The 55,947-nt window shown below is 71.5% G+C and carries 53 protein-coding genes and 3 pseudogenes (1 of these 56 only partly in view); 26 read left to right on the top strand and 30 right to left on the bottom strand.

What is annotated here, in order from left to right; all coding sequences use genetic code 11:
* Nucleotides 1-14 carry the final stretch of a LacI family DNA-binding transcriptional regulator gene (locus ABZ624_RS16990; RefSeq protein ID WP_360088546.1) on the top strand. It extends 1,117 nt beyond the left edge of the window, so 14 of the gene's 1,131 nt are visible here — the last part of the coding sequence; the start codon falls outside the window, past its left edge; the stop codon is at nt 12-14.
* On the top strand, nt 11-922 hold the full coding sequence (locus ABZ624_RS16985) for a carbohydrate kinase (protein ID WP_360088543.1): 912 nt from the start codon (nt 11-13) through the stop codon (nt 920-922). The genes ABZ624_RS16990 and ABZ624_RS16985 overlap by 4 nt, the downstream gene beginning before the upstream one ends.
* A gap of 168 nt (nt 923-1,090) precedes the next feature.
* On the opposite strand, the gene uvrA is transcribed toward ABZ624_RS16985, so the two are convergent.
* The gene (uvrA, locus tag ABZ624_RS16980) at nt 1,091-4,117 is read right to left on the bottom strand and encodes an excinuclease ABC subunit UvrA (protein WP_360088540.1); all 3,027 of its coding nucleotides are present in this window, start codon (nt 4,115-4,117) and stop codon (nt 1,091-1,093) included.
* A gap of 224 nt (nt 4,118-4,341) precedes the next feature.
* Between uvrA and ABZ624_RS16975 the strand changes: the two genes are divergently transcribed.
* The 5 genes from ABZ624_RS16975 (at nt 4,342) to ABZ624_RS16955 (ending at nt 8,438) form a co-directional block, all read left to right on the top strand.
* Entirely contained in the window at nt 4,342-5,028 is a 687-nt protein-coding gene (locus ABZ624_RS16975; RefSeq protein ID WP_360088537.1) for a maleylpyruvate isomerase family mycothiol-dependent enzyme, read from the top strand.
* 46 nt (nt 5,029-5,074) lie between these two features.
* On the top strand, nt 5,075-5,728 hold the full coding sequence (locus ABZ624_RS16970) for an MBL fold metallo-hydrolase (RefSeq protein ID WP_360088534.1): 654 nt from the start codon (nt 5,075-5,077) through the stop codon (nt 5,726-5,728).
* Between the two features lie 138 nt (nt 5,729-5,866).
* Nucleotides 5,867-6,751, top strand: a complete 885-nt coding sequence (locus ABZ624_RS16965) for an ABC transporter substrate-binding protein (protein WP_360088531.1) — start codon at nt 5,867-5,869, stop codon at nt 6,749-6,751.
* The gene (locus ABZ624_RS16960) at nt 6,748-7,683 is read left to right on the top strand and encodes an amino acid ABC transporter permease (RefSeq protein WP_360088528.1); all 936 of its coding nucleotides are present in this window, start codon (nt 6,748-6,750) and stop codon (nt 7,681-7,683) included. The genes ABZ624_RS16965 and ABZ624_RS16960 overlap by 4 nt, the downstream gene beginning before the upstream one ends.
* Nucleotides 7,680-8,438 (top strand): amino acid ABC transporter ATP-binding protein, encoded by a 759-nt coding sequence (locus ABZ624_RS16955; protein WP_360088525.1) that lies wholly within the window; start codon nt 7,680-7,682, stop codon nt 8,436-8,438. The genes ABZ624_RS16960 and ABZ624_RS16955 overlap by 4 nt, the downstream gene beginning before the upstream one ends.
* A gap of 28 nt (nt 8,439-8,466) precedes the next feature.
* On the opposite strand, the gene aroQ is transcribed toward ABZ624_RS16955, so the two are convergent.
* Nucleotides 8,467-8,940 carry a type II 3-dehydroquinate dehydratase gene (aroQ, locus tag ABZ624_RS16950; RefSeq protein ID WP_360088614.1) on the bottom strand — a complete coding sequence of 158 codons (474 nt, stop codon included), beginning with the start codon at nt 8,938-8,940 and terminating at the stop codon, nt 8,467-8,469.
* A 208-nt stretch (nt 8,941-9,148) separates the two neighbouring features.
* Between aroQ and ABZ624_RS16945 the strand changes: the two genes are divergently transcribed.
* Entirely contained in the window at nt 9,149-10,420 is a 1,272-nt protein-coding gene (locus ABZ624_RS16945; RefSeq protein ID WP_360088522.1) for an MFS transporter, read from the top strand.
* Nucleotides 10,421-10,440: 20 nt separating this feature from the next.
* Here the strand turns inward: ABZ624_RS16945 and ABZ624_RS16940 are convergent, their stop codons facing one another.
* The 6 genes from ABZ624_RS16940 to ABZ624_RS16915 all read right to left on the bottom strand — a co-directional run bounded on the left by ABZ624_RS16940 (nt 10,441) and on the right by ABZ624_RS16915 (nt 18,766).
* Nucleotides 10,441-11,541 carry an ionic transporter y4hA gene (locus tag ABZ624_RS16940; RefSeq protein WP_360088519.1) on the bottom strand — a complete coding sequence of 367 codons (1,101 nt, stop codon included), beginning with the start codon at nt 11,539-11,541 and terminating at the stop codon, nt 10,441-10,443.
* 149 nt (nt 11,542-11,690) lie between these two features.
* A complete protein-coding gene (locus ABZ624_RS16935) occupies nt 11,691-12,689 on the bottom strand; it encodes a TerC family protein (protein WP_360088516.1) in 999 nt (332 codons plus the stop codon).
* A gap of 234 nt (nt 12,690-12,923) precedes the next feature.
* Nucleotides 12,924-14,918 carry a TerD family protein gene (locus ABZ624_RS16930; RefSeq protein ID WP_360088513.1) on the bottom strand — a complete coding sequence of 665 codons (1,995 nt, stop codon included), beginning with the start codon at nt 14,916-14,918 and terminating at the stop codon, nt 12,924-12,926.
* Nucleotides 14,919-14,973: 55 nt separating this feature from the next.
* The gene (locus tag ABZ624_RS16925; protein ID WP_351247245.1) at nt 14,974-15,552 is read right to left on the bottom strand and encodes a TerD family protein; all 579 of its coding nucleotides are present in this window, start codon (nt 15,550-15,552) and stop codon (nt 14,974-14,976) included.
* Nucleotides 15,553-15,711: 159 nt separating this feature from the next.
* On the bottom strand, nt 15,712-17,859 hold the full coding sequence (uvrB, locus tag ABZ624_RS16920) for an excinuclease ABC subunit UvrB (RefSeq protein WP_360088510.1): 2,148 nt from the start codon (nt 17,857-17,859) through the stop codon (nt 15,712-15,714).
* 40 nt (nt 17,860-17,899) lie between these two features.
* Nucleotides 17,900-18,766: an MHYT domain-containing protein gene (locus tag ABZ624_RS16915; protein ID WP_360088507.1), complete on the bottom strand. Its 867-nt coding sequence runs from the start codon at nt 18,764-18,766 to the stop codon at nt 17,900-17,902.
* 280 nt (nt 18,767-19,046) lie between these two features.
* On the opposite strand from ABZ624_RS16915, the gene ABZ624_RS16910 reads away from it, so the two are divergent.
* Together ABZ624_RS16910 and ABZ624_RS16905 are read left to right on the top strand one after the other, a co-directional pair.
* Nucleotides 19,047-19,916 carry a glycerophosphodiester phosphodiesterase family protein gene (locus tag ABZ624_RS16910; RefSeq protein WP_360088504.1) on the top strand — a complete coding sequence of 290 codons (870 nt, stop codon included), beginning with the start codon at nt 19,047-19,049 and terminating at the stop codon, nt 19,914-19,916.
* A gap of 41 nt (nt 19,917-19,957) precedes the next feature.
* On the top strand, nt 19,958-20,512 hold the full coding sequence (locus ABZ624_RS16905) for a methylated-DNA--[protein]-cysteine S-methyltransferase (RefSeq protein WP_360088501.1): 555 nt from the start codon (nt 19,958-19,960) through the stop codon (nt 20,510-20,512).
* A 9-nt stretch (nt 20,513-20,521) separates the two neighbouring features.
* Here ABZ624_RS16905 and ABZ624_RS16900 read toward each other — a convergent pair whose 3' ends face one another.
* The gene (locus tag ABZ624_RS16900) at nt 20,522-20,953 is read right to left on the bottom strand and encodes a VOC family protein (protein ID WP_360088498.1); all 432 of its coding nucleotides are present in this window, start codon (nt 20,951-20,953) and stop codon (nt 20,522-20,524) included.
* A gap of 102 nt (nt 20,954-21,055) precedes the next feature.
* On the opposite strand from ABZ624_RS16900, the gene ABZ624_RS16895 reads away from it, so the two are divergent.
* Together ABZ624_RS16895 and ABZ624_RS16890 are read left to right on the top strand one after the other, a co-directional pair.
* Entirely contained in the window at nt 21,056-21,964 is a 909-nt protein-coding gene (locus tag ABZ624_RS16895; protein ID WP_360088611.1) for a pseudouridine-5'-phosphate glycosidase, read from the top strand.
* Nucleotides 21,961-22,884, top strand: coding sequence for a PfkB family carbohydrate kinase (locus ABZ624_RS16890; protein ID WP_360088495.1), 924 nt, complete (start codon nt 21,961-21,963; stop codon nt 22,882-22,884). Before ABZ624_RS16895 ends, ABZ624_RS16890 begins: the two co-directional genes overlap by 4 nt.
* Before the next feature lie 411 nt (nt 22,885-23,295).
* Here the strand turns inward: ABZ624_RS16890 and ABZ624_RS16885 are convergent, their stop codons facing one another.
* Nucleotides 23,296-24,090 (bottom strand): methyltransferase, encoded by a 795-nt coding sequence (locus ABZ624_RS16885; RefSeq protein WP_360088492.1) that lies wholly within the window; start codon nt 24,088-24,090, stop codon nt 23,296-23,298.
* 177 nt (nt 24,091-24,267) lie between these two features.
* Between ABZ624_RS16885 and corA the strand changes: the two genes are divergently transcribed.
* Complete coding sequence (gene corA, locus ABZ624_RS16880) at nt 24,268-25,395, top strand: magnesium/cobalt transporter CorA (protein ID WP_360088489.1); 1,128 nt, start codon at nt 24,268-24,270, stop codon at nt 25,393-25,395.
* Between the two features lie 29 nt (nt 25,396-25,424).
* Here corA and ABZ624_RS16875 read toward each other — a convergent pair whose 3' ends face one another.
* Nucleotides 25,425-26,057, bottom strand: coding sequence for a uridine kinase (locus ABZ624_RS16875; protein WP_360088486.1), 633 nt, complete (start codon nt 26,055-26,057; stop codon nt 25,425-25,427).
* A 64-nt stretch (nt 26,058-26,121) separates the two neighbouring features.
* On the opposite strand from ABZ624_RS16875, the gene ABZ624_RS16870 reads away from it, so the two are divergent.
* The 3 genes from ABZ624_RS16870 to ABZ624_RS16860 all read left to right on the top strand — a co-directional run bounded on the left by ABZ624_RS16870 (nt 26,122) and on the right by ABZ624_RS16860 (nt 29,159).
* Nucleotides 26,122-26,682, top strand: coding sequence for an NAD(P)H-binding protein (locus ABZ624_RS16870; protein ID WP_360088483.1), 561 nt, complete (start codon nt 26,122-26,124; stop codon nt 26,680-26,682).
* Between the two features lie 44 nt (nt 26,683-26,726).
* The gene (locus tag ABZ624_RS16865) at nt 26,727-27,422 is read left to right on the top strand and encodes a DUF2293 domain-containing protein (protein ID WP_360088480.1); all 696 of its coding nucleotides are present in this window, start codon (nt 26,727-26,729) and stop codon (nt 27,420-27,422) included.
* A 249-nt stretch (nt 27,423-27,671) separates the two neighbouring features.
* Nucleotides 27,672-29,159 (top strand): glutamate synthase subunit beta, encoded by a 1,488-nt coding sequence (locus tag ABZ624_RS16860; RefSeq protein ID WP_360088477.1) that lies wholly within the window; start codon nt 27,672-27,674, stop codon nt 29,157-29,159.
* Nucleotides 29,160-29,314: 155 nt separating this feature from the next.
* On the opposite strand, the gene ABZ624_RS16855 is transcribed toward ABZ624_RS16860, so the two are convergent.
* Entirely contained in the window at nt 29,315-29,827 is a 513-nt protein-coding gene (locus ABZ624_RS16855; RefSeq protein ID WP_360088474.1) for a carboxymuconolactone decarboxylase family protein, read from the bottom strand.
* A gap of 46 nt (nt 29,828-29,873) precedes the next feature.
* Between ABZ624_RS16855 and ABZ624_RS16850 the strand changes: the two genes are divergently transcribed.
* A complete protein-coding gene (locus ABZ624_RS16850; RefSeq protein ID WP_360088471.1) occupies nt 29,874-31,433 on the top strand; it encodes a PLP-dependent aminotransferase family protein in 1,560 nt (519 codons plus the stop codon).
* Between the two features lie 56 nt (nt 31,434-31,489).
* Here ABZ624_RS16850 and ABZ624_RS16845 read toward each other — a convergent pair whose 3' ends face one another.
* Nucleotides 31,490-31,744 carry a DUF397 domain-containing protein gene (locus ABZ624_RS16845; protein WP_360088468.1) on the bottom strand — a complete coding sequence of 85 codons (255 nt, stop codon included), beginning with the start codon at nt 31,742-31,744 and terminating at the stop codon, nt 31,490-31,492.
* Nucleotides 31,745-32,605, bottom strand: a complete 861-nt coding sequence (locus ABZ624_RS16840; RefSeq protein ID WP_360088465.1) for a helix-turn-helix transcriptional regulator — start codon at nt 32,603-32,605, stop codon at nt 31,745-31,747.
* A 247-nt stretch (nt 32,606-32,852) separates the two neighbouring features.
* On the opposite strand from ABZ624_RS16840, the gene ABZ624_RS16835 reads away from it, so the two are divergent.
* Complete coding sequence (locus tag ABZ624_RS16835; protein ID WP_360088462.1) at nt 32,853-33,647, top strand: ATP-binding protein; 795 nt, start codon at nt 32,853-32,855, stop codon at nt 33,645-33,647.
* A gap of 224 nt (nt 33,648-33,871) precedes the next feature.
* Nucleotides 33,872-34,255, top strand: a complete 384-nt coding sequence (locus tag ABZ624_RS16830; RefSeq protein ID WP_360088608.1) for a hypothetical protein — start codon at nt 33,872-33,874, stop codon at nt 34,253-34,255.
* Between the two features lie 330 nt (nt 34,256-34,585).
* Here the strand turns inward: ABZ624_RS16830 and ABZ624_RS16825 are convergent, their stop codons facing one another.
* The 5 genes and pseudogenes from ABZ624_RS16825 to ABZ624_RS16805 form a co-directional block, all read right to left on the bottom strand.
* Nucleotides 34,586-34,762, bottom strand: coding sequence for a hypothetical protein (locus ABZ624_RS16825; RefSeq protein ID WP_360088459.1), 177 nt, complete (start codon nt 34,760-34,762; stop codon nt 34,586-34,588).
* A 180-nt stretch (nt 34,763-34,942) separates the two neighbouring features.
* A pseudogene (locus ABZ624_RS16820) lies at nt 34,943-35,143 on the bottom strand (cytochrome P450); the annotation flags it as partial.
* A gap of 164 nt (nt 35,144-35,307) precedes the next feature.
* The gene (locus tag ABZ624_RS16815) at nt 35,308-36,294 is read right to left on the bottom strand and encodes a hypothetical protein (RefSeq protein WP_360088456.1); all 987 of its coding nucleotides are present in this window, start codon (nt 36,292-36,294) and stop codon (nt 35,308-35,310) included.
* 87 nt (nt 36,295-36,381) lie between these two features.
* Entirely contained in the window at nt 36,382-38,250 is a 1,869-nt protein-coding gene (locus tag ABZ624_RS16810; protein WP_360088453.1) for an FUSC family protein, read from the bottom strand.
* 146 nt (nt 38,251-38,396) lie between these two features.
* Complete coding sequence (locus tag ABZ624_RS16805; protein ID WP_360088450.1) at nt 38,397-39,224, bottom strand: nucleotidyltransferase domain-containing protein; 828 nt, start codon at nt 39,222-39,224, stop codon at nt 38,397-38,399.
* A 246-nt stretch (nt 39,225-39,470) separates the two neighbouring features.
* Here ABZ624_RS16805 and ABZ624_RS16800 point away from each other — a divergent pair.
* Nucleotides 39,471-39,803 (top strand): annotated as a pseudogene (locus tag ABZ624_RS16800) (RidA family protein); the annotation flags it as partial.
* A gap of 81 nt (nt 39,804-39,884) precedes the next feature.
* Nucleotides 39,885-40,340: a GNAT family N-acetyltransferase gene (locus tag ABZ624_RS16795; RefSeq protein ID WP_360088605.1), complete on the top strand. Its 456-nt coding sequence runs from the start codon at nt 39,885-39,887 to the stop codon at nt 40,338-40,340.
* Nucleotides 40,341-40,403: 63 nt separating this feature from the next.
* Here ABZ624_RS16795 and ABZ624_RS16790 read toward each other — a convergent pair.
* Nucleotides 40,404-40,502, bottom strand: a pseudogene (locus tag ABZ624_RS16790) (GntR family transcriptional regulator); the annotation flags it as partial.
* 162 nt (nt 40,503-40,664) lie between these two features.
* On the bottom strand, nt 40,665-41,360 hold the full coding sequence (locus ABZ624_RS16785; RefSeq protein WP_360088447.1) for a uracil-DNA glycosylase: 696 nt from the start codon (nt 41,358-41,360) through the stop codon (nt 40,665-40,667).
* A gap of 215 nt (nt 41,361-41,575) precedes the next feature.
* Between ABZ624_RS16785 and ABZ624_RS16780 the strand changes: the two genes are divergently transcribed.
* Nucleotides 41,576-42,229 carry an RNA-binding S4 domain-containing protein gene (locus ABZ624_RS16780; RefSeq protein ID WP_360088444.1) on the top strand — a complete coding sequence of 218 codons (654 nt, stop codon included), beginning with the start codon at nt 41,576-41,578 and terminating at the stop codon, nt 42,227-42,229.
* 70 nt (nt 42,230-42,299) lie between these two features.
* On the opposite strand, the gene ABZ624_RS16775 is transcribed toward ABZ624_RS16780, so the two are convergent.
* Nucleotides 42,300-42,749, bottom strand: coding sequence for a DoxX family protein (locus ABZ624_RS16775; protein ID WP_360088441.1), 450 nt, complete (start codon nt 42,747-42,749; stop codon nt 42,300-42,302).
* A 316-nt stretch (nt 42,750-43,065) separates the two neighbouring features.
* Between ABZ624_RS16775 and ABZ624_RS16770 the strand changes: the two genes are divergently transcribed.
* Entirely contained in the window at nt 43,066-43,392 is a 327-nt protein-coding gene (locus ABZ624_RS16770; RefSeq protein ID WP_360088438.1) for a DUF6343 family protein, read from the top strand.
* A gap of 23 nt (nt 43,393-43,415) precedes the next feature.
* Here the strand turns inward: ABZ624_RS16770 and ABZ624_RS16765 are convergent, their stop codons facing one another.
* The 4 genes from ABZ624_RS16765 to rpsA all read right to left on the bottom strand — a co-directional run bounded on the left by ABZ624_RS16765 (nt 43,416) and on the right by rpsA (nt 47,201).
* A complete protein-coding gene (locus ABZ624_RS16765) occupies nt 43,416-43,796 on the bottom strand; it encodes a tetratricopeptide repeat protein (protein WP_360088435.1) in 381 nt (126 codons plus the stop codon).
* Between the two features lie 50 nt (nt 43,797-43,846).
* Nucleotides 43,847-44,473: a dephospho-CoA kinase gene (gene coaE, locus ABZ624_RS16760; RefSeq protein WP_360088432.1), complete on the bottom strand. Its 627-nt coding sequence runs from the start codon at nt 44,471-44,473 to the stop codon at nt 43,847-43,849.
* A gap of 67 nt (nt 44,474-44,540) precedes the next feature.
* A complete protein-coding gene (locus ABZ624_RS16755) occupies nt 44,541-45,479 on the bottom strand; it encodes a PAC2 family protein (protein ID WP_360088429.1) in 939 nt (312 codons plus the stop codon).
* A gap of 225 nt (nt 45,480-45,704) precedes the next feature.
* Nucleotides 45,705-47,201: a 30S ribosomal protein S1 gene (rpsA, locus tag ABZ624_RS16750; RefSeq protein ID WP_099928071.1), complete on the bottom strand. Its 1,497-nt coding sequence runs from the start codon at nt 47,199-47,201 to the stop codon at nt 45,705-45,707.
* Between the two features lie 374 nt (nt 47,202-47,575).
* Between rpsA and ABZ624_RS16745 the strand changes: the two genes are divergently transcribed.
* Nucleotides 47,576-48,412 carry a class I SAM-dependent methyltransferase gene (locus ABZ624_RS16745; protein WP_360088602.1) on the top strand — a complete coding sequence of 279 codons (837 nt, stop codon included), beginning with the start codon at nt 47,576-47,578 and terminating at the stop codon, nt 48,410-48,412.
* Between the two features lie 70 nt (nt 48,413-48,482).
* A complete protein-coding gene (hrpB, locus tag ABZ624_RS16740; protein ID WP_360088426.1) occupies nt 48,483-51,008 on the top strand; it encodes an ATP-dependent helicase HrpB in 2,526 nt (841 codons plus the stop codon).
* Here hrpB and ABZ624_RS16735 read toward each other — a convergent pair.
* The 3 genes from ABZ624_RS16735 to ABZ624_RS16725 form a co-directional block, all read right to left on the bottom strand.
* On the bottom strand, nt 50,998-51,990 hold the full coding sequence (locus ABZ624_RS16735) for a DUF3068 domain-containing protein (protein ID WP_360088423.1): 993 nt from the start codon (nt 51,988-51,990) through the stop codon (nt 50,998-51,000). The two genes, hrpB and ABZ624_RS16735, sit on opposite strands and share 11 nt — an antisense overlap.
* Before the next feature lie 28 nt (nt 51,991-52,018).
* Nucleotides 52,019-52,153, bottom strand: coding sequence for an SPW_0924 family protein (locus ABZ624_RS16730; protein ID WP_360088420.1), 135 nt, complete (start codon nt 52,151-52,153; stop codon nt 52,019-52,021).
* Nucleotides 52,154-52,329: 176 nt separating this feature from the next.
* Nucleotides 52,330-54,081 carry a lytic transglycosylase domain-containing protein gene (locus ABZ624_RS16725; RefSeq protein ID WP_360088417.1) on the bottom strand — a complete coding sequence of 584 codons (1,752 nt, stop codon included), beginning with the start codon at nt 54,079-54,081 and terminating at the stop codon, nt 52,330-52,332.
* Nucleotides 54,082-54,399: 318 nt separating this feature from the next.
* Between ABZ624_RS16725 and ABZ624_RS16720 the strand changes: the two genes are divergently transcribed.
* Nucleotides 54,400-55,248: a DUF4184 family protein gene (locus ABZ624_RS16720; RefSeq protein ID WP_360088414.1), complete on the top strand. Its 849-nt coding sequence runs from the start codon at nt 54,400-54,402 to the stop codon at nt 55,246-55,248.
* On the opposite strand, the gene ABZ624_RS16715 is transcribed toward ABZ624_RS16720, so the two are convergent.
* Nucleotides 55,166-55,576 (bottom strand): hypothetical protein, encoded by a 411-nt coding sequence (locus tag ABZ624_RS16715; RefSeq protein WP_360088411.1) that lies wholly within the window; start codon nt 55,574-55,576, stop codon nt 55,166-55,168. The two genes, ABZ624_RS16720 and ABZ624_RS16715, sit on opposite strands and share 83 nt — an antisense overlap.
* Nucleotides 55,577-55,947: the final 371 nt, after the last annotated feature.

Genomic DNA, 55,947 nt, shown 5'->3' with positions numbered 1-55,947 from the left:
GAACCGCCTCGTGATCGTCGTCGCCGGTGAGGCATTGATCGACCTGGTGCCGCAGGGCTCCGGTGCCCTCGCGGACCTGAAGCCGGCGCTCGGCGGCGGCCCGTACAACACCGCCTTGGCCCTTGGCCGGCTCGGTTCCCGCACCGCGTTCTGCTCCCGGACGTCGTACGACGCCTTCGGCGAGGCTCTGCTCGACGGGATGCGGCGAGCGGGGGTGGATGTGTCGGAAGTGCAGCGCGGGCCGGAGCCGACCACTCTGGCGGTGGCCACGATCGACGCCAGCGGCTCGGCCGCGTACTCCTTCTATGTCGACGGCACCGCCGACCGCCTGTTCACCGCTCCCACCGCGCTGCCCGCCGGCACGCGCGCGGTGTCCTTCGGTACCTGCTCGCTCGTCCTGGAACCGGGCGCGAGCGCCTATGAGGAGCTGATGCGCGCGGCGGCCGGACAGGGGGTGTTCACCGCGCTCGACCCCAACATCCGGGCGGGGCTGATCCCGGACGCGGACGGCTACCGGGCACGTTTCAAGAGCTGGCTGCCCTCGGTGACGCTGCTGAAGCTCTCCGCGGAGGACGCCGAGTGGCTGGGCGGCACTCCGCGCGAGTGGCTGGCCGCGGGACCGGCCGCTGTGGTGGTGACCCGGGGCGGAGAGGGACTGACGGTGTTCACCCGAGACGGCGCGGAGTACTCCGTACCGGGTGAGAAGGTCGCCGTGGTGGACACCATCGGCGCCGGTGACACGGTGAACGCGGCGCTGTTGCACGGTCTGTCCGCACAGGACGCGCTGTCGGAGGAAGCGCTCGCCGCCCTGGGAGTTCAGGGCTGGACGCGGCTGCTGCGCTTCGCGGCACGCGCGGCGGCGATCACCTGCTCGCGGGCGGGGGCCGAGCCGCCGTACGCGGCCGAGCTGGGTGGCCTGTGAGCGGCCCCATTTCTCTCTGCTGTTGTCAAGGTGCGGCCGGACCCGTGGTGCGGGGACCTGTCGGACCTCGGAGCCGGGGCTGCTGATGGTGGAACGAGCGGCGCCCCGCGGGGAGTTCCCGCGGGGCGCCGCTTTTTGGTGGTGTGTCAGACCTTGGTCGCTGCTGCGTCAGGCCTTGCGTGTCCGCGTCGTCTTCTTTGCGGGCGTCGTCTTCTTCGTGGCCGCGGCGGCCTTCTTGGTCGCGGTGTTGTTGGCCTTGGCCGTCACCGTCTTCTTCGCCGCCGTCGTCGCCGCGGCCGTCTTCCGGACGGTGGCCGCACGCGGTGCCGTCACCGGGTCCGCGTCGCTGATGCGGTCGGCGCCGAGGATCTCGCGCAGGAACTTGCCGGTGTGGCTGGCCGGAACCCCGGCGACCTCCTCCGGCGTGCCCTCGGCGACCACCAGGCCACCACCGGCGCCACCCTCGGGACCCATGTCCACGACCCAGTCGGCGGTCTTGATCACGTCGAGGTTGTGCTCGATGACGATGACCGTGTTGCCCTTGTCGACCAGGCCGCCGAGGACCGTCAGCAGCTTGCTGATGTCCTCGAAGTGCAGACCGGTGGTCGGCTCGTCCAGGACGTAGACCGTGCGCCCGGTGGAGCGCTTCTGCAGTTCGCTGGCCAGCTTCACCCGCTGGGCCTCACCACCGGAGAGAGTGGTGGCGGACTGACCGAGGCGGACGTAGCCGAGACCGACGTCCTTCAGCGTCCTCAGGTGCCGGGAGATGGCCGGGACGGCCTCGAAGAAGTCGGTGGCCTCCTCGATCGGCATGTTCAGCACGTCGGCGATGGACTTGCCCTTGTAGTGGACCTCCAGGGTCTCCCGGTTGTACCGGGCGCCGTGGCAGACCTCGCACGGGACGTAGACGTCCGGGAGGAAATTCATCTCGATCTTGATCGTGCCGTCGCCCGCGCAGTTCTCGCAGCGGCCGCCCTTGACGTTGAAAGAGAACCGGCCGGGCAGGTAGCCGCGGACCTTCGCCTCGGTGGTCTCGGCGAACAGCTTGCGGATGTGGTCGAAGACACCGGTGTACGTCGCCGGGTTGGACCGCGGTGTGCGGCCGATCGGCGACTGGTCGACGTGCACCACCTTGTCGACCAGGTCGTCGCCGTCCACGCGCGTGTGCCGTCCGGGGACGTTCCGCGCGCCGTTCAGCTCGCGGGCCAGGTGGGTGTAGAGGATGTCGTTGACCAGTGTCGACTTGCCGGATCCGGAGACGCCCGTGACGGCCGTGAAGACGCCCAGCGGGAAGGACACGTCGATGTCCTGCAGGTTGTTCTCGCGGGCGCCGTGCACGGTGAGCTGCCGGGACGGGTCGCGGGGGCGGCGGATGTCGGGCAGCGGGATCGCCTTGCGGCCCGAGAGGTACGCGCCGGTCTGCGACTCGGTGTTGGCGAGCAGCTCCTTCAGCGAGCCGCTGTGCACGACCTTGCCGCCGTGTTCGCCGGCGCCGGGACCGATGTCCACGACCCAGTCGGCGACCTTGATGGTGTCCTCGTCGTGCTCGACGACGATGAGCGTGTTGCCCATGTCGCGCAGCCGGACCAGGGTCTCGATCAGCCGGTGGTTGTCCCGCTGGTGCAGGCCGATGGACGGCTCGTCCAGGACGTACAGGACGCCGACGAGACCGGAGCCGATCTGGGTGGCCAGGCGGATGCGCTGGGCCTCGCCGCCGGAGAGTGTGCCGGCCGCGCGGTTCAGTGAGAGGTAGTCCAGGCCGACGTCGACCAGGAAGCGCAGCCGTTCGTTGACCTCCTTCAGCACCCGCTCGGCGATCTTCTTGTCCCGGGCGTTCAGCTTCAGCCGGCCCAGGAAGTCCGCGCAGTCGCTGATCGACATCCCGGAGACCTCGGCGATCGACTTCTCCATGATCGTGACCGCGAGGACGATCGGCTTCAGGCGCGTGCCCTCACAGCTCGGGCAGGGCACCTCGCGCATGTAGCCCTCGAAGCGCTCACGGCTGGCGTCGCTCTCGGCCTCGCTGTGGCGGCGCTTCACGAACGGCACCGCGCCCTCGAAGGGCGTGGTGTACACCCGCTCGCGGCCGTACCGGTTGCGGTAGCGCACCTCGATCTGGGTCTTGTGGCCGTACAGCAGGGCCTTCTTCGCGCGCTGGGGCAGCCCGGCGAACGGGATGTCCGTACGGAAGCCGAGGGCGTCCGCGAGGGCGCCGATCAGTCGGCCGAAGTAGTCCTTGGTGTGCCCGTGCGACCAGGGATGGATGGCGCCCTCGTCCAGGGACTTGTCCGGATCCGGGACGATCAGCTCCGGGTCGACCTCCATGCGCGTGCCGATGCCGGTGCAGTCGGGGCAGGCACCGAAGGGCGAGTTGAAGGAGAAGGAGCGGGGCTCCAGCTCCTCGAAGGACAGGTCGTCGTACGGGCAGTACAGGTGCTCGGAGTACATGCGCTCGCGCTCTGGGTCGCCCTCGGGGAGGTCGACGAAGTCGAGCACGATCATGCCGCCGGACAGTCCGAGGGCGGTCTCCACGGAGTCGGTGAGCCGACGCTTGGCGGACTCCTTCACCGTGAGACGGTCGACGACCACCTCGATGGTGTGCTTCTCCTGCTTCTTCAGCGCCGGCGGGTCGGAGAGCTGGACGGTCTGGCCGTCAACGCGCGCGCGGGAGTAGCCCTTGGTCTGCAGGTCGGCGAAGAGGTCGACGAACTCGCCCTTACGCTCGCGCACGAGCGGCGACAGCACCTGGAAGCGGCTCCCCTCCGGCAGCTCCAGGACCCTGTCCACGATGGCCTGCGGCGACTGGCGCGAGATCGGGCGGCCGCACTCGGGGCAGTGCGGCTTGCCGATGCGCGCGAAGAGCAGACGCAGGTAGTCGTAGACCTCGGTGATGGTGCCGACCGTCGAGCGCGGGTTGCGCGAGGTCGACTTCTGGTCGATGGAGACCGCCGGGGACAGGCCCTCGATGAAGTCCACGTCCGGCTTGTCCATCTGGCCGAGGAACTGCCGGGCGTACGAGGAGAGCGACTCCACGTAGCGGCGCTGGCCCTCCGCGAAGATCGTGTCGAAGGCCAGGGAGGACTTGCCCGACCCGGACAGGCCCGTGAAGACGATGAGCGAGTCACGAGGCAGGTCGAGCGAGACATTCTTCAGGTTGTGCTCGCGCGCGCCACGGACGATGAGACGGTCGGCCACGCCGGTCCGCACCTTTCTTGAGAGAAGTGACAGGGGCGAGGCCCCCGTCCTTCTTCAGACTAGGGGGAGCCACTGACAACGCCGGTCGGATTGCCCGATTGCATAACAACCCCCGGCCATCCAGCATGCCCGACGTCACTTCCGACGATATAGCACGTGCTTTCGATTCACGGACGGGCTTCACGACCTTCACCCGAAGGTGTGGCGGGACTAATGTCAGGCCCATGATTGATCACGCTCATGACCTGGCATGTGTACGTGACGCGACCGAACGGCTCCTGACCGCGGTCGCCGAACTGGACAACGCATCGCTCGCCGAGCCGTCACGGCTTCCGGGCTGGACTCGCGGCCACGTGCTCGCCCACCTCGCCCGCAACGCGGACGCGCTCGTGAACGTTCTCGAGGGCCGGCCCATGTACGCGAGCGCCGAGGCGCGGGACGCCGACATCCAACGTGACGCCCCGCGCCCCCTCGACGCCCAGCTCGCCGACCTGCGCGAGACGGCGGCCCGCTTCCAGGCGGTGGGCAACGCGCCGGCGGACTGGACGCGCACGGTCGAGCTGCGCAACGGGGTCACCGACTCCGCGTCCCGCGTGCCGTTCCGCAGGTGGGTCGAGGTCGGACTGCACCATGTGGATCTCGGCATCGGGTACGAGCTGGAGCATCTCCCGGCGGAGTTCACGGAGCGGGAGATCGACTTCCTCACGGCACGCTTCTCCGGGCATCCCGATGTTCCCGCAACCCGCGTCACGGACGGCACGCGCGCGTGGAGCACGGGACGCGAGGCGGCCGGGCCCGCGGTGACGGTCAGCGGCGCTCCGGCGGACCTGCTGGGCTGGCTCGCCGGACGTCGTGAGGGGGCCGCGCTGAAGGCGACCGGCGGCGCACTGCCGACGCTGCCGCCGCTGTAGCGCGACAACGGTCCGCCGGGCACTCCCCCGCTATAGGCTGATCACCATGACGTACAGCGGTGAGGTCAAGGTCGGCGGACCGGCCGACGTGCACGAGCTGAAAGACCTGATGATCACGAAGATCGCGGTCGGCCCGATGGACAACAACGCCTATCTGCTGCGCTGCCGGGCCACCGACGAGCAGCTCCTGATCGACGCCGCCAACGAGGCGCAGACGCTCCTCGGCATGATCGGTGACGACGGCATCGCCTCCGTGGTCACCACGCATCGGCACGGCGACCACTGGCAGGCACTCGCGGAGGTCGTCGCCGCCACGGGCGCGCGTACGTACGCCGGCCGCGAGGACGCTCCCGGCATCCCGGTGCCCACCGATGTTCTCGTGGACGACGGCGATCTCATCAGGGTGGGACGTGTCGAGCTCACCGCGCGGCATCTCGTGGGGCACACCCCGGGCTCCATCGCGCTGGTCTACGACGACCCGCACGGCCACCCGCACGTCTTCACCGGCGACTGCCTCTTCCCGGGAGGTCCTGGAAAGACGACGAATCCGGTGGACTTCACGAGTCTGATGGACGGTCTTGAGGGGAAGGTCTTCGGTCCACTGCCCGACGAAACGTGGATCTACCCGGGCCACGGAAACGACACCACGCTCGGCGACGAGCGACCGCACCTGGCGGAGTGGAGATCCCGGGGCTGGTGAGTCGTCGGCACGGTTCCCCGTGTCGCTCTCGCGGGCGCGTACGCACGACGTTCACAGGATCGCAACACCCGTTCCCACGATGCGGACACTTACGGTCATGACCTGGACAAACGTGGGGTTCGCTGCCAATCTCCCGCCATGTACCTCGCCCCTCGCACCCTGCGCCGTGCGCTGGCCGCCGCCACCGTAGCCCTGCTCGCCACCGCTGTCGGCTGTGCTCCGCAGCCCGAGGACAACGCGTCGGCAAGCCCGTCCGGACCGGCCGCGAAGAGCTGCACCAAGGGCAAGTTGGCCACCAGGACCTCCGGGAAGCTGACGATCGCGACGGACGAACCGGCGTACGAGCCCTGGTTCAAGGACGACAGGCCGGCGAACGGCAAGGGCTTCGAGTCGGCGGTCGCCTACGCCGTGGCCCGGCAGCTGGGTTACGGCAAGAGCGCGGTCGTATGGCAGAGCGTGCCGTTCAACAGGGCGTTCGCGCCCGGTGTGAAGACCTTCGACTTCGACATCAACCAGGTGTCGGTCAGCACCGAGCGCAAGAAGGCCGTCGACTTCTCCTCCGGCTACTACGACGTGCGCCAGGCCGTCATCGCCCTGAAGGGCAGCAAGGCCGCCAAAGCGACGAGCATCGCGGACCTGAAGGACCTCAGGCTGGGCGCCCAGGTGGGCACCACGAGCCTCGACTACATCACCGACGTGGTGAAGCCGAAGCAGGAGGCCGCGGTGTACGCCAAGAACGACCAGGCGAAGTCCGCCCTGAAGAACGGCCAGGTCGACGCCATCGTCGTCGACCTGCCGACCGCGTTCTACATCACCGCCGCCGAGGTGACGAATGCGAAGATCGTCGGCCAGTTCGAGAACCAGGGTGCCGCACCCGAGCAGTTCGGACTGGTACTGGACAAGGGCAGCGCGCTGACCTCGTGCGTGAGCGGCGCCGTCGACGCCCTGCGCAAGGACGGCACCTTGGCGAAGCTCGAGAAGCAGTGGCTCTCCGACGCCGTCGACGCCCCGGTGCTCAAGTGACGGTCACCAAGGGCGAGTCGGCACGGGAGGGGGCCGACGACAAGGGCGACATGACCGGCGCCGCCGCCCAGGGCGGCTCCGGTGACGGCTACGTACCCTCCGAACGGCGACTGGAGCGCGAGCGCCACCAACGCGCACGTGCCCGCCGCGCCACGGCCGTCGCAGCACTCTCGACGCTGGTCACGGCCGTCGTGCTGTACCTGGTCGTGGTCGACGCGCCGGGCTGGCCGCGCACCAAGGAGACGTTCTTCAACGCGCACTACGCGCGCGAGGCGCTGCCGAAGGTCCTCGAAGGGCTGTGGCTGAACGTCCGCCTGCTCGCGGTCTGCGGCGTCGCCGTCCTCGTCCTGGGCATGCTGATCGCGATCGCGCGCACTCTGCGCGGCCCGGTCTTCGTTCCGTTGCGGGTGCTGGCGGCGGCGTACACCGACTTCTTCCGCGGCCTTCCGCTGATCATCAACCTGATGATCGTCGTCCTGGGCGTGCCGGCGCTGCGGCTGCAGGGCGTGACGGTCGATCCGGTGCTGCTGGGCGGTACGGCACTGACGCTGACGTACTCGGCGTATGTGGCCGAGGTGTTCCGGGCCGGCATCGAGTCGATCCACCCTTCGCAGCACGCCGCGGCGCGCTCACTGGGCCTCACCAACCGGCAGGCCCTGCGCTACGTCGTCCTCCCCCAGGCGGTACGGCGTCAGGTGCCGCCGCTGCTCAACGACCTGGTGTCGCTGCAGAAGGACACGGGCCTGGTGTCGATCGGGGGCGCGGTGGACGCCGTACGGGCGGCCGACATCATCGTGGGCCGCAGCATGAACTACACGCCGTACATCGTCGCGGGGCTGGTGTTCGTGGCGCTGACCATTCCGATGACCCGCTTCACGGACTGGGTGACGGCGCGGATGGACCGGCAGCGGGACCAGGGAGGAGCGCTATGAGTGAGGCAGACGCACCTGTCCTGCGTATGGAGTCCGTCCGCAAGACCTTCGGTGGTTCCGTCGTGCTGCGGGACGTCGGGCTGGAGGTCGCGCCGCACACGGTGACCGCGCTGATCGGCGCGTCCGGCTCGGGCAAGTCCACGCTGCTGCGCTGCGCCAACCTCCTGGAGGAGATCGACGACGGTGCGATCTGGCTGGACGGTGAGGAGATCACCGACCCCCGTGCCGACCAGGACGCGGTGCGGCGTCGCATCGGCGCGGTCTTCCAGGCGTACAACCTGTTCCCGCACATGACCGTGCTGGACAACATCACGCTGGCGCCGCGCCGGGTGCACGGCGTCGCCCGTGCCGAGGCCGAGGAACGGGCCAGGAAGCTGCTGGAGCGCCTCGGACTGGCCGCCAAGGCCGATGCCTACCCCGACCGGCTCAGCGGCGGCCAGCAGCAGCGTGTGGCGATCGTACGGGCGCTTGCCGTGCGGCCCCGGCTGTTGCTGCTGGACGAGATCACGGCGGCGCTGGACCCCGAACTCGTGGGCGAGGTGCTGGAGGTGGTCCGGGACCTCAAGGACGACGGCATGACCATGGTGCTGGCGACGCACGAGATGGGCTTCGCGCGGGACGTCGCCGACCAGGTTTGTTTCCTGGACGGCGGAGTCGTCCTGGAGCGCGGCACCGCCGAGCAGGTCTTCGGCGACCCGCAGCAGGAGCGCACGAGGCGCTTCCTGCGGCGGATCGTGGAGGCGGGCCGCCTGTGACGGCGCAGGCCCACGCGTCGGCGCAGGCCTACGCGTCCTGCTGCGCCGCGCCCACCAGGGCGGCCACGCGTTCCACGCCGAACACATAGCCCTGCACTCCGCACCCGGCGATCACACCGTCCGCGCGCAGCGAGACGTAGGAGTGGTGCCGGAACGATTCGCGCTGGTGGATGTTGGAGATGTGCACCTCCAGCACGGGCATGCCGTCACAGGTGTTGAGTGCGTCCAGAATCGCGACCGACGTGTGGGAGTAGGCGCCGGGGTTGATGACGATCCCGCAGTGGTTCAGGCGCGCCTCGTGGATCCAGTCGACCAGTTCGCCCTCGTGGTTGGACTGCCGGAAGTCCACCGTGCCGCCGTGCGCCGCCGCGGCCCTGGCACACAGCGCCTCGACATCGGCCAGCGTGTCCTTGCCGTAGATCTCGGGCTGGCGCTGGCCGAGCAGGTTCAGGTTGGGCCCGTTGAGGATCATGATCGGGGCGTTGGCCAGGGTGCGGGGCACGGTTCCTCCGGTCCGTTCGGGGCGGTACTCGACGACCGCTGCTCGCACCCGGTCTATCACGGTGACCGGAGCGAAGGGCGGCCCCTGCGCCGCAGCGGCTTCGGCGCACATCACGGTCGCTCGATCACCTCCGCGCGCCCCGTAACCGCCTGTCACATGGGGTAGTTGACGCGGCATGCAGCCTGTACGCGCCGCAAGTGCCCCTTCGATGCCGAGACTCGCCGCCGCGTCGCTGGCGGGGACCGCGATCGAGTTCTACGACTTCTTCGTCTACGGGACGGCGGCGGCCCTGGTGCTGGGACCGCTGTTCTTCCCGACGTTCTCGCCCGTCGCGGGGACCCTGGCGGCGTTCGGCACGTTCGGGGTGGGGTTCGTGGCCCGTCCGCTCGGCTCGGTGCTGTTCGGGCATCTCGGCGACCGGCGCGGGCGACGGCCGGTGCTCGTCGTCTCGCTGCTGGTCACGGGCGCCTCGACGGTCGCGGTGGGCTGCGTGCCGTCGTACGGGGCGATCGGTGTCGCCGCGCCCGTGCTGCTGCTCGTCCTGCGCTTCCTGCAGGGGCTGGGGCTCGGCGGGGAGTGGGGTGGAGCGGTGCTGCTGACCGCCGAGCACGCGCCGGCCGGGCGACGCGCGCTGTGGTCGAGCTTTCCTCAGGTGGGACCCGCGTTCGGTTTCGTGCTCGCCAACGGGGTGATGCTCGCCCTGTCGGCGGCACTGTCGGACGCGGAGTTCGCGCGATGGGGGTGGCGGGTGCCTTTCTGGGCGGCTGGAGTGCTGGCACTGGCCGGGCTGTGGCTGCGCTCGTCGCTCGCGGAGAGCCCTCGGTTCCTGGAGATCGACGACCACGCGCGCGTGCCGATCGTCGAGGTCGTACGGCATCACGGGCGGCTGGTGCTGCTGACGGCCGGCGCGCTGGCCGTCGGGTACGCGGTGTTCTATGCGGTGACGACCTGGTCGCTGGCGTATGCGACGGAGCGGCTCGGGGTGAGCCGTACGGTGATGCTGACCTGTGTCATGGCCGCAGTGGTCGTGGAGGGGGCGCTCACGCCGCTGATGGCGCTGCTCGGCGACCGCTACGGGCGTCGGCCGATGTGTCTGACGGGGTGCTCGGCCTGCGCCCTGTGGATGCTCCCGATGGTGGCACTGCTGGCCACCGGTGAGCCGTTGCTGATGTTCCTGGGCATTCTGGGCGCCCTGATCGCCTTCCTCATCATGTTCGCGGTCATCGCCGCCTACCTGCCGGAACTGTACGAAGCGCGGGTGCGCTGCACGGGCGCAGCGGTGGGCTACAACCTCGGCGGGCTCCTCGGCGGCGCTCTCACCCCGATCGTGGCCACCGCGCTCGCGGAGCAGGGCGGCAGGGTGCCGTGGGCCGTGGGCGCCTATCTGACGGGCGTCGCACTGCTCAGCCTGGTGTGCTTCGCGCTGCTTCCGGAGACGCGGCCGGTGCTGGTGCCTGCGGTGGAGCCGGCGACAGGCTGACCCGGTTCCGCGCCGCTGCGCTACGGGTTGATCGCCAGCTCCAGGTACGCCGCGAAGAGCACCAGGTGGACCCCTCCCTGCAGGGGTGTGGCCCGTCCCGGCACCACCGTGAGGGAGCTGACCACCACGGTCAGCGCGAGCAGCAGCATGTGTGTCGAGCCGAGGCCGAGGACGAGCGGTCCGGACAGCCAGACGGAGGCGAGGGCGACGGCCGGGATGGTCAGGCCGATGCTGGCCATGGCCGAGCCGAGGGCGAGGTTGAGGCTGGTCTGCACCCGGTCGCGGCGTGCGGAGCGCAGTGCGGCGATCGTCTCCGGCAACAGGACGAGCAGGGCGATGATCACACCGACGACGGCGTGGTGCAGGCCGGCCGCCTCCACGCCGGCCTCGATGGTGGGCGACACTCCCTTGGCCAGGCCGACCACACCGATCAGGGCGAGGCCGAGCAGAGCGAGGCTGATCCAGGCGGTGCGCGTGGAGGGGGGTCGGGCGTGGTCGTCGGCGGTGATGACCTCGCCCTGCCGGGTGACCGGCAGGAAGTAGTCGCGGTGGCGCACGGTCTGGGTGGCCACGAACAGGCCGTAGAGGATCAGTGAGGACAGCGCGGCGAAGGTCAGCTGCACGGTGGAGAACTCGGGTCCGGGCTTGCTGGTGGTGAAGGTCGGCAGCACCAGGCTGAGCGTGGCGAGCGTCGCCACGGTCGCCAGGGCGGCGCCGGTTCCCTCGGGGTTGAAGACCGCCGTTCCGTGCCGCAGCGAAGCGACGAGCAGGCAGAGACCGACGATGCCGTTGCAGGTGATCATCACGGCGGCGAAGACGGTGTCTCTGGCCAGGGTGGAACTCTTGGCGCCACCGTCGGCCATGAGGGTGACGATCAGGGCCACCTCGATGATCGTGACGGCGATGGCGAGCACCAGGGAGCCGAAGGGCTCGCCGACGCGGTGAGCGACGACCTCCGCGTGATGCACCGCGGCCAGGACGGAGCCGGCGAGCACCACGGTCACGAGGGCGACGACCGCGCCCGGCAGGTCACGACCCCAGGTGAACACCAGGAGGACGATCGCGAGGACGGGCACCAGGATCGTCCATTGCCGGATGAGCGACCGGAGCCGAATGATCATGCGGTGATGGTTGCAGAGACGTACAGAGTTCGCATTCCGTTGTTTTCGGATACTCCTCGTCCTTTCCGCCGAGCAGACCGGCATCGGCGGGAGCGGTATCCGCTCCGCGCAGTCCGCTCCCGCCCTGGCCGTATCTGTCGCGGCCTTGGTCAGGCGTCGACGCTGTCCTTCGGAGCGCCTTCACCACCGGCGTGCGCCGCCTCGACGGCCGCCTGCTTTCTGGAAGCCATCAGGCTGGTGATGACGGTGACGACCAGGACCGCGCAGATCACGCCGAGCGAGACGGGAATGCTGATCTCGGGGACGTGGACGCCGGACTCGTGCAGGGCGTGCAGCACCAGCTTGACGCCGATGAAGCCGAGGATGATCGACAGGCCGTACGAGAGGTGGACCAGCTTCTTCAGCAGGCCGCCGATGAGGAAGTACAGCTGCCGCAGACCCATGAGGGCGAAGGCGTTGGCGGTGAAGACGATGTACGTGTCCTGGGTCAGGCCGAAGATCGCGGGGATGGAGTCCAGGGCGAACAGCACGTCCGTGGTGCCGATGGCGAGCATCACGACCAGCATCGGGGTCATGACCCGCTTGCCGTTCTGCTGGATCCACAGTTTGGTGCCGTGGTACCGGTCGGCCACGCCGAACTTGCGCTCGGCGGCCTTCAGCAGCTTGTTCTCCTCGTACTCCTCGTCCTCCTCGTCTTCCTTGTCCGCGCGGGCCTCCTGGACGAGCTTCCAGGCGGTCCAGATCAGGAAGGCGCCGAAGAGGTAGAACACCCAGGAGAAGCTGCCGATGATCGCGGCTCCCGCGGCGATGAAGACGGCCCGCAGGACCAGGGCTATGAGCACGCCGACGAGCAGGACGCGCTGCTGGTACTGGGTGGGCACCGCGAACTTCGCCATGATCAGGACGAAGACGAAGAGGTTGTCCACACTCAGCGACTTCTCGGTGATGAATCCGGCGAAGAACTCGCCGGCCGACCGCCCGTCGCCGAAGACGAGGAGACCGAGACCGAACAGCCCGGCCAGGGCGATCCAGACGACGGTCCAGACACCGGCCTCCTTGATCGACACCTCGTGCGGCTTGCGTCCGATGAAGAAATCGACCGCTATCAGGGCGGCGAGACCCACGATGGTCAGGACCCACAGGGTCATGGAGACTTCCACTGCACCTCCGGCATTACGTAACGGCAAACACGTCAGCGTCGTCGCTGCCGGAGGTCTCTTCCACCCGCGTCGGGCCGACGCCCCGGGACCGGAACCGGTCCGTACTGACGGGTGCGCCGCAGTCAGGGAGTACTCCCCTCCGTACGGAAACAGTACCCCAATCACCAAGTAATGGTAAAGAGAAAAGTAAAGTAAAGACCAATCACGCTGGTCACCGATGCTTTACCTGTACTTGGCCAGAGTCCTGGCCACCTCGGCGAGGACCTGGTCCACGATCTGGCTGCCGGCCGGCACCAGCGAGGGATCATAGGTCCAGGCGTGCCCGACCCAGGGGTCGGCGAAGTGGTCGTCGGGCACGGGGGTGAGTCGCATCAGCGAACGCCACAGTGGATCGAGCAGGGGGCCGTAGGCCGCTGCGTCCTCGCGGTCCGCCACCAGCAGGAGGTGCACACCGACGTCGGGCCCCTCGTCGGCGAGATAGCGGAGCCGGGTCACTGCCCGGTCGTCGAAACCGTGCGGGAAGTCATTGACGATGAGCAGCTGCCGTGCGGTGTCGACATCGGCCGGCAGCGATTCGGGCGCGCCGCCGCGCAGGGCCATCTGCACCAGGTCGACCCGCCGGGTGAGCTTCTCCAGCGCCTCCGTCACCCCGGCCGCCCCGGTCGCGGGAGGCGCGGCGAGCACGCCGGCCCGCGTGAGCGGAGCGAACGCCGCTGTCCCGGCGCCGGCCGGGTCGATGACCTGCACGGAGAGGTCCCCCGCCGGATGCACGGCGAGCAGCCGCGCCGCGAGCGTCGCCGCCGCCTCCATGGCCAGGTGCCGCAGCTCGGCGGAGTCCGGCAGGCCGTCGGATGCCGCCACCGACCCGCTGTCGAGCCACAGGCCGCGTTCCAGCGGCAGCCTGACCAGCATGGGGATGCGCAGCGGCACGCTCTCGGGCAGATGCAGGTCGCCGAGGCGCAGGGCCATCGGCGGCTCGGTGGGCATGCGGTAGCCGTGCCAGACGGGGTTGTCCCAGCCTGCGTATGCGGGCGGCAGCGCGGGCTCGACCACCTCGGACTCGGCGGTGAGCTGGGCGAGATCGCGGTCGAGGACCGCGCGTGCCTGGTCGACCAGCTGCGTTCGACGGGCGTGGGCCGCCTCACGCGCGGTCTCTCCCGCTGTGCCGAGCCGGCCGCGGGGGTCGGTGAGGGCCTGGTCGAGTTCCTTCTCCAGGCGGGAGTCGGCGAAGTCGACGGCACTGCGGTACGCGGCGGTCGTACGGGCCAGGTCCTCGAACATGCCCCAGACCTGGTTGTACAGCCGCTCCTCCATCGACCAGCCCACGGCGTCACCCGCGACGGGCGGCTCGGGTGAGCCGTCGGCGTCCGCAGACACCGGGGGCGGTGCGGCGTGCGGGCGGCGGCCGGGGTGCGTGTAGTCGACCCGGGCGCCGGTGTCACGCGGGCCGGCGCCGGATGCCTGGGCGTCGTACGGGTTCCGCGTGCCGGACGGGCGTGCCGGCTCCGCCGTACCGGAGGCAGGAGTGTGCGGGGGCTCCGGCGCACGGGTGTCGTACGGCGCGGAAGCCGTGTCGCGAGCCGCGACAGCGGAGGCGTCGTGCGGGACGGCCTCGGAGGTGCCCTGCGGCGCCGGTGCGGTGGAGGGGGCCGGCAGTGCGCGGGACGGGCTGTGCGCCGCCGTCTCGTGGACGGCGGCCGCGAGATCCCCGGCCTCCCGCAGGCCCTGGTCGGCGAGGAGCGCCGTGAGTCCGGCCGCGTAGCCCTGGCCCATCGCGCGCACCTTCCAGGCGCCCTGTCTGCGGTACAGCTCCAGGGCGAGCACGGCTGTTTCGCTGTCCAGACCGGTGAGGGTGAAGCAGACGAGTTCGGTGCCGTCGAGGCCCTCCACCGCGGTGTGCGGGGCGGCGACGGCACCGAACCGCTGCGGCGCTCCGGCCCCGGTGAGCAGGGCGAGGAAGACGTCGACGCGGTGCACGGCCCCGGGCAGGGCGCCCAGGTCGACGGCCAGCCGGTGTTCCGTGGCGGACTGCTGGGACACCTCGATGCCGGGCAGCGCGCGGGCCCCGGGATGGGCCACCCACTGGGCGCCGTGCACCGTGCCGTTCTCGTCGCCGAGTACGGCCCCGGCCAGGACCGGTGCCCCGGCCGAGATCCGGATGGTCAGCCGGATATGGGACAGCGGGTGGTTCTGTCCCCGCGCCAGCTCGGCCGTCATCGCCGTCGCCCCCCGAGTCGTTCTGTCGTACGCCCTGCCGGTCCAGCGGGCGGTCCTACAGGTGCGGCAGGATCGCCGGCATCAGGTCCTGGAACGTGCGGCCGTTGGCCGGGGTGCCCAGGGCGGTCATCGTCCAGCCCGAGCCCGCGCGATGCACCTTCGCCATGATCTGGGCGGTGTAGTCGCCGCCGCCGTCCAGGGTGTAGCGGGCGAGTTCCTGGCCGTTGGTCTCGTCGACGAGGCGGCAGAACGCGTTCTGCACCTCCTGGAAGGTCTGGCCCGTGAAGGAGTTCACGGTGAAGACGATCTGGTCGATGTGGACCGGAACTCGCTGCAGGTCCACCAGGATCGCCTCGTCGTCACCGCCCTGGCCTACGCCACCGACGAGATTGTCGCCGGTGTGCCGGACGGAGCCGTCGTCGCTGACCAGGTGGCGGAAGAAGACGACGTCGACCGGCTGCTTCTCGGCGAAGAGGACGGCAGAGGCGTCCAGGTCGATCTCGCGGGTCCGGGAGCCGAACAGGCCGCGTCGCTTCGCCGCCTGCCAGCCCAGTCCCATACGGACCGCAGTCAGGGTGCCCCCGTCCTTCTTCTCCAGGCTGATGGCCTGACCCTTGCTCAAGTTGACGGACACCGCTGAATCCCCTCTCGATGGTCCCCTGTTGCCGCGCAGCGCGCGCGGTTGTCCAAAACCCTACGCAGGGGCACCGACAGGGCCGCACCCCGGCCCGCGCTTTGTGTCGGTGTTGCAACACTTGGCGCATATGCCGAGGTCCGGCACGGTGGCGGGGGCTCAGGCGAGTCCGGCCTCCCGCATCTGGCGCAGTTCCTTCTTCATCTCCGAGACCTCGTCGCGCAGCCGGGCCGCGATCTCGAACTGCAGCTCCGCAGCGGCGGCGCGCATGCGCTCGGTCATCTCCTCGATCTGCTCGGAGAGTTCGGCCGCCGGGCGGTCCGTGGGCACCGTGGCCGCGGCCTTGCCCTTGGCACCCTTGCCGGCCTTTCCACCCTTGCCGGTCTTGTCTCCGAGTGACGGGACCGGTGCCTTGGCACCCTTGCCGTCCTTGGACTTGCGGTAGCCGGAGCCGAGGAGCTGCTCCGTGTCGACCTCTTCGCGGGCGATCTGCGCGACGATGTCGTTGATCTTCTTGCGCAGCGGCTGGGGGTCGATGCCGTTGGCCTTGTTGTAGGCGACCTGCTTCTCCCGGCGGCGGTTGGTCTCCTCGATCGCCTTCTCCATCGCCGGGGTGATCTTGTCGGCGTACATGTGGACCTGGCCGGAGACATTGCGCGCCGCGCGGCCGATGGTCTGGATCAGCGAGGTGCCCGAGCGCAGGAAGCCCTCCTTGTCGGCGTCCAGGATCGCCACGAGGGACACCTCGGGCAGGTCGAGGCCCTCGCGCAGGAGGTTGATGCCGACCAGGACGTCGTACTCACCGGAGCGCAGCTCGCGCAGCAGCTCGACGCGGCGCAGGGTGTCGACGTCGCTGTGCAGATACCGCACCTGGATGCCGAGCTCCAGGAAGTAGTCGGTGAGGTCCTCGGCCATCTTCTTGGTGAGGGTGGTGACGAGGACGCGCTCGTCCTTCTCGGTGCGCTTGCGGATCTCGTGCACCAGGTCGTCGATCTGGCCCTCGGTGGGCTTGACCACGACCTCCGGGTCGACCAGGCCGGTCGGGCGGATGATCTGCTCCACGACACCGTCCGAGCGGGACAGCTCGTAGGTGCCCGGGGTGGCCGACAGGTAGACGGTCTGGCCGATGCGCTTCTGGAACTCCTCCCACTTCAGGGGGCGGTTGTCCAGCGCGGAGGGCAGACGGAAGCCGTGGTCCACGAGCGTGCGCTTACGGGAGGCGTCGCCCTCGTACATGGCGCCGATCTGCGGGACGGTGACGTGCGACTCGTCGATGACGAGCAGGAAGTCGTCCGGGAAGTAGTCCAGCAGGGTGTTGGGCGGAGAGCCGGGCAAGCGGCCGTCGAAGTGCATCGAGTAGTTCTCCACGCCGGAGCAGGTGCCGATCTGGCGGAGCATCTCGATGTCGTACGTGGTGCGCATCCGAAGGCGCTGGGCCTCCAGGAGCTTGCCCTGCTTCTCCAGCTCGGCGAGGCGCTCCCCCAGCTCCTTCTCGATGTCGTTGACGGCCCGCTCCATGCGCTCGGGGCCGGCGACGTAGTGGGAGGCGGGGAAGATGTACAGCTGCTGGTCATCGCTGATGATCTCGCCGGTGAGCGGGTGCAGCGTGGACAGCGCCTCGATCTCGTCGCCGAACATCTCGATGCGGACAGCCAGCTCCTCGTAGACCGGGAAGATCTCGATGGTGTCGCCACGGACCCGGAAGGTGCCGCGGGTGAAGGCCATGTCGTTGCGCGTGTACTGGATGTCGACGAAGCGGCGCAGCAGCTCGTCGCGGTCGATCTCCTCGCCGACTCTCAGGGGGACCATCCGGTCCACGTACTCCTGTGGAGTACCGAGGCCGTAGATGCAGGACACGGAGGCGACCACGACGACGTCGCGGCGGGTGAGCAGCGAGTTCGTCGCCGAGTGGCGCAGCCGCTCGACCTCCTCGTTGATCGAGGAGTCCTTCTCGATGTAGGTGTCCGACTGCGGGACGTAGGCCTCGGGCTGGTAGTAGTCGTAGTACGAGACGAAGTACTCGACCGCGTTGTTCGGCAACAGCTCGCGGAACTCGTTGGCCAGCTGGGCGGCCAGCGTCTTGTTCGGCGCCATCACGAGCGTGGGGCGCTGGAGCTTCTCGATCATCCACGCCGTGGTGGCGGACTTGCCGGTGCCGGTCGCGCCCAGCAGGACGACGTCCTTCTCACCGGCCTCGATGCGCTTGGCCAGGTCGGCGATGGCCGCCGGCTGGTCACCGCTGGGCTGGTAGGAGCTGACGACCTCGAAAGGCGCCACCGTGCGTTCGATGTGGGAAACGGGCCGCATGTCATCCACCGTACGACCCCGCACTGACAACGGGTCCGGATCAGCGATTCTGCGGGGTCCGGGACACGTGGTGCGCGGGGCGGCGCTCCTCGTGAAGGGCGGCACGGCGGTCCGGGTGGGAGGTGACTGCGGCGGCCGGGACACCCGGTTTGTGCTCGATGGGCCTGGGCACGGGCCGGCCCATGACCATCAGCGGGTCGAAGATCACCACGACGCCCGCGAGGAGCAGGAAGGCGAGCGGGCCGATCAGCATCGGTGCGAGCACGGACGGCTCCGGCGCACCTCCGGCGCTGTGCGTCGTGCCGTCGAGATGGACGCCCAGGGCGGCCATACCGGTGTAGTGCATGCCGCTGACCGCGAGCCCCATGACGAGGCTCGCTCCCACGCTCCACAGGAAGCCCCGGACGCGTCCGGCGGCCCACAGAGCGGCGGTGGCGGCCACGACCGCTATGACCACGGAGGTGGCGACGGTGAGCGTGTTGTAGGTGAAGCGCCCGTGGAAGCGCACGCCCGCCATGCCGAGGTAGTGCATCGAGGCGACGCCGAGGCCGGTGATCGTGCCGCCGGTGAACAGAGCGGTACCGGTGGCGCCCCGGTAGCCGACGATGAAGATCCCGACCCCGACCATGACGACGGCGAGGCCGAGGCTCGCGTAGGTGATCGACTTGTCGTAGTGGATCGGCGTCTCCTTGACGGCGAAGCCCATCATGGCGACGAAGTGCATGGTCCAGATGCCGGAGCCGATCGCGGCGGAGCCCAGGGCCAGCCAGGCGGGCCGCCAGGAGTGCGTGACCAGCAGGGACCGGGTGGTGCAGCGCAGGCCGAGGGCGCCGCCGAGGCAGGCCATCAGATAGGCCACCAGCGGGGTGACGGCCCCGTAGCTGAATCCGTCGACCGTGCCTTGCATCCGCGGCTGCCCTTCCGCCCTCTTGCGTCCTGGAATCCCCGACTTGTTCCCCCGGCCCAGGACCGCGCCGGCGCTCAGGGTTGTCGCAGAGAGTATGACCCCCACCGGAATGGTCGAACGATTTTCCGGCAAAGAAACACGGCCTTGCCCCAGTTGTGGGGTACCGGTGAGCGGACCTGGACATCTCCATTCGGTCTGTGGCCGTCGTGCGCCCGGGTACCGTTGACCGTCTGCTGTCACTCTGGTTGCTGTCGGTATTCGCTCGACGCGAGGAGTCTGCATGCACGCGCGTGTACTTGCCGCCGCGGCCGCCGCCGTCCTGGGGACGGCGACCCTGCCGAGCCCCACCCCCGACGCCCCGGCCGGCGACGTCGGCCTGCCCACGGTGATCGCCCACCGGGGTGCCTCCGCCTATGCTCCCGAGAACACGCTGGCCTCGATCGACAAGGCCGCGCAGCTGGGCTTCTCCTGGGTCGAGAACGACGTTCAGCGCACCAAGGACGGCGAGCTGGTCGTCATCCACGACGACAGCCTGCAGCGCACCACGAACGTCGAGCAGGTCTTCCCCGGCCGGGCTCCATGGAAGGTGAAGGACTTCACCGCCGCCGAGATCGCCCGGCTGGACGCCGGCAGCTGGTACTCCCCGGCGTACGCGGGCACGCGCGTGCCGACGCTGAAGGAGTACATGTGCCGGATCGAGCACAACCACGAGAAACTGCTCCTGGAGATCAAGAACCCGGAGCTGTACCCGGGCATCGAGCAGCAGACGCTGAAGCTGCTCGGCAACGAGGGCTGGCTGGACCACAAGCACCTCGGGCGGTTGATCGTGCAGAGCTTCAGCGCCGACAGCATCCGGACCGTGCACGAGCTCAGGCCCGCGGTCACCACGGCCTACCTCGGGTCGCCCACCGCGGCGCAACTGCGCCGGTACGCGCCCTACACGGATCTCATCAATCCCTCGTACGGGTCGCTCTCCCAGGCGTACGTCTCGGCCGTCCACGCCGTCGACGGACCGCACGACAAGCCGCTCGGCGTGTTCGCGTGGACGGTGAACGACGCGGCCACCGCCCGTAAGGTCGCGGACTACGGCGTCGACGGGATCATCAGCAACAAGCCCGACGTGGTGCGGGCGGCGCTGGACTCGCACTGAACGCGGCGGGCGTTGTCAGTGGCGGGTCGTACCGTGGGCGCATGGACAGCGATGGGCAGGATGAGCAGCGAGTCGTGTGGGCCGTGGTGGGCACGGACATCGGTCCGCTGATGCTGGCGGCGACCCGTGACGGCCTGGTCAACGTGGTCTTCCACGCCACGGACGCGGTGCGCGACCGCGCCGTGGAGCGGCTGGCGGCCCGGCTGGGCGGCACTCCCGTGGAGGATCCGGACTCGCCGCTGCTGGCGGAGGCGATACACCAGCTGCGGGCCTATTTCGCGGGCGAGCGGCACGACTTCGACCTGCCGCTCGACTGGTCGCTGATCTCCGGCTTCAACCGGCAGGTGCTGCGCGAGCTGGCGTCCGGCGTGCCCTACGGCACGGTGGTGGGGTACGGCGATCTCGCCGGGCGGGTCGGGCAGCCCGGCGGGGCACAGGCGGTCGGCGTGGCGATGGGTGCCAATCCACTGCCGGTGGTCGTGCCGTGCCACCGGGTCGTGGAGAGCGACGGCGGCATCGGCGGCTTCGGGGGCGGGCTGGAGACCAAGCGCAAGCTGCTCGCCCTCGAGGGCGTGCTGCCCGAGCCGCTGTTCTGACCGGCCCGGCTAGTCGTCGTAGTGCCGGGCCTCGAAGACGTTGCCGTCGGGGTCCCGGAAGTAGAAGTTACGCCGGGCCCTGCCACGGGCGCCGAAGGAGTCGCGGCCGATGGCGCTCATGGGTACACCGTGCTCCTCCAGCCGGGCGCGCAGGGCGTCGAACGCGTCGGCGGCCAGGGACAGGCAGATGTGGTTGACCGGGTGACCGGCGGCGTCGGCAGCGCCGGGCAGCATGTCCATGTGCTCGGCGGAAGTGAGCGGGACAAGGTCCAGGATGGTCTCCTCGTTGACGCGCACGGAGGGGAACGCCGTCTTTCCTTCGGCGTACTCGGCGACTCTCACGGGTTCCAGGCCGACGGCGTCCCGGTAGAAGCCGGCCGCTGCGACCGGATCGGCCACCCACAGGACGACGTGGTCGAGACGCGTGCTGTTCTTCCTCATGCGACCCAGGCTGGTGGCGTCCCCCACAGGCCGCAAGCGTTTAGCGACGGCCGTCATCCGCCAGAGATGGGGGAAGGGACCGACGGACAGAAGGCGGTGCGCGTGGTGCTGGTGGTGTCGCAAGAGGTCCGGGAAGCGATCGACGCACGGCGGCCGGTGGTGGCCCTGGAGTCCACGATCATCGCGCACGGCCTGCCCCGCCCGCGGAACCTGCGGGTGGCGCTGGAGCTGGAGGACGCGGTACGGCGGGAGGGCGCCGTGCCGGCGACCATCGCCGTGCTCGACGGCCGCCCCCGTGTCGGCCTGGACAAGGAACAGCTGGAGCGGGTCGCGAACGAGGACGGCATCCGCAAGCTGGGCCACCGCGATCTGTCGCTCGCCGTGGCGGCGGGTGCGAGCGGGGCGACCACGGTGTCGGCGACGGCACAGCTGGCCGCGCTCGCGGGCATCCGGGTGTTCGCCACCGGCGGGCTGGGTGGTGTGCACCGGGAGTGGACGGTGACCCAGGACGAGTCGGCCGACCTGGGGCTGCTGGCACGTACCAGGATCACGGTGGTCTGCGCGGGCGTGAAGTCGATCCTGGACGTGCCGGCGACCCTGCAGCGTCTGGAGACGCTGGGCGTGGCCGTCGCCGGGTACGGCACGGACCGGTTTCCCGGCTTCTATCTGTCGGACTCGGGGCATCCGGTCGACTGGACGCTGGAGACTCCGGAGCAGGTCGCGGACGTCATGCGGGCCCAGAACGCGCTGGACGCGCCGGAGTCGGCGCTGATCGTCGCCAACCCGGTCCCCGAGGCCGAGCAGCTCGATCCGGAGCTGCACGCGCGCGTGCTCGCCGATGCGCTGCGCGCCTGCGCGGAGCAGCGCCTCACCGGACAGGTGGTCACCCCGTTCCTGCTGGACTACCTGGTCCGGCACACCGACGGCGCCTCCCTGAGCGCCAATCTGGCGGCAGTGCGCGGCAACGTACGGCTGGCGGCGCGGATCGCCACCGCGTGGAGCAGGGGATGACCGCGGACGGGGCCCTGCTGGTCGTCGGCGACGTGGTCACGGATGTGGTCGCCCGGCACCGGGGGCCGCTCGCGGCCGGTACCGACACGGCCGCCGCCATCCGTACGGTACCGGGCGGCGCGGGAGCGAACGTGGCCTGCTGGGCCGCGTACGCGGGCTGCGCGGACGTACGGCTGCTCGGACGGGTGGGCGCGGACGCGGACGCGTGGCACGAGCGCGAGCTGGTCGCGGCCGGAGTGCGGCCCCGGCTGGTCGTGGATCCGACGGCCCCGACGGGGACGGTGATCTGCCTCGTCGACACGGGTGCGGCGGCGGAGCGTACGTTCCTCACGGACAGCGGGGCGTCTCTGCGGCTCGAACCCGCCGACTGGTCGGACGCGTTGCTCGACGGCGTCGCCCGGCTGCACCTGTCGGGCTATCTGCTGTTCACGGAACCCAGCGGGGAGCTTGCGCGGACGGCGCTCGCGGCGGCACGCGCGCGTGGTGTGCCGGTCAGCCTGGATCCGGCTTCGGCGGGCTTCCTGGTGCGGTTGGGCGTGGATCGCTTCCTGGCGTTCGCGGAGGGCCTGGACGTGTTGCTGCCCAGCCGGGACGAGGCGTGTCTGCTGACGGGGCTGCCGGATCCGGCGGACGCGGCGGCCAAGCTGAGCCGTCTCGTTCCGCTGGTGGTGGCCAAGGCGGGCGCGGCCGGAGCGCTGGTGGCCCGTTCCGGCAGCGCACCGGCCAGGGTCCCGGCGACGCAGGCGGTCGCCCGGGACACCACGGGCGCCGGTGATGCCTTCACCGGCGCGTTCCTCGCCGCCCTGCTCTCGGGCGCGGCCCCGGAGGAGGCGGCGGCGCGGGGCTGCCGGGCGGGCGCGCAGGCGGTGGAACGGGTGGGAGGCAGACCACCGCGCGCGGGGGACGACGGCCAGCCATGAGCGGCAAGGCCGGCGTGTGCGGGAAACGCCGGCCGGCCGCGGCAGGGAGGCACAGCGCCGCGCCCCGGGAGCGACGGCTGACCATGCGTGGCAGGCACAGTGCCGGGGACGGCAGCTTGGTCACGCCTGGAAGGGAGACCGCCGCATCCCAGGAGCGACGGCTGATGACGCGTGGGAGGGGGGCCGCCGCGCTCGGGGAACGACGGCCGGCCAGGGGCGCGAGACAGACCACCGCGAGCGGGACACGCTAGCTGGCCGTCCCTGAGAGGCAGAGCACGCCACAAAAAAGCGACGGCTGGTCACCTGCCGGTGCCATGGGGACGCCGGCAGCCGTGGCTCGACCCTGCGCGGCACCGTGATGCGTGGGCAGAGCGGTTGGAACGACGCAGCTCGGTCTCTTGGCGCAGTCGTCTAGGCCTTCTTCCCCCACGCCGAGATCATCGGTGCGGTGACCAGATCCATGCCGCCGGCCTCGACGTTGGCCAGATGCCGGTCGATGTCCTCTTCGGTCGCGAGCCCCGCGGCGACAAGCCTGGCGCGGATCTGACGGACCGTCGCGGCCTCGAGGGCGGTGCAGGCGGGCGATGTCACCGGGAAGAACGCATCGGCCTCCACGCCGCTCAGGCCGGCTGTGCGCAGGAGACGCGGGAGTTTACGGCCGTACGCCAGATCCGCGCCACGTTCGGCGAGCAGCTCGCGGAAGCCCTGGCGCAGCCGGTTCGCCAGCCTCTGCTCTGGGCCGTACTCGTCGGGACAGGTCAAGGGCTGGAGAGCGGGGTCTGCGTCCTCGACCAACAGCCGTCCGCCGGGCCGCAGGGCCTGGATCATGGACCGCAACGCTCTTTCCCGGTCTCGGACATGGACGAGGACGAGCCGGGCGTGGACCAGGTCGAAGCCCTCGCCCGGCGGTTCGTCGGCGCCGACGTCGTGGACGCGTACCTCCACCGGTGGGCGGGCAGCGGCGGCGAGCCGCGAGGTGTCGATGTCGGTCGCGACGACCTTGCCGGTGGCGCCCACCTTCTCGGCGAGCCAGGACACCACTGAGGTACCGCCGGCCCCGACTTCCCAGCAGCGCCAGCCGGGTCCGATGCCGAACGCCTCGATGTGCCGGAACGTCGTGGGATCGAAGAGGGCGGCGAACGCGTCGAAGCGCCGTGCCGCCTCGTCCTGCCGGTTGTCCAGGAGGTATCCGTCGGATGGCGTCATGCCACGATCATCCCAGTCGCCCGGCTTGTCCGGACCGGCCGGCTCTGCGTCCACAGGCGGGAACCAAGCGGAATACTCCATTCCCACAGGCTTACCCGCGCTTTGCCCTCGGCTGGCAGACTTGCCGGGCAAGGCGTGGAAGCGTTGCGCGAGGGAGATCCAAGCGAGGAGATGCAGATGTCCATGGCGGGGAATCTGCGGAAGGTCACGGGGCTGGGCAGGGTGGGCGGCCTGCGCAAGATGGCGCGACTGGCCCGGCGGCACCCTCGTGTGGACCTGAGTCATCCCGCCAGGTCACCGCTGGGCTCGTCGGTGGTCAACTGCGTGACGTACCAGGACGGCGTACGCGTGCCGCAGTGCACGGATTTGGTGGATGCCGTGCGGATGGTGCGCAAGACCGGCGAGGGGTTCGTCTGGCTCGGGCTGCACGAGCCGACGGACCGTGAGTTCGCGGGCATCGCCGAACTGTTCGACCTGCATCCGCTGGCGGTGGAGGACGCGGTCGAGGCTCATCAGCGCCCGAAGCTGGAGCACTATGGGAACACGCTCTTCGCGGTGTTCAAGACGGTCTGTTACGTGGAGCACGAACAGCTGACGGCCACCAGCGAAGTGGTGGACACCGGAGAGATCATGGTGTTCGCCGGTGAGGACTTCGTCATCACGGTACGGCACGGCCGGCACGGCTCACTGGGGCCGCTGCGCGAGGAGTTGGAGGCGCATCCGTACCAGCTCGCCAAGGGACCGGCGGCGGTTCTGCACGCGATCGCCGACCACGTCGTCGACGACTATCTGAACGTCACCGACGCGGTACAGGCCGACATCGACCAGGTCGAGGCGGAGGTGTTCTCGGAGAACGGCGCTCGCGTCGACCCCGGCCGCATCTACCAGATGAAGCGTGAACTGCTGGAGCTGAAGCGGGCGGTGGTGCCGCTGGGCCGTCCGGTGGAGGACCTGGCCACTCGCCCCATACGGGTCGTCGCCCCGGAGATACAGGCCTACTTCCGGGATGTGCTCGACCATCTGATCCGGGCCAAGGAACAGATCGCCGCGTTCGACGAACTGCTCAACTCGATCCTGCAGGCCCACCTCGCGCAGGTGACCGTCGCGCAGAACGAGGACATGCGGAAGATCACGGCTTGGGCAGCGGTGATCGCCGTACCGACGATGGTGTGCGGGGTGTACGGCATGAATTTCGAACACATGCCGGAGCTTCACTGGCGGTTCGGCTATCCGCTGGTCATGGCCGTCATGGCGGGGGCGTGTCTGGTGCTGTACCGGGGCTTCCGGCGCAACGGCTGGCTCTGAGCCGCGGGCCTGCGGCCGGTCTGTCCTGCTCAGCCGCTCCAGGCGGGATGGCGTGGGTCGTCGGCGCGGACCAGGACGTCCGCCGTGCCGGCGGGGTCGGTGTCGGACTGGTAGCGCTCGAAGGCGGGGAGCGTCCAGTGGTCGCCCTCGGGGGTGCGGCGGCGCAGGGCACCCGGTGAGAGGAGGAGATGCACGGTCAGGTCGAACGGGAACCAGTGACGCAGCAGAAGGGGGCCGTGGAGCAACAGGACTGCGCCGGGCGGGAGTTGGACATAGGGGCTGCGGGTGGCCCGGTCGGTGGCCGGATCCCACAGGTCGGGCAGGACGCGCCCGCTGCCTCCGGGATCCAGCGGGCCGAAGACCTCGCGCCACAGGGCGCCGGTGTCGACCCATCCGCCGTAGTACGACTCCGCGTCCCGCCGCCCGTGTTCCAGGCGCAGGGACGCGGGCCGCAGGAAGCCCTCGGCGCCGACCACGAGCGAGGGCCGGCCGCGCACCCGCAGCGCCTCTCCGACCCGCTCGGCGAGCTCGCCGGGCCGGGCGGCCAGGGCTCCGTCGAAGCCGACGCGCGGCCAGGCGCTTCCGTCGGCCGGCTCAAGGGCGGCCAGCCGGTCGGCGAGCAGCTCGGCGAGCCGGTCCCAGGTGATCGCTTCGAGTCGCACGGGGTCAATGATGCCGGGTGGCGGGGAGGCGGTGCGGTGGCGGTGCCTGCCAGGGGGGCGGGCGGTGACGGACAAGGCGTACGCGCGCGGGTACTCGGTGACGGCCGTGGTACGGGATCCGGCACGGTATTCGGATCTCGGTGGAGGGGGCGTCACCGTGGTACGAGGTGACGTCACGGACACCTCGTCCGTCGCCGCTGCCGCCGCCGGGCATGCCGGTGCCGTACACGCCGTCTCGCCGTTCAGCGGGCCCGGGCAGGGGTTCGACACGCTCGATCCCGGGTTCTTCGTGAAGGCAGCCGACGCGCGGGCGCACACCGCGGGGCTGGAACGGCTGCGGGAACGGGCAGAGGGACCCGTCGACTGGGTGATGCTCACGCCCGCCGGGCATCTGGAGCACGGTGGGCGGCGGACGGGACGGTATCGCGTCGGCGGGGAGCGGCTGCCCGGAGTCGAGGATGAGGAACGTGGCGAGAACGGTGGTGAGCCGTGGTTGTGGTACGCCGACCTCGCGATAGGGGTGGTGCACGAGATCCAGGCGCCGCTGCGGCACCGTACGCGGGTGTCGGTGTTCAGCTTCCGGAACGGGGAGGAGGGCGGCGCAAGGAAGGAGCAGAAGGAGTAGGGAGGGCAGGGGACGCGCGGGCGGTGACGGGGAAAGTACCGTGTATGGCGCTCCCCTCAACTCCCCACTCCCCCGGTCGGCTTGTCGTCATCCAGGCGCTGAAGCCCAAGCGGTGTGCCGCTTGCCGGCGTGGGCCGCTGTCGCTGCTCGTGCTGGAGGACGGGGCACCGCGCTGCCTGCACTGCGCGGACCTGGGGCACCTGGTGTTCCTGCCGCGTGGGGACACCGCGCTGACCCGCAGGTCGAGGGAGGAGAGCGGGCTGTCGGTCGTGGTGGTGCGGTTCAATCGGCGCAAGAGCCGTTATGAGCGGCAGGGCGTGCTCGTGGAGGAGGCGGCGCTGGCCCGGGCCGAGGCCCGCTGTCTGGCGGACGCGGAGGCACGGCGCCGGCGGCGGGCACGGGACGCGCGGCACAGGGCGGCCGAGGACGAACGCTTCGCGGCGGCGTTCGCGGCCGAGATCCTCCGGCTGTTTCCCGGGTGCCCTGCCGACCGGGCGCGGGCCATCGCGGCGCACGCGTCCGCGCGGGGCAGCGGGCGCGTCGGGCGCAGCGCGGCCGGGCGGGCGCTGTCGGAGGGCGCGGTGATCTCGGCGGTCGTGGCGGCCGTGCGGCATGTGGACACCCCGTACGACCAGCTGCTGATGCGCGGTGTGTCCCGGTACGAGGCACGGCGCCGGATCGCCCCGGTCGTGGAGAACGTGCTGCGGGCCTGGCAGGACGCCGGGGCGGACGTGGGTTGAGGGCTCTTGGGAGGGAGCCGGGAGGCATCTCGCGCCAGGTCGAGGATCTCGTACCTGAAAGCGCTTTCCGCGCCGCTCTGCGCGGTGGTCGGTGCGGACGTATCGTGGCCGGAAGAGTGACGACAGAGCGCCGAAAGAACGCCGAAGGAGTGCTGGAGGAGTGCTGTAGGAGTGCGGAGGACGCCGCCGACGGCGTACGGCCCGTCGTGCACCCGGCGCCCGCGGTACCGGTACGCGAGGAAGACGACCATGGCCGATCCCAAGGGGTTCATGACCACGCCGCGCCAGGAGTGGCCACGGCGGCCCGTCGAGGAGCGGGTCCGGGACTGGGACGAGGTCTATGTCCCGGGAGCGCTGCTGCCCATCATCAGCAAGCAGGCCGACCGGTGCATGGACTGCGGGATTCCCTTCTGCCACGACGCCTGCCCGCTGGGCAATCTGATCCCGGAGTGGAACGACCTGGTCTCGCGGGAGGACTGGCGCGCGGCCAGCGACCGCCTGCACGCGACGAACAACTTCCCCGAGTTCACCGGCCGTTTGTGTCCGGCGCCCTGTGAGGCGGGGTGCGTGCTGGCGATCAACCAGCCGGCCGTCACGATCAAGAACGTCGAGTGTGCGATCGCCGACCGGGCCTGGGCGGAGGGATTCGTCCCGGCGCGCCCTCCCGAGCGGCTGTCCGGGAGGACGGTCGCCGTCATCGGTTCCGGGCCCACCGGGCTCGCCGCGGCACAGCAGCTGACCCGGGCCGGGCACACGGTCGCCGTGTACGAGAAGGACGACCGGCTCGGCGGCCTGATGCGGTACGGCATCCCCGAGTTCAAGATGGAGAAGCGGCATCTGGAGCGGCGTGTCGAGCAGATGCGGGCCGAGGGGACCAAGTTCCGTACGTCGACGGTGGTCGGGCGCGATGTCGGGGCGGCTGAGCTGTGCGGACGGTACGACGCCGTGGTCATCGCCACGGGAGCGACCGCGTGGCGGGAACTTGCGGTGCCCGGTCGGGAGTTGAACGGGATACACCAGGCGATGGAGTATCTGCCGCTGGCGAACCGAGTGTGTGAGGGGGATCTGGAGGTTTCACCGCTGTCCGCGGCCGGCAAGCATGTGGTGATCGTCGGCGGTGGGGACACCGGGGCGGACTGTCTGGGGACCGCGGTGCGCGAGGGGGCCGCGTCCGTGACCCAGCTGGACATCTACGCGCAGCCGGGCGCCGAGCGCGACGAGGACATCGAGCCGTGGCCGACGTACCCGAAGATCTACCGGCTGTCGGCCGCGCACGAGGAGGCGCGGGACCTGCGGACGGCACCGGCGGCGGACGCGGACGCGCGGCTGTTCGCGGCGTCCACGCTCCGCTTCGCCGGGGACGGCAGCGGGCGAGTGCGGTCGCTGCACCTGGTGGAGGTCGACGAGCTGCGGCGTCCGGTGCCCGGCACCGGGCAGACGCTCCCCGCCGATCTCGTGCTGCTCGCCCTCGGGTTCTCCGGGCCGGACCAGGGAGACGGGCTCATCGGACAGTTGGGGCTGGCGCTCGCTCCGCGCGGCACGATCGCACGGGACGACGGTTTCGCGACCAACGTTCCCGGGGTGTTCGCCGCCGGGGACGCGGCGCGCGGGCAGTCGCTCATCGTCTGGGCGATCGCGGAGGGGCGGGCGGTGGCGGCGGCCGTCGACCGCTACCTGATGGGCAGGTCACAGTTGCCCGCGCCGGTCTCTCCGAGGGATCGGCCGATGAGGGTATAGGTGTGGCCAACGGTTTCCTCGTGGCCGTTCCGTCCCGGCGGGAGACACGGCCGGTCAGGCACCGCCGGGACGCGCCGTGGTGACTGGTCGCCGTCGTGGCGGGCCGAGACGAACGGCGCCATCCCGTCACCGGCGTCGCCAGAACCCGGTCAGCGCTACCTCTCGTCCGTCCCCGCCACCTTCCCCGTCGCCAGGGCCACCCGGTTCCACGTGTTGATCGTGCAGATCAGGGCCAGGACGTGGGCCAGTTCCTCCTCCTCGAAGTGGGCGGCGGCCTCGGTGTAGACGGTGTCGGGGACGCCCGCGTCGGCGACGAGGGTCAGGGCCTCCGTGAGCGCGAGGGCGGCCTGTTCCTTCGGGGTGAAGAAGTGCCGGGCCTCGCGCCAGACGGCGACCATGTGCAGCCGGTCCTCGCTCTCGCCGGCCTTGCGGGCGTCGTTGGTGTGCATGTGCAGGCAGTAGGCGCAGTGGTTGAGGTGCGAGGCGCGGATCTGGACCAGCTCGACCAGCGCCGGGTCGAGGCCCGCGCGGGCGGCGGCGTCGAAGCCGATGAGGGCGCGGAAGGCCTTCGGGGCGGACTTCGCGAAGTCCAGCCGGGTGCGGCCGGCGTCTGCATCGGCGATCGCGGGGGCGAAGTCGGCTGTGGTGGCGGTCGTGTGCGTCGTCATGGCTTCAACCTACGAGGCCGAAAGACCGGCTGTAGGGTGCATTTCCGTGACGGAATCATGGGTCAATTCCGCGGAGCGGATCGGCGTCGATCTGCATCTGGAGCTGTCGGGTCCGGGCGGGCGGCGGGCGGCGCTGACCCGGGCGATGCGGGAAGCCGTGCGCAGCGGACGGCTGGCGCCCGGCACCCGCCTGCCGCCGTACCGGTCGCTCGCCGCCGATCTGGGCGTGGCCCGCAACACGGTGGCGGACGCCTACGCCGAATTGGTCGCGGAGGGCTGGCTGACCGCCCGCCAGGGCTCGGGCACCCGGGTGGCCGACCGTACGGAGCCGCTGCGACACGCCGTGCGGACGCCCGTGAAGGCACCTCCACGCGCGCGTGGCCCACGGCACGATCTGCGGCAGGGCACGCCGGACGCCTCGGCGTTTCCGCGGTCCGCCTGGTCCGCCTGCTATCGGCGGGCGCTGCGGGCGGCGCCGAGCGAGGCGTTCGGGCCGGGGGACCCGGCCGGGCGCCGGGAGCTGCGGGAGGCACTGACCGCATATCTGGCACGCGCGCGTGGAGTGCGGACCGAGCCGGACCGGATCGTCATCTGCTCGGGCTTCGCGCACGCGCTGCGGCTGCTGTTCGGCCAGGGCGCGGGCGGGGTGCTGCGCGGCCCGCTCGGCGTGGAGGCGTACGGGCTGGAGTTCCACCGCGGGCTGCTCGCCACGGCCGGGGTGCGGACGGTGCCGCTCCCGCTGGACGAGCACGGCGCACGCGTGGACGTACTCGCGCGGGAGCGGGCCGTGCTGCTCACTCCGGCGCACCAGTTCCCGACCGGCGGGCCGCTGCACCCCGAGCGCCGGGCGGCCGTGATCGACTGGGCACGCGCGCGTGGGGCGGTCGTACTGGAGGACGACTACGACGGCGAGTTCCGCTACGACCGCAGGCCCGTCGGCGCGCTCCAGGGGCTCGATCCGGAGCGGGTGATCCACCTCGGGTCGGTCAGCAAGAGCCTGTCACCGGCGCTGCGGCTGGGCTGGATGGTCCTGCCGGAGCGGTATGTGGAGCCCGTACTCGCGGCCAAGGGCGAGCGGGAGGGCTGGGCGAGCGTCCTGGACCAGCTGGCGCTGGCGGAGTTCATCGTCTCGGGGGCGTACGACCGTCATGTGCGGCGCATGCGGCAGTGCTACCGGCGCCGGCGTGACCGGCTCGTCGCCGCGCTCGCCGAGCACGCGCCGCATGTCGGGGTGACGGGCATCGCGGCCGGGCTGCACGCGGTGCTGCGGCTGCCGCCGGGCACCGAGCGGTCCACGGTGAAGGCCGCCGCCTGGCAGGGCGTCGCCCTGGACGGGCTCGCCGGGTTCCGGCATCCGGAGGCCGAGGCGCTGGAGGGCGACGGGCTGGTGGTGGGGTACGCGGCCGCCGCCGAACACGCCTACGGCGCGGCGCTTGAGGCGCTGTGCGGGGTGCTGCCTCCCGGACCTACCGGTCCTACCGGACTTACCGGACCTACGGGGCTCCCCGGCCTCCCGGGCCTCCTGGGCCTCCCGGATGACGACCGTCGGGTCCTGCCCTGTCATACGGCACTCCCCGAGCGTCTGGACGAGCGTCCGGCACAGTGAATGATCAAGTCGCTGCACCATAAGGAAGTCGGGCAAGAGGCAACACATGAACCGGATCAGGACAGCAGGAAGTCGGCCTCTCCCGCCTTGGCGCCCTCGATGAACGCGGTCATCTCGTCCGCCGTGTAGATCAGCGCCGGGCCGTCCGGGTCGGTGGACTGGCGTACGGCGATCCGGCCGTCGGCCAGCTTCATCGCCTCCAGGCAGTTCCCGCCGTTGCCGCCGCTCCAGGGCTTGTGCCAGCCCTCGCTGCCCAGCTCCCGCGCGGGCATGCCGTTGTAGACCTGTCCGCGCGGCTCGATGCGATCCATTCACAGCTCCTTGCGGAGATCCCGGAGGATCTCCTTCGTGCGTTGTGCCGTAGCGGCCTGCGCCGCCATGCGGTCCATGACTTCGAGATGGGTCGCCACCTCGGCGCGCGCGTCCAGGTAGACGGCGCCGGTCAGGTACTCGCTGTAGGCCATGTCCGGCAGCTCCGGCACGGCGAATCGGAACAGCACGAAGGGCCCGTACGTCCCCGGGTGCGGGCCGCTCGCGAACGGGGCGACCTGGAGCGTCACATGGGGCAGCTTCGTGGCCTCGAGCAACTTGTCGATCTGCGCGCGCATCACCTCCGGTCCGCCGACCGGGCGGCGCAGGGCGGTTTCGTCCATCACCGCCCAGAAGCGGGGCGCGTCGGCACGGGCGAGCAGTTGCTGGCGTTGCATGCGCAGGGCGACGTGCCGCTCGATGTCGTCCGGGCTGGTCTGGCCGATGGCACCGGACTTGAGCACAGCGCGCGCATAGTCCTCGGTCTGCAGCAGGCCGGGGACGAAGTGCGGCTCATAGGAGCGGATGAGGCTCGCCGCGCCCTCCAGGCTGACATGCATCGAGAACCAGTCGGGCAGGATGTCGCGAAAGCGCTGCCACCAGCCGGGCCGGTTCGCCTCCTCGGCCACCTGGACGAAAAGTTCGGCCTCGTCGTCGGATACGCCGTAGGCCCTGAGCAGCAGTTGCAGGTACGGGATCTTGAGGGCGACCTCGGCCATCTCCATGCGGCGGACGGTGGCGGGTGCGACGCGCAGCACCCGGGCGGCGTCCTCGCGTTTCAGTCCGGCGCGTTCCCGCAGGTCCAGCAGGCGTCGACCGAGGACCACCTGACCCACCGTCGGCGCGGACCGCGGTTCACTCACGCTCGCACCTCCATCGAAAGCTCCACCGAAGGGTCCACCGAAAGGCCCACCGAAAGCTCCGTCGACCGTTCCACCGACAGCTCCACCGAAATGTTTCCCGACAGCCATGCGGCGCCATTCGAAGATGCATTCGAAGACCGGTCCGGCCTCCGATGCCTCCAATTGGCGCCGCGCGACGTGCTGTTGCGAGCAGTGTGCCACGGCTCCGGCCGCGTCACCCAGCACTCTGCAATTTTCAGAGTGACACTTGCCAAGTGTTCACGGCGGGGAGATAGTGGCAAGCGTGATTCCGTCCGCGCCCTTAGGAACAGACACCGCAGGCCGTCCCGGTCTCGGTGCCGCCACGGCAGCCCCTCAACGGGGCACGGCCGAGCGCCGGTTCCGCTTCGAGCTGGCCGCACATCCGCGTTCCGTCACCCAGGCGAGGCGTCTGGCGCATGCCCGGCTGACCGGCTGGTCGGTGTGCGCGGACACCTGCGACAGCGCGGCCCTGGTCATATCCGAGCTGGTCACGAACGCGATCGTGCACACCGCGAGCAGTCGCGTCGTGTGCGAACTGCACGACCACGACGACACCGTGCGCATAGCCGTACGCGACGAGGGCTGTGCCCCCGGCGAACCCCACCCGTCCCCGCAGCGGACCGACGAGGAGCACGGGAGGGGACTGCTTCTCGTCGACGCGCTGTGCCGGGCCTGGGGCGTCCAGGAACACGGCCCCGGACTGCTGGTCTGGGCCGAGCTGGCCCGCCGGACCGACACGGCCCGGGACACCGCCGAGCCGTGCAACGACCTCGGCTGGGGCGCCCGTCCCAAGCCGGGCCGCCCGGACGATCCCGACGAGGACGAGCCCCCGGAGGGCCGGCGCCGCCTTTCCGGGCAGCCCCCGCAACGGGCACCGGAGCAGCGGCCCCCTCACGGGGTACCGGAGCAGCAACACCAGCGCGGCGTCCCGGAGCCCCACCGGCACCGGGCCCTGGACCGGCCCCCGCACCAGCCTCAGCACCGGGCGCCTGAGCAGCACCGCGCCGGGGAGCGCCCGTGACCGGCGGCTGCGACGCCGACCGCGGGGACAGCACCGGCTCGGCGCGGAACGGTCCCACAGGATCCGGCCGCCCCGGAACCTTCGGGCCGGGTCAGGACACCACCACCGACTCCGGCCGGCCCGACACCACCAGCCCCTACCAGGCCAGCTCCGGCCGATCCCGGCCCAGCGCGCCCGACCAGGGGGACACCCGGCGCACCACCACGAGCCTCGGTCTCGACACCCTGGTGCGGTTGCAGCGCCGCCGGTCCACCCCGGACGCGCCGCGTCGGCTCACGGTGCCGGACGGCATGAGCGCACCGCTCGGCTGCGACGCCGTGGCCGTGCCCGACCGTCTCGGCCCGCTGGTCGTCCCCCGGCTGCCGCGGCTGGGCTGTGTGTACGCCGACGGCGCCCGCTGGTGGTGGATCGTTCCGTCGGACTCCGACTACGCCCTGCCCTGGCCGTCCCCGGCGCACTACGCCCCCGGTGCCCTGGTCACCGGCACGGCGCGGCTCATCCACCGGCCGGAGGGCACGGTGCCGTACACCCCGCCGATCCCGCTGTACCTGGCCCTGTGCCGGGTGACGGGGACGGCCCCGGACTGGTCTCAGGCCCTCCCGGCGTAGCGCCGCACCGGCCCTGACCGAGGCGCCCACCGAGATGCCGAGTGCCGAGGGGCCCACTAAAACGCGTGGCCGAGGAGGTGGTCGCGGGTCTGCCACGCGGCCTGACACCCTGCCGGGTGGACGAGCCGACGGCCGCGCTGGACGCGCGGGCCGGCTGGAGGTGTTCGAGAAGACCCGCTCGCCGGCCGGCAACGGGGCAGACCGTCCTGCTGATCAGCCACCAGCCGGCCGCGCAGCTGCGGCCAGGGGCGGGTCTACGCCGAGCTGTACGTGCTGCAGGCGCAGCGGTTCACGGCGAAGGTACCGGCACCGAAACCGGCCTGAGCGAGCTCACTCCGTGTGGTCACCGCCCCGTACGATCACCAGGAACGTGTCTGTCGCGAGGTCCATGACGACTTCCGCGGGCAGGCCTTCCTGACGCCGCGCGTGCGCGAACTCCTCCGCGGGCCAGGATCCCCGCGGACCACCGGCGGGAAAGCGTTCGAGCACGGTTCGCCCGTTCACCATCTCGCACCTCCAGAAAGCGTCGTGCTTATGGGAGTTAACGCCCTGGAGACGGCAAACGCCTCGTCCGGTGACGGGACTGAGACATTACCTACACCCGTTCTGCGCGGACCGTGAGTATCCGTTCACTTTGCGACAGGAACTCACCTTCCGTGTCAGTAGTCGCACCCAGGTCGAGCAGAGTCCCTTGTACGGGCCGGCCGTGCCCCGCCGCTTGTCCAGCGAGAGCCGGGGGTCGGCGAGCGCGGCCCGGACGTCCTCGTACCGGGTGACGAGCCAGGCGGCGGTACCGTCCGGTCCCGTGATGCGGTGCACGGACGCAAGGTCGCGCAGGCGCCGGTGGACGTCGTAGGGATGGTCGAGGAGGCCGTCGGCGGGGTCCATGGGCGTCCGCCCAGGGCGCCGGGGTGGCTCGGTGGATCACCTTCCCGACTGCGTGGGGCGGGCGGCGAGTTGACCGACGACGGTGATGACTTCCCGGGTGGGAGGGGCGGCGGGGCGGGATCCGGCAAGGGCGAGCGCACGGACCCGTCCCGCCGCCCGGTCCGTCAGTGGCCGAGCCCCTGGTTCAGGCGGGCCAGCAGCAGATTGGGGTCCTGCTGGGTGAAGTACGCGGCGCTGTCGACGTAGACCGTCCCGTCGTGTACGGCGACGGAGGTCGGGTTGGCCAGCCCGTCCGCCTGTGTGAGGGCGGCGGTGCGGGTGCCGTCGGGGTGTACCTCGGCGACCTCGTCGTCGCCGATCAGGGCGGCGAGGACGGTGTCGCCGTACGGGGTGACGAACGTGAAGTCGTCGATGTGGTCGAGGCCGGTGGCCCGGGTCTCCACCGGCCCCGCGCAACCGTCCGGCCGTACGGGAATGCGCAGCAACGTCCCCCGGTCACTGTTGGACACCCAGACGGCACCGCCGTGGATCTTGACGCCGTTGGCGCCGAAGCCGGCACCGGTGACCGGGACCGGGGTGAGGGCGGTGTCCCGGGCCCACACGGTCGGTGTGCCGCCTGCCCGCGGGACCCGCCAGACGATGCCCTGCGCCGAGTCGGCGGCGTAGAGCACTCCGTGCCGCTCGTCGAGGGCGAGGCCGTTGGGCAGTGCGGTCGCCGGGAGCTGTGCGATCTGCCGGGGCGCGCCGCCGTCGGGGCCGATGCGCCAGATGCCGGTCTTTCCTGTGCCGGTGGCGTAGTTGACGTAGAGCGTGCCGTCGTGGGCGCGGGCGATACCGAAGAGGGTCGCGGCCTTGAGGACGGGGGTGTTCGGGTTCGGCTCGTCGGGCAGGGTGGCGAGGATCGTCGTGTGCCCGTCCGGGGTGACGTGGGCGATCTGCCGGGCGGAGGCGAAGGTCAGGTCGGCGGAGCCGTCGGGCTCGACCGTGATGTTCTCCGGCGTCTGCCCTGCCGCTTTGTCGAAGTGGGCGACGATGTGCGGCTGGGACACGGTCGGTTCGGCGGCGGCTGCGGGTGACGCCGCGAGCACGACGGCGGCGACGACGGCCGTGGCGGCGCCGGTCGAGAGTCTGAGGCGGGTGAGTCGGGGCACGAACTCTCCTTGGACAGGGAACATGGACCTCCCTGTGGGACGCGGACACGCCGCCGTGGGTTGACTCGGTCCGAGCCGGCGCGCGCCTCATCCGGCGAGCGGCAGGCCGGGCAGCCGTAGCCCCGTCCGTTCCCGGTGCCCCTTCTCGAACTCGGTCAGCAGCTCGGTGAGTTGCTGCAGGTGCGGGGCTGCGAGGCGGCCGGAGTCGTCGAGGTGGACGGCGCAGGCGGTGGTCGTGTCGACGAGCCGTTCCAGGGTGACGGCCAGCTCGTCCGCACCCTCCGAGTGCCGGGCGAGTGAGGGGAGTTCGGCGGCGGCGAGGGCGAGGGCGGCACGGGCCTCGGCGAGGGTGCGGTAGGCCTCGCGGCGCAGGGTCCAGCGGGTGGCGCGGTCGGGGGACCGGCTCAGCACATGCGCGAGGTAGGCGTGCGCGGCGTTCCCCGCGGCGGCCAGCCGGGCCCGCACTGCCCCGCCCCGCTGCCCCGGCATCGGCAGATGCCCGACGACGAGCACGATCACGCAGGCCAGCAGCGTCTCCCCGATCCGGCTGACGGAGGCCTGCGGCTCACCGCCGGCCATCACCAGACTGAGCACGAGTACGGTCACGACCGCGGTCTGGGCGGCGAAGTGCCGTGTGGCGACGGGGATCAGGGCCCCGCTGACGGCCACGAGCGCGATGAGCCCGCCGGGCCGGGGCAGCACCGCGGCGAAGGCGGCGAACACCAGAGCGCCGAGCACGGTTCCCGCCGCCCGGCACAGCACCCGGGAGGCGAGTGGCCCGAGGTCGGGCTTGACGAGGAAGACGACGGTGGCGGGCAGCCAGTACCAGTGCTGGTGGTGGCCGTACCAGCGGGTGTGGTGCAGCGCCTGGGCGAGGGCGGCGCCGGCCCCGAAGCAGAGGGCGACCCGCAGCCCGTACTCGCGTCCGCCCGCACCGAACGCGGCGCGGAGGGCGGCGCGTACGGCGTCCTTTGCGCCCCGGCGCCGGGCGGGCAACCGCTGCTGTGCGCCCCCCGCCCGGTCGAAGGCCTCGGCGGCGCGCAGCAGGGCGTCGTCGAGGGCGCGCAGGGCGGGGGCGGACCGGTGGGGGGCGGGCAACGGGCCGGTGGCGGTGTCACCGCGGACGGCGGCGGCGAGCCGCCGGAGCCCTTCCGCGGCCCGCGCCGAGACCGGCTCCCCCGCCCAGAAGAGCGCGGTGGCGGCCTCGGCGAGGGGCAGCGCAGCCGCATACCGCGCATGCAGCCGGCGCTCGGCGGCGGACGAGGCGTACCGGCGCAGCCGGGGCCCGGCGAGGGCGTCCTGGGCATGGTCGAGCGCGGCGGTGAGCGCGGCCCGCCGGGCGGTGGCCTGCTCACCGCCCACGGCGTCGAGGAGCGCGGCGACGGCGTCGTACACCGCGGCGACCGCCGCCCGCTCCCCGTCGAACCTGAAGTCACCGGCGGTGGCACCGGGCGTGGGCAGGGCCAGCCGCAGGGCGAGCAGCCATCCGGCACCGGCGAAGAAGGCGAGGGCGCGCAGCAGACCGCTCTCGGCCGCCGGCATCCCTGCGCCCAGGGCGGCACCGACGAGCAGCTGCGTCCCCACGGCGGACGCGACGGGCCCGACCGCGCTGACACCGCCGGCGACCAGCCCGAGCCCGGTGAGCGCCAGGGCGAGCGGTACGGCGGCCAGCCCCTGCCCGGCGCACGTGCCCATGAGCAGCCCGAGAGCGCCGGCCAGCGCGGGCGACCCGAGCCGCTTGACGGAGGCCCGGCGGCTGCCCGGCCGGTCGTTGATGCCGGCGAGCATCGCACCGATGGCGGCCAGTACACCGTCGGGCGTCCGCCCGGCGAGCACCCCGGCGAGCAACAGCGGACCGGCGGCGAACGCGCCCCGGGTCACCGCGCTCCAGGGCACGGGACCGCGCTGGGCGCGCAGGGCATGGGCGAGCCAGGGGGGCGCGACGAGCCGGGACACGGGGCTCCTGTTCGTACGAGGGCGGGGTGGGGGTGCCTTCGGACGACGGTGGCCGGGGGGCTGTGTCCACCGTAGGGCGGGTTCCCGGTGCGAACGGGGCGATCACGTTTCGGGCAGGTGAAAGATGCCCGGGACGGCCGGTTTCTTTATGAACGCAATCCCCGCGTTCCTTGTGACTGCGATTCCCGAGCGACGATTTCCTCGGCTTCGGTGACGGCACCGAGCAGGACTTCGGGGTCGCCCCGCAGTCCCCCCACCACCGCGTCGATCCCTCGCAGCCCGGCCCGTTCCAGCAGCCGCTTCTCGTTGGTCACCCACTCCCCGCGGGCCGCGAGGATCCCGTGGGCGGCCTGGGTGGCGGCCGTGGCGAGGGAGCCGGCGGTCTCTGTGAGGCGGCCGTGTGCGGCGTGGTTGGCCTTCGCATAGGCGAGGGTGGCGCGGGCGGTGCCGTACCAGCGCTCGGCGGCGGTGACGCGCAGCTCGGCGGGATAGCCCGCCGGGCGGGGCAGGGTGCCGCTGAGCGTCTGGTTGACGGCCAGTTCGGCCACGACCAGGTAGGTGGGGATGCCGGCGAGGTGGAAGAGCAGCGGCTCCACGCGGAACCGTCCGGCCTCCGCCTCCGCCAGCTCGTGTTCGACCACGTCCAGGTCCCGGTAGTGCACGTCGACCCGGCGTCCGTCGATGTGCAGCCAGGCTCCGCCGTTGAAGACCCCGCCGCCCCATCCGCCGATGTCCGAGACCTCTCCGGGCCAGCCGACGGCCCGCAGGTCGTCCGGGTCGAAGGGGCCGCGGTAGTAGATCGCCAGGTCCCAGTCACTGTCGGGGCGGTGGGTCCCCTGGGCCCGGGAGCCGCCGAGGGCCACCGCTCGGACGGCGGGGAGCGAGGCGAGGCGCTCGGCGGTGCGGGCGAGGAAGCCGGAGTCGGAGGACTCGGGCACGGACGGCTCGGGCACGGAATCGGAAGGCTCGGGCATGCCTTCAGCCTGCCGCAGCCACCCGGAAGTCCGCTCCCGAAAATGTGGCCCCCGGCACGGAAAGTCTGCGCGAGGCGCTGTCCGCCCTGCAGGAGGTGGCCGGAGTCGGCGACCTGGTCAACCTGACCTGGTGCTGACGAAGTCGGCTCCGTTGTCGGCCCCCGTCGCCCTGATAAATCAGATGCGGGCAGGGCCGAGAGACACGATCATCGGGAGGCCGTCCACCGCTTCCCAGGAGCAGACCTCGTGATCCAGCGGGTGACCACCCCAACGCTCTTCCCGCCGCCCACCTACTCCCACGCCTCCGTCGTCGAAGCCGGGACGAGGCTGGCCTTTCTGGCCGGTGCCGTACCGCTCGACGAGAAGGGTGAGGTCGTCGGCCCGGGTGACCCCGTGCGGCAGGCCGAGCAGGTGATCGCCAATCTGCGAGCGCAACTGGACGCTGCGGGAAGCGACTTGGCGCATGTGGTCGCCACGGATGTGTATGTGGTGAGCAGCGAGCCCTCGGTGCTGTCCGCGGTGTGGAACGTGGTCGAGGCCTCCGGGCTCAGCGCCGGGCCGCACTCGTCCACTCTGGTGGGTGTCGCCTGCCTCGGTTACACCGGGCAGTTGGTGGAGATCACGGCGACGGCTGTGGTGCCGGAGCAAGGAGGGAAGCCGGTGACCGGCGAGGTCGTGTTGCGTCGGGCCGCGGCGGAAGACGCCCGGGCCGCCGCCGATGTGTATCTGCGGTCCTTCGACACCGCCCTGCCCACCGTCGTCCGGCCGCACACCGACGACGAGGTGCGGGAGTACATCCGGGATGTCGTCGTGCCGTTGCGGGAGACCTGGGTGGCGGAGGCCGACGGGGCCGGGATCGTCGGGCTGATGGTGCTGGACGGGGAGTTGCTGTCCCAGTTGTATCTGGACCCCGGGTGGCGGGGGCGCGGTATCGGTGACCGGTTCGTCGCGCTGGCCAAGGAGCGCTGCCCGGGCGGGCTGTCCCTGTGGACCTTCCAGGTCAACAAGCCCGCCCACCGCTTCTACGAGCGGCACGGTTTCACTGCCGTCGAGTTCACCGACGGCAGTGGGAACGAGGAACGGGAGCCGGACGTGCGCTACGTCTGGCGGCCCTGAGCCCCCGCCTCCCCTCCCAGGCCGCCGGTCCCTGGTGACAGACGAGACCAGCGGGCTGTTTCCGGTGAGCCGGCGTACGACCGTGCGGCGGGCCGGCCCGAAGAGGACGAAGCCCTCGGCGACCAGCACCCGGACCCCCTCCCGCACCGGCACCCGCGACATGGAGCCGGCCGACGGCCGTCTGCGCCGACTACTACCCCTGCGGAACGAAGGAGCGGCCCCACCCCCTCACCGGGCACAGTGAGTCGTCCGAGGCGATCGTCTCCGGCGGCCCCAACCGCGCCCACGCCCGAGCCCACGGCCACGTCCGCGCCAACGCGTCGGCTACGGCAGCCCTGCCGTCGTCGCCGCCGTGCACAGCACCTCGCGGAGCATCTCCGGGGTGAGCCGGCCGGTGAAGGTGTTGCGCTGGCTGACGTGGAAGCAGCCGAAGAGGTCCAGGCCGTCGAGGGGGACCCTGATGCCGTGGGCGAAGGCCGGGCGTGGGCGGGGCACGGTCCAGCCCGCCTCGGTGAACGCCGGCAGCGCGGCCTGCCAGCCGAAGGCACCGAGGACGACCACGGCCCTCAGCGTCGGGCGCAGCAGCTTCAGCTCCTGCACCAGCCAGGGACGACAGGTGTCGCGCTCACCGGGGGTCGGCTTGTTCGCCGGCGGGGCGCAGTGCACCGGCGCGGTGACGCGGACGCCGTACAGTTCCAATCCGTCGTCGGCGCTGACGGAGGTGGGCTGCGAGGCGAGTCCCACGTCGTACAGCGCCTGGTAGAGCACGTCTCCGGAGCGGTCGCCGGTGAACATCCGGCCGGTGCGGTTGCCGCCGTGTGCCGCGGGGGCCAGCCCGATGATCGCCAGCCGGGCGTCGGCCGGACCGAAGCCGGGCACCGGCCGCCCCCAGTACGTCCAGTCGGCGAACGCGGCCCGTTTGGTACGGGCCACCTCCTCACGCCACTCGACGAGCCGAGGGCAGGCCCGGCAGTCCGCGACACGCCGGTCGAGCCGGTCGAGGGCACTGCTGTCGTCCATACGGCCACCGTATGCCCGGACCGCGCCGGGTAAACGAACCGCTTCTCACCTGCGGAGGAGTGCCCCGGCACGGCCGGAGCACGCGTGACCGTCGTTCCGGCGGGGTACGGCTCGATGTATTCCACGTCGGCGCCGACCTTCCTGCCACCCGGCTGCCCCACGCCCCGGGAAAATCGACTCCGGCTCACCCCGCCCGGGGAGTTAGGGTCGGGGACATGGCTTCCGAGGTTGCGGACGAGAACGTGAACGGTGGGACCGGCGAGCCGCCCAGGACCGGCTCCGCCCAGGACGCCCAGGACGCCCAGGGCACCGGTGCCTCCGCTGATCAGCCTGTCGATGCCGACGAGCACGTCGATCCGAAGATCACCGCCGCGGTGGCCGCAGCCGAGGCCGCGGGACCGGCTCCGGGCGAGACAGTCCGGATCGACAGCTGGATCTGGGCCGTACGTCTGATCAAGACGCGTTCCCTGGGCGCCACCGCATGCCGGGGCGGCCACGTCCGTGTGAACGGCGAGCGGGTGAAACCCGCCTACTCCGTGCGCGTCGGCGACGAGGTGCGCCTGCGGCACGAGGGCCGGGAACGGGTCGTGATCGTCAAGCGCCTGATCCGCAAGCGGGTCGGTGCCCCTCTGGCCGCCCAGTGCTACATCGACAACTCCCCTCCGCCCCCGCCCCGCGAGGCCATCGCGCCCGCCGGCCTCCGCGACCGCGGCACCGGCCGCCCCACCAAACGCGATCGCCGCGAACTGGAACGCCTCCGCGGCCTCCCGGACCCGGGCATCCCGGGCGCCTTCGGCGGCGCCGCGGGCCCACCCGACAGGCGCGGTGGTTCCCGGTCCGGCGGAACCGGCAGGCGCGGCGGATCCTGATCCGGCGGGCACGGCGAATCCGGTCCCGGAAAAGCTGAGGGATGTCCGCCGGCGCCATGGCCCACCGGCGTCACCGTCGCCGCGCCCACCGCAGCAGCTCCCCGTTGTGCCCGCGCCGGACCCAGGCGATCAGGGCGAGCGGCACCATGAGGATCAGCGGGGTCGCCGCGTTCTGACCGTCGAAGACCGTGAGCTGGACGATGAACGCGCCCACCATGAGCGCGCTGAGCGCGATCGCCGCCAAGGACTGCAGCAGAGGGACCAACAGCGCGACGGCCCCGGCGAGTTCGAGCGCGCCTATGGTGTACATGGCCCCGCCGCCCCAGCCGATCTTGTCGAAGGACTCGACGGCCGAGGGGTGCGCGATGAGCTTGGGCAGCGCGCTCGCGATGCCGTAGAACAGCGCGAGCAGGACCTGCACGGACCGCAGCGTGACCCGCGCCGCGCGCCTCCGGACGCTGAGAGAGCCGGTGGAGGCGATGGAGGCGGTGGAGGTGACGGGAGCGGTGGTCTCGGACATGAGGATCTCCTGAGGGAAGCGGTGCCGGCTGCTTTCACCGGGGTAGACCCGGCGCGGTCCGGAAACTCATCGCCCTCCGGCCGCCCGGTGCGACCGCGTGCCAGCTATCCCTTCCGCACCGCTCTCACCCGCGTCCCGTCCGTGATCAGATATCCGTCCGCCTCCAGTCCCGCCTCCTGCCGTGCCGACTCGAACTGCTCCTTCGAGGAGCGACGGACGGCGCCGTAGCGGCACGCCGCGGATGCGCGTCGTTGAGGAACGTCGTTGAGGAACGTCGTCACCGAAGAGTACGTTGCAAGGAGGAGTGGTGATTCCTATGCGTACAGGCAGTGAACCGAAGACCGCGCGCAGTGCTCTGCGGGCGCGGTTCTGGCTGTGCGTGTGGGGGCTGGCCTGGGCGGTCTTCGGCACGGCGGCGTTCGCGGTGGCCGGGCGCCCGGGGTGGGCGGCGGCCTGTGGGGTGCTGTGGCTGGTGGTCACCGCGGACATGGCCATGGTCCTCAGGCACATCCGGCAGGGTCCGCACTACCAGCCGGGCCGGGACGTGCCGCCGTACCGGCCGCCGGAGGACGGGCCACCGTACCCGGGCCCGCCGTACCCGAGACGGCCGTACCAGGGACCTCCGAGGCACCGGCATCCGTGAGCGGCCGACGCGGCACGCGCCGCTCAGCCGTCGAAGCGCGCCGCCCTCAGGTACTGCGGGTTCGGATCCAGCGCGGCCGCGAGGCGGAAATGGCGTTTGGCCTGGTCGGGGCGGCCCTGGCGTTCATAGGTGCGGGCCAGTGCGAAGTGCGCGAACGCGTTGTCCGGCTCGCGCTCCAACACGATCGTGAACTCGAGCTCGGCGGGCCGCAGTTGTGCCGCCGCGAAGAACGCACGCGCACGGAGCAGGCGGGCTGCCGTGTTCTCCGGGTACGCGGCGATGACGCTGTCGAGCAGCTTCACCGCACCCTGCGGATCCCGCGAGTTGAGCAGGTGCTCGGCTGCACGGAAGTCGATGACATGCGTTTCCGGAGTACGTCCGGTGGAACCGCTGGTCTCGGGCACGGCAGAGTCCTTCCCTCGCTGCGGCAGTTCAACGCCCGCGGAGGGGGCCGCTATTCCGAGTCCGGTTCCGCACCACGCAAGCGCGCCCGCCGTGCGAGGTCCTCCCACACCTCGGCGACGCGCTTGTGCAGCGTGTCCAGGGGTACGTCGTCGTTGTCGATCACGATGTCCGCGATCTCCCGGCGCTGCTCGCGGGTCGCCTGCGCGGCCATACGCGCGCGTGCGTCCTCCTCGGTCATCCCGCGCAGCCGGACCAGCCGGTCGAGCTGGGTCTCGGAGCTCGCGTCCACGACGATCACGAGGTCGTAGAGCGGCGCCAGTGCGTTCTCGGTGAGGAGGGGTACGTCGTGGATCACTACGGCGTCCTCGGCCGCCGCGTCCTCCAGCTCACGGGAGCGGGCGCCCACCAGGGGATGCACGATCGAGTTGAGGACGGCGAGCTTCCCGGGGTCGGCGAAGACGATGGAGCCGAGCTTGGGCCGGTCCAGACTGCCGTCGGCAGTGAGGACGGCCTCGCCGAAGGCCCCGACCACGGCTTCGAGGCCGGGAGTGCCCGGCGCCACGACTTCACGCGCGATGCGGTCGGCGTCGATCAGCACGGCGCCGTGCTCCACGAGCAGCCGTGACACCTCGCTCTTGCCGGCGCCTATCCCACCGGTCAGGCCCACTTTCAGCATGACCGGAAGCCTAGGCGCTCCGCTGGGGAAGCCGCCATGCAGCCCCGCGCCCCTTCGGGGCGCCCCGTCAGTTCTCGCCCTCGCGCTCCGCCAGGAACCGCTCGAACTCGCGCCCGATCTCGTCCGCCGAGGGGATCTCCACGGGCTCGGCGAGCATGTTGCCCCGGGTCTCGGCGCCCGCGGCGGCGTCGTACTGGTGCTCCAGGCCCTGGACGAGCGCGGTGAGCTCCTCGTCGCCCTCCTGGATCTGCCGGTCGATCTCCGTCTGGGTGCGGTGCGCGTCCGTGCGCAGCGAGTGCGCGATTCCCGGCAGCACCAGCCCGGTGGCGGCCGTGATGGCCTCCAGGACGGTCAGCGCGGCGTCCGGGTACGGGGAGCGGGCGATGTAGTGCGGGACGTGCGCGGCGACGCCCAGGACGTCGTGCCCGGCCTCCATCAGGCGGTACTCCACCAGCGACTCGGCGCTGCCGGGGACCTGGGCCTCCTCGAAGGGGCTGCGGTGGCCGGGGACAAGGTCGGTGCGGTTTCCGTGCGGGGTGAGGCCCACCGGGCGGGTGTGCGGGACGCCCATGGGGATGCCGTGGAAGTTCACGGACAGGCGGACGCCGAGCCGCTCCACGATCTGCCGTACGGCCGCCGCGAACCGCTCCCACTCCACGTCCGGCTCGGGCCCGGACAGCAGCAGGAAGGGGGCGCCCGTGGTGTCCTGGACGAGGCGGACCTCAAGGGCCGGGACCTCGTAGTCGGTCCAGCGGTCCCGCTTGAAGGTCAGCAGGGGCCGGCGGGCCCGGTAGTCCACGAGCCGGTCGTGGTCGAAGCGGGCGACGAGCTGGTGGGGCAGTGAGTCGAGGAGCCGGTCGACGATCTGGTCGCCGGTCTCACCCGCGTCGATGTATCCGTCGAAGTGGTAGAGCATGACAAGGCCGGCCGACTCCTGGGCGAGCGCCATGTCGACAACGGCGAGGCCCTTCGGCTCCCATGCGTACAAACCCTGCGGATCAAGCACTGTGACCGCTCCTCCTCGTGTTCGTCTTCCTCAACACGCCCTGGAGCGGGGGCATTCCCGTGCAACGCCGTTGATCAGCAACTCCCTGCGGGCGCTGCGCGACCCACCACGGCGAACCGGCAGGCCAACGACAGCCGGCACCGCCCCGGCACACGCCTGAGGGGCCGCACCCCGGAAGGTACGGCCCCTCAGAACCAGCTATCGGCTAAGCCCAGCGGCTAGCGTTCAGCTCTGGCCACCCGCGAGCTTCTCGCGCAGCGCGGCCAGCGCCTCGTCCGAGGCCAGCGCACCGGAGGTGTCCGCACCCTCGGAGGAGTACGAACCGCCACCCGCGGCCGGAGCCGCACCCGCAGCCTCGCCGCCCTCGGCCGCGGCAGCGGCGTCGGCCTCGCGGGACTTGATGACCTGCTGCTGGTGCTGCTCGAAGCGGGTCTGCGCCTCGGCGTACTGGCGCTCCCACTCCTCGCGCTGCTTCTCGTAGCCCTCGAGCCAGTCGTTGGTCTCGGGGTCGAAGCCCTCGGGGTAGATGTAGTTGCCCTGGTCGTCGTAGGACGCGGCCATGCCGTACAGGGTCGGGTCGAACTCGACCGAGGCCGGGTCGGCACCGAAGGACTCGTTGGCCTGCTTCAGCGAGAGGCTGATGCGACGACGCTCGAGGTCGATGTCGATGACCTTGACGAAGATCTCGTCGTTGACCTGGACGACCTGCTCCGGGATCTCCACGTGGCGCTCGGCCAGCTCGGAGATGTGGACCAGACCCTCGATGCCCTCGTCCACGCGGACGAACGCACCGAACGGAACCAGCTTCGTGACCTTACCGGGCACGACCTGGCCGATCTGGTGGGTGCGGGCGAACTGCTGCCACGGGTCTTCCTGGGTCGCCTTCAGCGACAGGGAGACGCGCTCGCGGTCCATGTCGACGTCGAGGACCTCGACCGTGACCTCCTGGCCGACCTCGACGACCTCGGAGGGGTGGTCGATGTGCTTCCAGGACAGCTCGGAGACGTGGACCAGACCGTCGACGCCACCCAGGTCCACGAAGGCACCGAAGTTGACGATCGAGGAGACCACACCGGAGCGGACCTGACCCTTCTGCAGGGTCGTGAGGAACGTCTGGCGGACCTCGGACTGGGTCTGCTCCAGCCAGGCACGGCGGGACAGGACCACGTTGTTGCGGTTCTTGTCCAGCTCGATGATCTTGGCCTCGAGCTCCTTGCCGACGTACGGCTGGAGGTCGCGAACGCGGCGCATCTCGACCAGGGAGGCCGGGAGGAAGCCACGGAGGCCGATGTCGAGGATGAGACCACCCTTGACGACCTCGATGACGGTACCGGTAACGATGCCGTCCTCTTCCTTGATCTTCTCGATGGTGCCCCAGGCGCGCTCGTACTGGGCGCGCTTCTTCGAGAGGATCAGGCGGCCTTCCTTGTCCTCCTTCTGGAGAACAAGGGCTTCGATCTCGTCACCGACGGCGACGACCTCGTTCGGGTCGACGTCGTGCTTGATCGAGAGCTCGCGGCTCGGGATGACACCTTCGGTCTTGTAACCGATGTCGAGCAGGACCTCGTCCCGGTCGACCTTCACGATGACGCCGTCGACGATGTCGCCGTCGTTGAAGTACTTGATCGTCTCGTCGATCGCGGCGAGGAATGCTTCCTCGTTACCGATGTCGTTGACCGCAACCTGCGGGGTGGTGGCGGTGGTCTCGGTGCTGCTCGTCATGTGGGAAAGGGCTCCGGTACGGACATTGAAGTCGTAGGTACTGCTTACGCCGGGAGCCCGTTTCGCTCTGCAGAAGCCGGACAGCCAAGGAAGCGCCACCATAAGGACACCGGGTGCCCGGTGGCGCCTCGAGAACCGAGGGGACATACATACAGATGCGAGCGCAGCCTGCTACGTCTGAGGTGCGCAGGCCCGCAGCGCAACTTGTAGCATACGGGGGCAGCCGGACAGGGTCAATGCGCGAAGGCGCACACCCGGGGCAGAACCCCGCATAACCGGCAGAAGAAACGTCCTTTGAGGCCACGCGGCCGGGGGGACCGCTTCCGTCACGGGGCCCCTTCCGGGTTGGACGGAAGAGTACGACGAGGGAGCCGATCATCCAAGACCCCGACGCATACGAGCCCGAAGGAGCCGAGGCGTACGAGCCGCAGGCCACGCGACGTGACGCGGGTGTCACGGAGAGCGCCCGGGCCAACCGCAGCTGGTGGGACCGCAACGCGGACGAGTACCAGACCGAGCACGGCACGTTCCTCGGCGACGACCGCTTCGTGTGGGGTCCGGAGGGCCTGGACGAGGCAGAGGCCGAGCTGCTGGGCCCGCCGGAGGAGCTGAAGGGCAAGGCGGTCCTGGAGATCGGCGCGGGCGCGGCGCAGTGCGCGCGCTGGCTGGCCGCCCAGGGCGCCCGCCCGGTGGCGCTCGACCTCTCGCACCGCCAGCTGCAGCACGCGCTGCGCATCGGTGGATCGTTTCCCCTCGTCTGCGCGGACGCCGGCGCGCTGCCCTTCGCGGACGGCTCCTTCGACCTGGCCTGCTCGGCGTACGGGGCGCTGCCGTTCGTCGCCGACCCGCGGCTGGTGCTGCGCGAGGTGCGCCGGGTGCTGCGGCCGGGCGGCCGGTTCGTCTTCTCGGTGACGCATCCGATCCGCTGGGCCTTCCCCGACGAGCCGGGCCCCGAGGGCCTGTCCGTGTCCTCCTCCTACTTCGACCGCACCCCGTACGTGGAGCAGGACGAGGAGGGCCGCGCGGTCTATGTCGAGCACCACAGGACGCTCGGCGACCGGGTCCGGGACGTCGTGGCGTCCGGCCTCCGGCTGGTGGACCTGGTGGAGCCGGAGTGGCCGTCCTGGAACACCTCGGAGTGGGGCGGCTGGTCCCCCCTGCGCGGCAGCCTGGTCCCGGGGACGGCGATCTTCGTGTGCGAGCGGGACTGACCGCCCCCTGCCGATCATCGGGGGCACGCGCGCGTAGGGGCTGTTCTCGCCGTCGTACGACACTGGGGGCGTGATCCGTTACGACGCCCTGGACGCGCTGCCCGTGCGTTCCGCCCTGCCCGCCCTGACCGAGGCCCTGGAGGGTGCCGGCGCCGCCGTGCTGGTGGCGCCGCCCGGCACCGGAAAGACGACGCTGGTACCGCTCGTGCTGGCGGGGCTGGCCGGCGGCGGGCCGGCGCGGCGGGTCGTGGTGGCCGAGCCGCGCCGGATCGCGGCTCGGGCGGCGGCCCGGCGGATGGCCTGGCTGCTGGGCGAGAGGCCGGGCGACAGCGTCGGCTTCACGGTGCGTGGTGAGCGGGTCGCCGGGCGGCACACGCGCGTGGAGGTCGTGACGACCGGTGTGCTGCTGCAGCGGCTGCAGCGCGATCAGGAGCTGGCCGGCGTGGACGTCGTCGTGCTGGACGAGTGCCACGAGCGGCATCTGGACGCTGACACGGTCGCTGCGTTCCTGTGGGACGTACGGCAGACCCTGCGGCCGGAGCTGCGGCTGGTGGCCGCGTCGGCGACGACGGACGCGGGGGGCTGGGCGCGGCTGCTGGGCGGGGCGCCCGTGGTCGAGGCGGAGGGCGTCGCACACCCGGTGGAGGTGGTGTGGGCGCCGCCCGCGCGCCCGGTACGGCCGCCGCACGGGATGCGCGTCGATCCGGCGCTGCTGGCGCACGTGGCGTCGGTCGTGCGGCGGGCGCTGGCCGAGCGGGACGGGGACGTGCTGTGCTTCCTGCCCGGTGTGGGCGAGATCGCGCGCGTGGCGGGGCAGCTCGGGGATCTCGGGGCGGTGGATGTGCTCCAGGTCCATGGGCGGGCGCCGGCCGCCGTACAGGACGCGGTGCTCGTTCCGGGGGCGCGGCGCCGGGTGGTGCTGGCGACCTCGGTGGCGGAGTCGTCGCTGACGGTGCCCGGGGTGCGGGTGGTGGTGGACTCGGGGCTTGCCCGGGAGCCGCGGGTGGACCACGCGCGCGGTCTGAGCGGGCTGACGACGGTACGGGCCTCGCGGGCCGCCGGGCGGCAGCGGGCGGGGCGGGCCGGGCGAGAGGCGCCGGGGGCGGTGTACCGGTGCTGGACGGAGGCCGAGGACGGGCGCCTGCCGGCGTTTCCGGCGCCGGAGATCAAGGTGGCCGACCTGACCGCGTTTGCCCTGCAGACGGCCTGCTGGGGCGATCCGGACGCGTCCGGGCTGGCGTTGCTCGATCCTCCGCCGGGCGGGGCGATGGCGGCGGCGCGCTCCGCGTTGGCAGCGGTGGGGGCGGTGGACTCCGCCGGCCGGGCGACTCCGGTCGGCGGGCGCCTGGCCCGGCTGGGGGTGCACCCTCGGCTGGGGCGGGCGTTGCTGGACACCGCGGGTGAGGGCGCGGAGGTCGTCGCCCTGCTCTCCGAAGAGGTGCCGCGGGACTACGGCGATGATCTCGCCGGTGCGCTGCGTCGTGCCCGGCGTGGGGGTGACGCCTACGGTGCGCGGTGGGTTGCGGAAGTGCGGCGGCTGCGGGCCGTCTCGGCCGAGTCTGCCCGCCCGCCCGCCGATGACCGTCGGGCAGGCGGCGCCGGCCTGGCCGGATCGGGCCACGGCGATGACAAGACCGCCGGGCTTGTCGCCGCTCTTGCCTTTCCCGAGCGGGTCGCCAAGCTGGACGGTGGGTCGTATCTGATGGCCTCCGGGACCCGGGCCGAGCTGGCGGAGGGGTCGGCTTTGCGGGGTGCGCCCTGGATCGTCGTCGCCGTTGCCGATCGGCCCGCCGGGAAGGGGCACGCGCGTGTGCTGCTCGGGGCCGGCGTGCCGGAAGACGTGGCGCTCGCTGCCGCCGGGCCGCTGCTCGCCGAGCGGGACGAGGTGCACTGGGCCGGCGGGGACGTCGTAGCGCGGCAGGTGGAGCGGCTGGGGGCCGTCGAGCTGGCTGTGCGGCCCCTGAGGGACGTCGAGCCGGCCCTCGTACGCGCGGCTCTCCTCGAAGGGCTGCGGCAGGAAGGGCTCGGGTTGTTGCGCTGGTCAGCGGAGGCCGAGCTGCTGCGGCAGCGGCTGGCCTTTCTGCGGGCGCATCTCGGAGAGCCGTGGCCGGACGTGTCCGACGGTGCGCTCCACGCGCGCGTGGACGAATGGCTGGAGCCGGAGCTGAGCAGGGCGCGGCGGCGGGCCGATCTCGGGCGGATCGACGCCGGGCAGGGGCTGGCGCGGTTGCTGCCGTGGGCGAGCGGGGAGGCCGCGCGGCTGGACGAGCTGGCGCCCGAGCGGATCGCCGTGCCGAGTGGGTCCAGAATCCGGATCGACTATCGGGATCCTGACCGGCCCGTGCTCGCGGTGAAGCTTCAGGAGATGTTCGGGCTGCGCGACACGCCGGCCATCAGCGGCGTACCGCTGCTCGTTCATCTGCTCTCCCCCGCCGGGCGGCCCGCCGCCGTCACGGCCGACCTCGCCTCCTTCTGGAAGGACGGCTACAAGGGCGTACGCGCCGAGCTGCGCGGGCGGTATCCGAAGCATCCGTGGCCCGAGGACCCGGCGACCGCCGAGCCCACCCGGCACACCAGCGCGCGGCTCAGGCGCTGACCGGTTCGGGTTCGGTCGTGCGCGCGGGGGCCGGGTCCTCGGGGCGGCGGGCGCGGGCCTCCAGGTAGAGGGAGAGCGCGAGGAGCAGCAGGCCGAGGGCCAGGGAGCCCCAGGGGACGTACGAGGTGAGCGTCAGGACCAGGGTGCGGTTGTGCTTGACCAGGGCGACCGTGTGTTCGGTGTAGTCCTCGCGCATCCTCACGTCCCCGGCGAAGGCCGTGACCCTGGCCCGGCCGCCCAGCAGGGTGCCGCCGCGCAGCTCCTCCTTGTGGAGTTCCTCGCCGTAGACGGGTGCGCCGGTGACCGGTTCGACCCAGAACCTGCGGACCGTGCTGTACCAGCGGGTGGTGCCCGTCCTGGCGACCGATTCCGGGGTGATGCCCTGGACGGGCATGGTCTTCGGCATCGGGACCTTCGTCCAGGGGACGGTCTGTTCGAAGTAGTAGACCTTCAGGCCGCGGAACGTCTGGGTGCCCTTGTAGTGGATGGGGCTGGTGGTGCGGGTCTGCGCGTCGAAGTACTCGTAGTCGCGTTTCTGTGTCAGGAAGGGCCATTTGAACTCGATGCCCCGGCGGCTGACCGGGTCGCCGTCGACCATCTCGCCGGTGGCGTGGACGGGGTCCTGACTGTGGGCGTCGAAGATGTAGCGCTCGGGGATGCGGGAGACCATCTTGCCGTCGGGGCCCTGGACGTAGGAGAGGCTGTCCCAGACCACGACCGGCCGGCCCGCCGTCTTCTCGATCTTCTTCGCGGCCTCCACGTCGCCCTTGAGGGTCTGCACGATGGTGACCTTGGAGACCTTCTTCGCCCGCATGGTGCCGTAGTCGAGGAGGGTGGCGCCCCTGGCCTCCAGGACCATGTCCTGGTACTGGTTCGCGGGGATCCTGGCCAGGCGCGGGAAGGCGTACCAGCGCATGAGCGGGGACAGCGCCGCGCAGAAGACGGCGCAGGCGAGCAGGGCCAGGCTTGCCTTGCGGCGCATGGAAGGCCTCCCTCCCGGACGGGCGCGGCTACGGATGCGAGGGCACCGTCGTCAGCAGTGGCTTGGGGGACGTCCGGCCCGACGGCGCGCCCGTCGCGCTGATCGTGAGGACGACGGCGAGCGCGAGGACGAGACCGGTCGCGGCGGCGATCAGGGCGCGCATACGGGCCTCCCGTCGGACGGTCTGTGACCGTGTCTGTGGTTCCGGTGGCTTCCTGATGGGTCGTCAGGTTCGGCACCGTAGCAACGGGCGGGTGAGATGAGAACAGCGGTGCACGCACGAACGAGGGCGCCCTCCCCGCCGGTGCGGAGAGGGCGCCCTGTCCGGGTCGCTGTGGGTCAGGAGGAGGCGGACGGGCTCGGGGACGGGGACGGGCTCGCCGAGGTGTCGTCGGCGGCGACCTTCAGTTCGACGGTGAGGGTGCCGCCGCCGGGGGTGGTGATGCGGAGCAGGAAGGTGCCGGTGGTGTCGTCCGCGTACAGCTTCGGCAGGGTCAGCAGGCCCTTGGCGTCGGTCCGGAGGCCGGTGAGGGTGCGTACGGGCTTGCCGTCGGCGTCCTTGAAGTAGGGGCCCTTGTCGTTCTCGGTGGCGTCCTTGTCGGACGTGATCAGGGTGGCGGTGGCCGCGACCTTGTCCGCAACGGCCCCCTTGTACGTCGCCTCGACCTGGACCTGGTCGGCGAACTCGCCGTCCGGGGTGCAGGTCAGCGGGGTGTCGCTGGTGCGGGCCAGGGTGTCGGCGGCGCGCTCGGTGACGGAGGCCGTGTAGTCGACGCCCTTGACCTTGCGGCCCACGACGGTGGCCGTGACCTTGAAGTCGCCGGTCTTCTCTCCCGCCGCCAGCGCCGGGGCGAGTGCGATGCCCTTGGCGTCGGTGACGACCGTGGCCACGGTCTCGCCGCCGGTGAAGGTGGCGTCGGTGTCCCCGCTGATCGTGAACCTGATCCTGACCTTGGCGACGGACTTGTCGGCCTCGGTCTCGGCGCGGGTGCCGATCCGCTCGGTGAAGGCGTGCCCGGCCATCGCGGTGAGCTTGGCGGTGCCCGCGTCCTCCAGGTGGTCCACCGTGTCGGTGGGGGTCGGCGGGGTCGTCGGCGGGACGGGCGGCTTCGGCGGCTTCGGGGTCGGGCTGTCGTGCCCGCCGCCGGGCGTGCTGGGCTTCGGGTCCGGCTTGTGCTCGGGCTTGTGCCCGGGCTTCGTCTTCGGCGGGCTGGAGTGCTTCCGGGAGTGGGCGCGCGGGGTGTCGTCGTCGCTGCGGTGAGCGGGCAGGCCGCCGGTGCCGTCGGGCACGGAGTGGGTGCCCTTGCGGTAGTAGTCCAGCCAGTTGAGGACCAGGTTCAGATAGTCCTGCGAGTTGTTGTAGCTGAGGATCGCGCTGTGCAGGCCGGCCTCGCGCGACAGGTCCCAGCCGTTGCGGCACAGGTAGTGGCCGGCGGCGAGGGCGGCGTCGTAGACGTTGTTGGGGTCCTTCTTGCCGTCGCCGTTGCCGTCGCGGCCGGCCCAGGCCCAGGTCGACGGGATGAACTGCATGGGGCCGACGGCCTGGTCGTACTCGGTGTTGCCGTCGTACGCGCCGTGGTCGGTGTCCTTGATGAGCGCGAAGCCGTTGCCGTCGAGGGCGGGGCCCAGGATCCGGCCCAGCGTGGTGCCTTCGGCGTCGACCCGGCCGCCGCGGGCCTGGCCCGACTCCACCTTGCCGATGGCGGCGAGCAGCTGCCAGGGCAGATTGCAGCCGGGCTTGGCGGAGCGCAGTTCGGCCTCCGCCTTCTTGTAGGCGTCGAGGACCGTCGCCGGGATGCCCGCCTCGGAGTCGCCGCGGGCGACGGGGGTGCCGGCGGTCGGCGAGGGGCTGGGGTCGGGGCTGTTGAGCGGCGGCAGGTCCGTGTAGTACGGGGAGTTGCCGGTGGCGTTGCCGTTGCCGTCGGAGGGCGTGTCGGGTACGGGGGCGGAGGCGCCGGCCGTCGCCTGTCTGCCGTGGTCCTCGCCGGTCACTCCCGGAGCCTGGGACGCGGACAGAGCCGCGACCGCTGCCGCGGCCACGGCGGTGGTCGCCGCCCCCTTGCGCAGCCGCCTTCCGAAATGCGCCGCCATCGAGTGAACCCCTCCCGTGGACGCCCTGCGTCCGTCTCCGTCTGTCTGCCCCTGCCCTGGTGTGACGGTCGACCCGGCGATCTGGTTGCCCCCGTGTCGCCCTTCCGTCCGTGTGACGTGTGTTCGACCCCGTGCGCCCGGCAGGCGACGCAGGTGACCCTACGGCAACTTTCTTGGCGTCGGGAACCGTTCACGCCCGTTTTCACCGGTTGGCCGACTCCCGTCGCCACCTCCGGCCCCCGGACGGGCGTCCCGCATACTGGACGGTCTCGATCATCGGCTCGGCGTCATGGCCGACGACCGTTTCAGGGGGCTTTGTTGCCGTTCACGCTCAGTCATGCGGCTGCCGTCCTGCCCGCGTTCCACCGGGACGGGACCATCCGCGGCCCGCTGGTGCCGGCGGTGCTCGTCGCGGGGTCTTTCGCGCCCGACGTGACCTTTTATGCGGCGAGTGTCCTTCCCGGTGGCATGGAATTCGGCGCGGTCACACACTCGTTCGCCGGGGTCGGCGCGGTCGATGTGCTCATCTCCTGGGCGCTGGTGGGGCTGTGGCTGCTCGTCCGCGAACCGTTGCTCGCGCTGCTGCCCCGGGGCCGGCAGGGGCGGCCGGCCGTGCTGCTGCGCTGCGGTACGCCCCGCGCGCGGATACGGGCCGTGTCGGTGGGGTGGTGGTACGTCTCCGCCGTGCTGGGGGCGCTGACCCCTGTGGTGTGGGACGCGTTCACGCATCACGGCCGGTGGGGGACACGGCTGATTCCGGCCATCGGGCGGGGCGGTCCGGCGGGCATGCCGCTGTTCTCGTGGCTGCAGTACGGCTCGTCCGTGGTGGGAGCGCCCGTCATCGCGGCGTTCGCCGCGCGCGCCTTGCGGCGGGCTCCGGCCGGGGAGCCGGTGGGGGTGCCCGTGCTGTCCGGACGGGACCGATGGTGGGCCGGCGCGGTGATCGGCGGCTGCGCGGTGGCCGGGGCGGTTCAGCGGGCCGCGAGCGGGCGGACACCCGGGGGCGCGCCGCAGCGGCCGTGGGAGCTGGTGCCCACCCTGCGCTTCGGGGTGGGCACCGGGCTGGTGCTGTACGCCGTCGGCGTCAGGGTGTGGCGTCCGGGCCGGGTTCCGGACGGTCCCGGTGGGGTGGCCGGTGCGGGCCGGGAGCGGCCCGTCGCTCGGTGAGGGACGCGACGAAGACCGTGAGGGTGGGCCGGGGGCGCGATCTGGGGATCGCGGTGAGCGCGAGGGCGAGGTAGCCGCGGGCGAGGTCGGCCCACTGGGACCAGTCCGGGGCGTGGTCCGCGTGGGCGGCGAGGCCGGCGAGTCTGTGCCGCAGGTGCCTGGCGGCTCTGCGGACCGTGGCGGCCAGGTCTGCGGGGATGCGGGCGGTGCTTGCGTCGGCCGCGAGGGCCGGGACCGGCGAGGCGGGCAGGGCCTGCGCCGAGGCGGTGTCCGCCCAGGCCCGGGTGTCTGCCTCGGGCGTCCGGCGGTGAAGCATGCGTATACCCATGCCCGCAGTTTTGCGGCTGTGGGGGGTGGGGGGCGTTTTGGCGGGGGCCACGTGAGTGACGGTCCCCTCCGGGGTTCGGCCGGCTTGCCGGTGTGGGCGCCGGGTCCTTGCGCAGGTGGGGTGGGTGGGCGTCAGGGTTGCGGTGGGTCCGGCACCGCCGGACGGCGCCGGGAGGGCTGAGCGCCGTTGCGCCGGGATGGTGGGGGCGGGTTTCGGATTGCGGCGGCCCGGCTTCGCCCCCCGTGGAGTCGGGTTGCGGTGGGTCCGGCATCGTCGGACGGCGCCGGGAGGGCTGAGCGCCGTTGCGCCGGGATGGTGGGGGCGGGTTTCGGATTGCGGCGGCCCGGCTTCGCCCCCCGTGGAGTCGGGTT

It is taken from the genome of Streptomyces sp. NPDC007205, from assembly GCF_040634095.1.
GTDB lineage: Bacteria > Actinomycetota > Actinomycetes > Streptomycetales > Streptomycetaceae > Streptomyces.
This window is presented reverse-complemented; position numbering and strand designations above follow the sequence as displayed.

Coding starts and splice junctions, on each gene's coding strand:
- ABZ624_RS16975 (WP_360088537.1), top strand. CDS start 4,342: ATGATTGATCACGCTCATGACCTGGCATGTGTACGTGACGCGACCGAA.
- ABZ624_RS16970 (WP_360088534.1), top strand. CDS start 5,075: ATGACGTACAGCGGTGAGGTCAAGGTCGGCGGACCGGCCGACGTGCAC.
- ABZ624_RS16965 (WP_360088531.1), top strand. CDS start 5,867: ATGTACCTCGCCCCTCGCACCCTGCGCCGTGCGCTGGCCGCCGCCACC.
- ABZ624_RS16955 (WP_360088525.1), top strand. CDS start 7,680: ATGAGTGAGGCAGACGCACCTGTCCTGCGTATGGAGTCCGTCCGCAAG.
- ABZ624_RS16945 (WP_360088522.1), top strand. CDS start 9,149: ATGCCGAGACTCGCCGCCGCGTCGCTGGCGGGGACCGCGATCGAGTTC.
- ABZ624_RS16940 (WP_360088519.1), bottom strand. CDS start 11,541: ATGATCATTCGGCTCCGGTCGCTCATCCGGCAATGGACGATCCTGGTG.
- ABZ624_RS16935 (WP_360088516.1), bottom strand. CDS start 12,689: ATGACCCTGTGGGTCCTGACCATCGTGGGTCTCGCCGCCCTGATAGCG.
- ABZ624_RS16930 (WP_360088513.1), bottom strand. CDS start 14,918: ATGACGGCCGAGCTGGCGCGGGGACAGAACCACCCGCTGTCCCATATC.
- uvrB (WP_360088510.1), bottom strand. CDS start 17,859: ATGCGGCCCGTTTCCCACATCGAACGCACGGTGGCGCCTTTCGAGGTC.
- ABZ624_RS16915 (WP_360088507.1), bottom strand. CDS start 18,766: ATGCAAGGCACGGTCGACGGATTCAGCTACGGGGCCGTCACCCCGCTG.
- ABZ624_RS16910 (WP_360088504.1), top strand. CDS start 19,047: ATGCACGCGCGTGTACTTGCCGCCGCGGCCGCCGCCGTCCTGGGGACG.
- ABZ624_RS16905 (WP_360088501.1), top strand. CDS start 19,958: ATGGACAGCGATGGGCAGGATGAGCAGCGAGTCGTGTGGGCCGTGGTG.
- ABZ624_RS16900 (WP_360088498.1), bottom strand. CDS start 20,953: ATGAGGAAGAACAGCACGCGTCTCGACCACGTCGTCCTGTGGGTGGCC.
- ABZ624_RS16890 (WP_360088495.1), top strand. CDS start 21,961: ATGACCGCGGACGGGGCCCTGCTGGTCGTCGGCGACGTGGTCACGGAT.
- ABZ624_RS16885 (WP_360088492.1), bottom strand. CDS start 24,090: ATGACGCCATCCGACGGATACCTCCTGGACAACCGGCAGGACGAGGCG.
- corA (WP_360088489.1), top strand. CDS start 24,268: ATGTCCATGGCGGGGAATCTGCGGAAGGTCACGGGGCTGGGCAGGGTG.
- ABZ624_RS16865 (WP_360088480.1), top strand. CDS start 26,727: ATGGCGCTCCCCTCAACTCCCCACTCCCCCGGTCGGCTTGTCGTCATC.
- ABZ624_RS16860 (WP_360088477.1), top strand. CDS start 27,672: ATGGCCGATCCCAAGGGGTTCATGACCACGCCGCGCCAGGAGTGGCCA.
- ABZ624_RS16855 (WP_360088474.1), bottom strand. CDS start 29,827: ATGACGACGCACACGACCGCCACCACAGCCGACTTCGCCCCCGCGATC.
- ABZ624_RS16845 (WP_360088468.1), bottom strand. CDS start 31,744: ATGGATCGCATCGAGCCGCGCGGACAGGTCTACAACGGCATGCCCGCG.
- ABZ624_RS16825 (WP_360088459.1), bottom strand. CDS start 34,762: ATGGTGAACGGGCGAACCGTGCTCGAACGCTTTCCCGCCGGTGGTCCG.
- ABZ624_RS16805 (WP_360088450.1), bottom strand. CDS start 39,224: ATGCCCGAGCCTTCCGATTCCGTGCCCGAGCCGTCCGTGCCCGAGTCC.
- ABZ624_RS16785 (WP_360088447.1), bottom strand. CDS start 41,360: ATGGACGACAGCAGTGCCCTCGACCGGCTCGACCGGCGTGTCGCGGAC.
- ABZ624_RS16780 (WP_360088444.1), top strand. CDS start 41,576: ATGGCTTCCGAGGTTGCGGACGAGAACGTGAACGGTGGGACCGGCGAG.
- ABZ624_RS16775 (WP_360088441.1), bottom strand. CDS start 42,749: ATGTCCGAGACCACCGCTCCCGTCACCTCCACCGCCTCCATCGCCTCC.
- ABZ624_RS16770 (WP_360088438.1), top strand. CDS start 43,066: ATGCGTACAGGCAGTGAACCGAAGACCGCGCGCAGTGCTCTGCGGGCG.
- coaE (WP_360088432.1), bottom strand. CDS start 44,473: ATGCTGAAAGTGGGCCTGACCGGTGGGATAGGCGCCGGCAAGAGCGAG.
- rpsA (WP_099928071.1), bottom strand. CDS start 47,201: ATGACGAGCAGCACCGAGACCACCGCCACCACCCCGCAGGTTGCGGTC.
- ABZ624_RS16735 (WP_360088423.1), bottom strand. CDS start 51,990: ATGCGCCGCAAGGCAAGCCTGGCCCTGCTCGCCTGCGCCGTCTTCTGC.
- ABZ624_RS16730 (WP_360088420.1), bottom strand. CDS start 52,153: ATGCGCGCCCTGATCGCCGCCGCGACCGGTCTCGTCCTCGCGCTCGCC.
- ABZ624_RS16725 (WP_360088417.1), bottom strand. CDS start 54,081: ATGGCGGCGCATTTCGGAAGGCGGCTGCGCAAGGGGGCGGCGACCACC.
- ABZ624_RS16715 (WP_360088411.1), bottom strand. CDS start 55,576: ATGGGTATACGCATGCTTCACCGCCGGACGCCCGAGGCAGACACCCGG.